The 55,610-nt window shown below is 42.4% G+C and carries 64 protein-coding genes and 2 pseudogenes (1 of these 66 running past the window's edge); 49 read left to right on the forward strand and 17 right to left on the reverse strand.

The features are described from left to right. Nucleotides 1-153: 153 nt before the first annotated feature. From HLH16_RS11225 to hemF, 4 genes are all read right to left on the reverse strand, one after another. On the reverse strand, nucleotides 154-1,977 hold the full coding sequence (locus tag HLH16_RS11225; protein ID WP_171529400.1) for an acyl-CoA dehydrogenase C-terminal domain-containing protein: 1,824 nt from the start codon (nucleotides 1,975-1,977) through the stop codon (nucleotides 154-156). 388 nt (nucleotides 1,978-2,365) lie between these two features. Then, nucleotides 2,366-3,154: a shikimate dehydrogenase gene (gene aroE, locus HLH16_RS11230; protein ID WP_171529401.1), complete on the reverse strand. Its 789-nt coding sequence runs from the start codon at nucleotides 3,152-3,154 to the stop codon at nucleotides 2,366-2,368. A 146-nt stretch (nucleotides 3,155-3,300) separates the two neighbouring features. Next, entirely contained in the window at nucleotides 3,301-3,507 is a 207-nt protein-coding gene (locus tag HLH16_RS11235) for a hypothetical protein (protein WP_171529402.1), read from the reverse strand. Nucleotides 3,508-3,807: 300 nt separating this feature from the next. Continuing rightward, complete coding sequence (gene hemF, locus HLH16_RS11240) at nucleotides 3,808-4,749, reverse strand: oxygen-dependent coproporphyrinogen oxidase (RefSeq protein ID WP_171529403.1); 942 nt, start codon at nucleotides 4,747-4,749, stop codon at nucleotides 3,808-3,810. Nucleotides 4,750-4,992: 243 nt separating this feature from the next. Here hemF and hemN point away from each other — a divergent pair, with 243 nt between their 5' ends. Continuing rightward, entirely contained in the window at nucleotides 4,993-6,366 is a 1,374-nt protein-coding gene (hemN, locus tag HLH16_RS11245) for an oxygen-independent coproporphyrinogen III oxidase (protein ID WP_171529404.1), read from the forward strand. A 96-nt stretch (nucleotides 6,367-6,462) separates the two neighbouring features. On the opposite strand, the gene ribA is transcribed toward hemN, so the two are convergent. After that, nucleotides 6,463-7,065: a GTP cyclohydrolase II gene (gene ribA, locus HLH16_RS11250; protein ID WP_171529405.1), complete on the reverse strand. Its 603-nt coding sequence runs from the start codon at nucleotides 7,063-7,065 to the stop codon at nucleotides 6,463-6,465. A 313-nt stretch (nucleotides 7,066-7,378) separates the two neighbouring features. On the opposite strand from ribA, the gene dxs reads away from it, so the two are divergent. The 8 genes from dxs to HLH16_RS11290 all read left to right on the forward strand — a co-directional run bounded on the left by dxs (nucleotide 7,379) and on the right by HLH16_RS11290 (nucleotide 16,300). Then, complete coding sequence (gene dxs / locus HLH16_RS11255; protein ID WP_171529406.1) at nucleotides 7,379-9,289, forward strand: 1-deoxy-D-xylulose-5-phosphate synthase; 1,911 nt, start codon at nucleotides 7,379-7,381, stop codon at nucleotides 9,287-9,289. A 112-nt stretch (nucleotides 9,290-9,401) separates the two neighbouring features. Further along, entirely contained in the window at nucleotides 9,402-10,232 is an 831-nt protein-coding gene (locus HLH16_RS11260) for an inositol monophosphatase family protein (RefSeq protein ID WP_171529407.1), read from the forward strand. A gap of 543 nt (nucleotides 10,233-10,775) precedes the next feature. Next, entirely contained in the window at nucleotides 10,776-12,677 is a 1,902-nt protein-coding gene (locus HLH16_RS11265) for a DEAD/DEAH box helicase (protein WP_171529408.1), read from the forward strand. Nucleotides 12,678-13,080: 403 nt separating this feature from the next. After that, nucleotides 13,081-13,899, forward strand: coding sequence for an ABC transporter ATP-binding protein (locus tag HLH16_RS11270; protein WP_171529409.1), 819 nt, complete (start codon nucleotides 13,081-13,083; stop codon nucleotides 13,897-13,899). Next, entirely contained in the window at nucleotides 13,896-14,675 is a 780-nt protein-coding gene (mlaE, locus tag HLH16_RS11275; RefSeq protein WP_171529410.1) for a lipid asymmetry maintenance ABC transporter permease subunit MlaE, read from the forward strand. Before HLH16_RS11270 ends, mlaE begins: the two co-directional genes overlap by 4 nt. Then, the gene (gene mlaD / locus HLH16_RS11280) at nucleotides 14,675-15,343 is read left to right on the forward strand and encodes an outer membrane lipid asymmetry maintenance protein MlaD (protein ID WP_171529411.1); all 669 of its coding nucleotides are present in this window, start codon (nucleotides 14,675-14,677) and stop codon (nucleotides 15,341-15,343) included. The genes mlaE and mlaD overlap by 1 nt, the downstream gene beginning before the upstream one ends. 18 nt (nucleotides 15,344-15,361) lie before the next feature. After that, nucleotides 15,362-15,994 carry an MlaC/ttg2D family ABC transporter substrate-binding protein gene (locus tag HLH16_RS11285; protein ID WP_350643956.1) on the forward strand — a complete coding sequence of 211 codons (633 nt, stop codon included), beginning with the start codon at nucleotides 15,362-15,364 and terminating at the stop codon, nucleotides 15,992-15,994. A gap of 15 nt (nucleotides 15,995-16,009) precedes the next feature. Further along, nucleotides 16,010-16,300: an STAS domain-containing protein gene (locus HLH16_RS11290; protein ID WP_131291465.1), complete on the forward strand. Its 291-nt coding sequence runs from the start codon at nucleotides 16,010-16,012 to the stop codon at nucleotides 16,298-16,300. A 112-nt stretch (nucleotides 16,301-16,412) separates the two neighbouring features. On the opposite strand, the gene HLH16_RS11295 is transcribed toward HLH16_RS11290, so the two are convergent. After that, on the reverse strand, nucleotides 16,413-17,426 hold the full coding sequence (locus HLH16_RS11295; RefSeq protein WP_131291463.1) for a CorA family divalent cation transporter: 1,014 nt from the start codon (nucleotides 17,424-17,426) through the stop codon (nucleotides 16,413-16,415). 149 nt (nucleotides 17,427-17,575) lie between these two features. Between HLH16_RS11295 and HLH16_RS11300 the strand changes: the two genes are divergently transcribed. Together HLH16_RS11300 and HLH16_RS11305 are read left to right on the forward strand one after the other, a co-directional pair. Further along, nucleotides 17,576-18,169, forward strand: coding sequence for an LOG family protein (locus tag HLH16_RS11300; RefSeq protein WP_171529412.1), 594 nt, complete (start codon nucleotides 17,576-17,578; stop codon nucleotides 18,167-18,169). Nucleotides 18,170-18,171: 2 nt separating this feature from the next. Then, a complete protein-coding gene (locus HLH16_RS11305) occupies nucleotides 18,172-18,579 on the forward strand; it encodes an NUDIX hydrolase (RefSeq protein WP_171529413.1) in 408 nt (135 codons plus the stop codon). Nucleotides 18,580-18,702: 123 nt separating this feature from the next. Here the strand turns inward: HLH16_RS11305 and HLH16_RS11310 are convergent, their stop codons facing one another. Together HLH16_RS11310 and recG are read right to left on the reverse strand one after the other, a co-directional pair. Next, complete coding sequence (locus HLH16_RS11310) at nucleotides 18,703-19,335, reverse strand: ComF family protein (RefSeq protein ID WP_171529414.1); 633 nt, start codon at nucleotides 19,333-19,335, stop codon at nucleotides 18,703-18,705. A gap of 151 nt (nucleotides 19,336-19,486) precedes the next feature. Then, a complete protein-coding gene (gene recG / locus HLH16_RS11315; RefSeq protein WP_171529415.1) occupies nucleotides 19,487-21,532 on the reverse strand; it encodes an ATP-dependent DNA helicase RecG in 2,046 nt (681 codons plus the stop codon). Nucleotides 21,533-21,567: 35 nt separating this feature from the next. Between recG and HLH16_RS11320 the strand changes: the two genes are divergently transcribed. After that, nucleotides 21,568-22,368 carry an NAD-dependent epimerase/dehydratase family protein gene (locus HLH16_RS11320; protein WP_171529416.1) on the forward strand — a complete coding sequence of 267 codons (801 nt, stop codon included), beginning with the start codon at nucleotides 21,568-21,570 and terminating at the stop codon, nucleotides 22,366-22,368. A gap of 336 nt (nucleotides 22,369-22,704) precedes the next feature. Here HLH16_RS11320 and plsB read toward each other — a convergent pair whose 3' ends face one another. Then, on the reverse strand, nucleotides 22,705-25,281 hold the full coding sequence (plsB, locus tag HLH16_RS11325; RefSeq protein ID WP_171529417.1) for a glycerol-3-phosphate 1-O-acyltransferase PlsB: 2,577 nt from the start codon (nucleotides 25,279-25,281) through the stop codon (nucleotides 22,705-22,707). 293 nt (nucleotides 25,282-25,574) lie between these two features. On the opposite strand from plsB, the gene HLH16_RS11330 reads away from it, so the two are divergent. Together HLH16_RS11330 and HLH16_RS11335 are read left to right on the forward strand one after the other, a co-directional pair. Further along, complete coding sequence (locus tag HLH16_RS11330) at nucleotides 25,575-26,447, forward strand: acyl-CoA thioesterase (protein ID WP_171529418.1); 873 nt, start codon at nucleotides 25,575-25,577, stop codon at nucleotides 26,445-26,447. A gap of 376 nt (nucleotides 26,448-26,823) precedes the next feature. Then, entirely contained in the window at nucleotides 26,824-28,065 is a 1,242-nt protein-coding gene (locus HLH16_RS11335; protein ID WP_171529419.1) for a dicarboxylate/amino acid:cation symporter, read from the forward strand. Here HLH16_RS11335 and HLH16_RS11340 read toward each other — a convergent pair. From HLH16_RS11340 to HLH16_RS11365, 7 genes and pseudogenes are all read right to left on the reverse strand, one after another. Then, nucleotides 28,062-28,481 carry a VOC family protein gene (locus tag HLH16_RS11340; protein ID WP_171529420.1) on the reverse strand — a complete coding sequence of 140 codons (420 nt, stop codon included), beginning with the start codon at nucleotides 28,479-28,481 and terminating at the stop codon, nucleotides 28,062-28,064. The two genes, HLH16_RS11335 and HLH16_RS11340, sit on opposite strands and share 4 nt — an antisense overlap. A gap of 94 nt (nucleotides 28,482-28,575) precedes the next feature. Further along, nucleotides 28,576-28,734: pseudogene (locus HLH16_RS15790) on the reverse strand (metal-dependent hydrolase); the annotation flags it as partial. 136 nt (nucleotides 28,735-28,870) lie between these two features. Continuing rightward, nucleotides 28,871-29,731, reverse strand: coding sequence for a ribosome biogenesis GTP-binding protein YihA/YsxC (gene yihA / locus HLH16_RS11345; protein WP_171529421.1), 861 nt, complete (start codon nucleotides 29,729-29,731; stop codon nucleotides 28,871-28,873). Between the two features lie 101 nt (nucleotides 29,732-29,832). Further along, nucleotides 29,833-30,276, reverse strand: coding sequence for an RrF2 family transcriptional regulator (locus HLH16_RS11350; protein WP_171529422.1), 444 nt, complete (start codon nucleotides 30,274-30,276; stop codon nucleotides 29,833-29,835). A 99-nt stretch (nucleotides 30,277-30,375) separates the two neighbouring features. Then, nucleotides 30,376-31,140, reverse strand: coding sequence for a globin domain-containing protein (locus HLH16_RS11355; RefSeq protein WP_171529423.1), 765 nt, complete (start codon nucleotides 31,138-31,140; stop codon nucleotides 30,376-30,378). 150 nt (nucleotides 31,141-31,290) lie between these two features. Then, nucleotides 31,291-32,874: a helicase HerA-like domain-containing protein gene (locus HLH16_RS11360; RefSeq protein WP_171529424.1), complete on the reverse strand. Its 1,584-nt coding sequence runs from the start codon at nucleotides 32,872-32,874 to the stop codon at nucleotides 31,291-31,293. A 33-nt stretch (nucleotides 32,875-32,907) separates the two neighbouring features. Next, nucleotides 32,908-34,110, reverse strand: a complete 1,203-nt coding sequence (locus HLH16_RS11365) for a PLP-dependent transferase (RefSeq protein ID WP_171529425.1) — start codon at nucleotides 34,108-34,110, stop codon at nucleotides 32,908-32,910. A gap of 158 nt (nucleotides 34,111-34,268) precedes the next feature. On the opposite strand from HLH16_RS11365, the gene HLH16_RS11370 reads away from it, so the two are divergent. The 30 genes and pseudogenes from HLH16_RS11370 (at nucleotide 34,269) to HLH16_RS11515 (ending at nucleotide 50,510) form a co-directional block, all read left to right on the forward strand. After that, nucleotides 34,269-35,006, forward strand: coding sequence for a type 1 glutamine amidotransferase (locus HLH16_RS11370; RefSeq protein ID WP_171529426.1), 738 nt, complete (start codon nucleotides 34,269-34,271; stop codon nucleotides 35,004-35,006). A 258-nt stretch (nucleotides 35,007-35,264) separates the two neighbouring features. Then, a complete protein-coding gene (gene rpsJ, locus HLH16_RS11375; RefSeq protein ID WP_000070912.1) occupies nucleotides 35,265-35,576 on the forward strand; it encodes a 30S ribosomal protein S10 in 312 nt (103 codons plus the stop codon). A gap of 60 nt (nucleotides 35,577-35,636) precedes the next feature. After that, nucleotides 35,637-36,275, forward strand: coding sequence for a 50S ribosomal protein L3 (gene rplC / locus HLH16_RS11380; protein WP_131291435.1), 639 nt, complete (start codon nucleotides 35,637-35,639; stop codon nucleotides 36,273-36,275). Between the two features lie 11 nt (nucleotides 36,276-36,286). Further along, the gene (gene rplD, locus HLH16_RS11385) at nucleotides 36,287-36,889 is read left to right on the forward strand and encodes a 50S ribosomal protein L4 (RefSeq protein WP_131291433.1); all 603 of its coding nucleotides are present in this window, start codon (nucleotides 36,287-36,289) and stop codon (nucleotides 36,887-36,889) included. Next, nucleotides 36,886-37,206, forward strand: a complete 321-nt coding sequence (gene rplW, locus HLH16_RS11390) for a 50S ribosomal protein L23 (protein ID WP_131291431.1) — start codon at nucleotides 36,886-36,888, stop codon at nucleotides 37,204-37,206. The genes rplD and rplW overlap by 4 nt, the downstream gene beginning before the upstream one ends. Before the next feature lie 11 nt (nucleotides 37,207-37,217). Further along, nucleotides 37,218-38,042, forward strand: coding sequence for a 50S ribosomal protein L2 (gene rplB, locus HLH16_RS11395; protein WP_131291429.1), 825 nt, complete (start codon nucleotides 37,218-37,220; stop codon nucleotides 38,040-38,042). 19 nt (nucleotides 38,043-38,061) lie between these two features. Continuing rightward, the gene (rpsS, locus tag HLH16_RS11400; protein WP_004281508.1) at nucleotides 38,062-38,337 is read left to right on the forward strand and encodes a 30S ribosomal protein S19; all 276 of its coding nucleotides are present in this window, start codon (nucleotides 38,062-38,064) and stop codon (nucleotides 38,335-38,337) included. A 9-nt stretch (nucleotides 38,338-38,346) separates the two neighbouring features. Then, nucleotides 38,347-38,676: a 50S ribosomal protein L22 gene (gene rplV, locus HLH16_RS11405; RefSeq protein WP_131291426.1), complete on the forward strand. Its 330-nt coding sequence runs from the start codon at nucleotides 38,347-38,349 to the stop codon at nucleotides 38,674-38,676. Between the two features lies 1 nt (nucleotide 38,677). Further along, a pseudogene (gene rpsC / locus HLH16_RS11410) lies at nucleotides 38,678-39,494 on the forward strand (30S ribosomal protein S3). Then, a complete protein-coding gene (gene rplP / locus HLH16_RS11415; RefSeq protein ID WP_067726649.1) occupies nucleotides 39,434-39,847 on the forward strand; it encodes a 50S ribosomal protein L16 in 414 nt (137 codons plus the stop codon). Before rpsC ends, rplP begins: the two are co-directional and overlap by 61 nt. Further along, entirely contained in the window at nucleotides 39,847-40,044 is a 198-nt protein-coding gene (gene rpmC / locus HLH16_RS11420) for a 50S ribosomal protein L29 (RefSeq protein ID WP_005012982.1), read from the forward strand. The genes rplP and rpmC overlap by 1 nt, the downstream gene beginning before the upstream one ends. Further along, nucleotides 40,041-40,298, forward strand: coding sequence for a 30S ribosomal protein S17 (rpsQ, locus tag HLH16_RS11425; protein ID WP_067726647.1), 258 nt, complete (start codon nucleotides 40,041-40,043; stop codon nucleotides 40,296-40,298). Before rpmC ends, rpsQ begins: the two co-directional genes overlap by 4 nt. Before the next feature lie 92 nt (nucleotides 40,299-40,390). Beyond that, nucleotides 40,391-40,759 carry a 50S ribosomal protein L14 gene (rplN, locus tag HLH16_RS11430; protein ID WP_004650480.1) on the forward strand — a complete coding sequence of 123 codons (369 nt, stop codon included), beginning with the start codon at nucleotides 40,391-40,393 and terminating at the stop codon, nucleotides 40,757-40,759. Nucleotides 40,760-40,768: 9 nt separating this feature from the next. Continuing rightward, nucleotides 40,769-41,086, forward strand: coding sequence for a 50S ribosomal protein L24 (gene rplX / locus HLH16_RS11435; protein ID WP_131291422.1), 318 nt, complete (start codon nucleotides 40,769-40,771; stop codon nucleotides 41,084-41,086). A 16-nt stretch (nucleotides 41,087-41,102) separates the two neighbouring features. Further along, nucleotides 41,103-41,639, forward strand: a complete 537-nt coding sequence (gene rplE, locus HLH16_RS11440; protein ID WP_067726643.1) for a 50S ribosomal protein L5 — start codon at nucleotides 41,103-41,105, stop codon at nucleotides 41,637-41,639. A 9-nt stretch (nucleotides 41,640-41,648) separates the two neighbouring features. Beyond that, on the forward strand, nucleotides 41,649-41,954 hold the full coding sequence (gene rpsN, locus HLH16_RS11445; RefSeq protein WP_067726641.1) for a 30S ribosomal protein S14: 306 nt from the start codon (nucleotides 41,649-41,651) through the stop codon (nucleotides 41,952-41,954). Nucleotides 41,955-41,966: 12 nt separating this feature from the next. Next, nucleotides 41,967-42,362: a 30S ribosomal protein S8 gene (rpsH, locus tag HLH16_RS11450; RefSeq protein WP_067726639.1), complete on the forward strand. Its 396-nt coding sequence runs from the start codon at nucleotides 41,967-41,969 to the stop codon at nucleotides 42,360-42,362. A 13-nt stretch (nucleotides 42,363-42,375) separates the two neighbouring features. Next, the gene (gene rplF, locus HLH16_RS11455) at nucleotides 42,376-42,909 is read left to right on the forward strand and encodes a 50S ribosomal protein L6 (protein ID WP_067726637.1); all 534 of its coding nucleotides are present in this window, start codon (nucleotides 42,376-42,378) and stop codon (nucleotides 42,907-42,909) included. A 14-nt stretch (nucleotides 42,910-42,923) separates the two neighbouring features. Next, nucleotides 42,924-43,274 carry a 50S ribosomal protein L18 gene (rplR, locus tag HLH16_RS11460; RefSeq protein ID WP_004281497.1) on the forward strand — a complete coding sequence of 117 codons (351 nt, stop codon included), beginning with the start codon at nucleotides 42,924-42,926 and terminating at the stop codon, nucleotides 43,272-43,274. 2 nt (nucleotides 43,275-43,276) lie between these two features. Further along, the gene (rpsE, locus tag HLH16_RS11465) at nucleotides 43,277-43,774 is read left to right on the forward strand and encodes a 30S ribosomal protein S5 (RefSeq protein WP_067726635.1); all 498 of its coding nucleotides are present in this window, start codon (nucleotides 43,277-43,279) and stop codon (nucleotides 43,772-43,774) included. A 6-nt stretch (nucleotides 43,775-43,780) separates the two neighbouring features. Continuing rightward, nucleotides 43,781-43,957 (forward strand): 50S ribosomal protein L30, encoded by a 177-nt coding sequence (gene rpmD, locus HLH16_RS11470; protein WP_067726633.1) that lies wholly within the window; start codon nucleotides 43,781-43,783, stop codon nucleotides 43,955-43,957. Between the two features lie 3 nt (nucleotides 43,958-43,960). Then, the gene (rplO, locus tag HLH16_RS11475) at nucleotides 43,961-44,401 is read left to right on the forward strand and encodes a 50S ribosomal protein L15 (protein WP_067726631.1); all 441 of its coding nucleotides are present in this window, start codon (nucleotides 43,961-43,963) and stop codon (nucleotides 44,399-44,401) included. Between the two features lie 45 nt (nucleotides 44,402-44,446). Then, the gene (secY, locus tag HLH16_RS11480; RefSeq protein WP_171458816.1) at nucleotides 44,447-45,766 is read left to right on the forward strand and encodes a preprotein translocase subunit SecY; all 1,320 of its coding nucleotides are present in this window, start codon (nucleotides 44,447-44,449) and stop codon (nucleotides 45,764-45,766) included. 19 nt (nucleotides 45,767-45,785) lie between these two features. Beyond that, nucleotides 45,786-45,902 carry a 50S ribosomal protein L36 gene (gene rpmJ / locus HLH16_RS11485; RefSeq protein ID WP_000867907.1) on the forward strand — a complete coding sequence of 39 codons (117 nt, stop codon included), beginning with the start codon at nucleotides 45,786-45,788 and terminating at the stop codon, nucleotides 45,900-45,902. A 106-nt stretch (nucleotides 45,903-46,008) separates the two neighbouring features. Further along, on the forward strand, nucleotides 46,009-46,365 hold the full coding sequence (gene rpsM / locus HLH16_RS11490) for a 30S ribosomal protein S13 (protein ID WP_067726626.1): 357 nt from the start codon (nucleotides 46,009-46,011) through the stop codon (nucleotides 46,363-46,365). A gap of 19 nt (nucleotides 46,366-46,384) precedes the next feature. Further along, nucleotides 46,385-46,771, forward strand: a complete 387-nt coding sequence (gene rpsK, locus HLH16_RS11495) for a 30S ribosomal protein S11 (protein ID WP_001040166.1) — start codon at nucleotides 46,385-46,387, stop codon at nucleotides 46,769-46,771. 12 nt (nucleotides 46,772-46,783) lie between these two features. Then, complete coding sequence (rpsD, locus tag HLH16_RS11500) at nucleotides 46,784-47,407, forward strand: 30S ribosomal protein S4 (protein WP_067726624.1); 624 nt, start codon at nucleotides 46,784-46,786, stop codon at nucleotides 47,405-47,407. An 18-nt stretch (nucleotides 47,408-47,425) separates the two neighbouring features. Continuing rightward, nucleotides 47,426-48,433, forward strand: a complete 1,008-nt coding sequence (locus HLH16_RS11505) for a DNA-directed RNA polymerase subunit alpha (protein ID WP_004650465.1) — start codon at nucleotides 47,426-47,428, stop codon at nucleotides 48,431-48,433. A gap of 18 nt (nucleotides 48,434-48,451) precedes the next feature. Next, nucleotides 48,452-48,817: a 50S ribosomal protein L17 gene (rplQ, locus tag HLH16_RS11510; RefSeq protein WP_067726622.1), complete on the forward strand. Its 366-nt coding sequence runs from the start codon at nucleotides 48,452-48,454 to the stop codon at nucleotides 48,815-48,817. A 202-nt stretch (nucleotides 48,818-49,019) separates the two neighbouring features. Then, complete coding sequence (locus tag HLH16_RS11515; RefSeq protein ID WP_131291420.1) at nucleotides 49,020-50,510, forward strand: flavin-containing monooxygenase; 1,491 nt, start codon at nucleotides 49,020-49,022, stop codon at nucleotides 50,508-50,510. A gap of 56 nt (nucleotides 50,511-50,566) precedes the next feature. Here HLH16_RS11515 and HLH16_RS11520 read toward each other — a convergent pair whose 3' ends face one another. After that, the gene (locus HLH16_RS11520) at nucleotides 50,567-51,739 is read right to left on the reverse strand and encodes an acyl-CoA dehydrogenase family protein (protein WP_131290838.1); all 1,173 of its coding nucleotides are present in this window, start codon (nucleotides 51,737-51,739) and stop codon (nucleotides 50,567-50,569) included. Nucleotides 51,740-51,926: 187 nt separating this feature from the next. On the opposite strand from HLH16_RS11520, the gene HLH16_RS11525 reads away from it, so the two are divergent. The 5 genes from HLH16_RS11525 to HLH16_RS11545 all read left to right on the forward strand — a co-directional run. Beyond that, nucleotides 51,927-52,184, forward strand: a complete 258-nt coding sequence (locus HLH16_RS11525) for an FAD assembly factor SdhE (RefSeq protein ID WP_131290841.1) — start codon at nucleotides 51,927-51,929, stop codon at nucleotides 52,182-52,184. Next, complete coding sequence (locus tag HLH16_RS11530; protein ID WP_131290844.1) at nucleotides 52,177-52,563, forward strand: hypothetical protein; 387 nt, start codon at nucleotides 52,177-52,179, stop codon at nucleotides 52,561-52,563. The genes HLH16_RS11525 and HLH16_RS11530 overlap by 8 nt, the downstream gene beginning before the upstream one ends. A 517-nt stretch (nucleotides 52,564-53,080) precedes the next feature. Then, entirely contained in the window at nucleotides 53,081-54,133 is a 1,053-nt protein-coding gene (locus HLH16_RS11535) for a hypothetical protein (protein ID WP_171529427.1), read from the forward strand. An 82-nt stretch (nucleotides 54,134-54,215) separates the two neighbouring features. Further along, nucleotides 54,216-54,785, forward strand: a complete 570-nt coding sequence (gene rrtA / locus HLH16_RS11540) for a rhombosortase (protein ID WP_131290848.1) — start codon at nucleotides 54,216-54,218, stop codon at nucleotides 54,783-54,785. Nucleotides 54,786-54,970: 185 nt separating this feature from the next. Continuing rightward, nucleotides 54,971-55,610 carry the start of a TRAP transporter large permease subunit gene (locus HLH16_RS11545; protein WP_171529428.1) on the forward strand. 1,559 nt of this gene lie beyond the right edge of the window, so the window shows 640 of its 2,199 coding nt (coding positions 1-640); its start codon is at nucleotides 54,971-54,973; its stop codon lies beyond the right edge, outside the window.

A 55,610-nucleotide genomic window follows, 5' to 3' on the forward strand; every position in this document is an offset into this window, starting at 1 on the left:
AAATACGGTATTCTGATGTGACAAAACCTGAATCCTGGTCGTTAAAGTGTTTGTTTGCACTCATATTTTAACTGTTCGGACTCAGGTTTTTTTATTTAAATCAAACTATGGGACAGCAGTGGCACCGAAGTGCTCTTTTTTTGATTCTACAACTTAGTAGTCAAAGCTGAAGTGTTCAGGTGCTAAAGAAATCATGGTTTTCGATGGATTCACCATGGCTTCTGCATGACCTTGAGTACGAGGTAATATACGCTCGAAGTAGAAATCGGCAACTTTAATTTTTGCTTTATAGAATTCAGGAACTTCTGCACCGTCACCCGACTCCAGTTTCTCAGAAGCGACAGCCGCTTGTTGCGCCCAATAGTAAGCCATCATCGCATAGCCAGAGAACATCAAGAAATCTACAGAAGCTGAAGAGACGATGTCGCGGTCTTTACGTGCAGCAAGCATGATGCGAACCGTTAAAGCGTTCCATTGTGCACAAATCTTGGTTAAGTCCCATGCAAAACGGCGCATATATTTATTGCGTGCATGGCGGCCACAAAAACGCAAGATTTCAGCAGTATAATCACGAACCACTTTGCCTTTAGAAGAAAGCAGAACTTTACGACCAATCAGGTCGAGTGCCTGAACACCGGTTGTACCTTCATACAAGGTAGCAATACGGGCATCACGGGCAATTTGTTCCATGCCATGTTCTTTAATATAACCATGACCACCGAACACTTGCATACCGTGGTTAGCCGCTTCAAGACCCAATTCAGTCAAGAAACCTTTCAAGATTGGCGTGTAGAAACCAAGTTTGTCATCATATTCTTCAAACTTGGCCTGGTCGCCTTGGGTCAGCGCATCGGTCATTTTGTCAGCAAGCTGTGCAGCATGATAAATCATGGCACGACCACCTTCAGCAATGGCTTTTTGCGTCAGCAGCATACGGCGCACATCCGCATGGTGAATGATTGCATCTGCCACTTGTTCAGGGTCTTTCTTGCCTGATAGCGCACGCATAGACATACGCTCTTTGGCATATGGCAATGCCCCCTGGAAAGACAACTCTGCATGGGCAATCCCTTGCACAGCTGTACCAATACGTGCAGTGTTCATAAAGGTAAACATGGCATGCAAACCTTTGTGCGGTTCACCAATCAGGTAACCTGTCGCAGCATCAAAGTTTAAAACTGCGGTTGCAGAAGCCCGAATCCCCATTTTGTGTTCAATTGAACCACAGGTCACAGGGTTACGTTTACCCACACCACCATCAGCAGTCGGGGTAAATTTAGGCACGATAAATAAAGAGATACCTTTGGTTCCCGCTGGCGCATCTGGAAGGCGAGCAAGTACAATATGGACAATATTTTCAGTCAGGTCATGTTCACCTGCAGAGATGAAAATTTTGGTTCCAGTAATTTTATAGGTGCCATCCGCTTGCGGTTCAGCTTTGGTTTTGACTTGTCCCAAGTCTGTACCACATTGTGGTTCAGTCAAGCACATGGTGCCCGACCAGGTTCCCGCAGTTAAATGCGGCATATAGGTATTTTTTTGTTCTTCAGTTCCGAACTGCATGATGGTATTCATACAGCCCATGCTCAAACCTGGATACATGGTGAATGACCAGTTGGCAGTACCCATCATTTCAGATTTGATCAGGTTAAGTGACATCGGTAAGCCTTGACCACCAAACTCTTCAGGATAAGACAGACCTTGCCAGCCACCTTGTACGAATTGGTCATAGGCTTCTTTATAGCCTTTTGGTGTTTTAACTTCGCCGTTTTCAAAATGACAGCCTTCTTCATCACCCGACTGGTTTAAAGGAGAGAGTACGTTTTCACAAAAATCTGCTGCCCCTTCAAGAATCATGTCTACAGTGTCAGGATCGGCAGCTTCGCCATTTGATAAAGTTTTGTAATGTTCTGGGTAATCAAAAACTTCATTCATTAAAAAGCGAATGTCGTGTAAAGGAGCTTTATAAGTTGGCATAATGTTAATCCTAATTTAGAAATAGTTTTGGATTATCCGAATCGATAGTTTGATTATTCACATTGTTCATCAAAATACATTGATGGTGTAGCCTTGTAAAAATGTCAGAAAGGCGAATTATAAATGGATGAATTTAGCTCTTAATGTAACTGATTATATTGTTCGCTTCACATTTTAAATGTGCTTCATGCAAAAAAATATTGTAAATAATAATTAAATTAAAGTGTTAGTGTCTGTTTTGAGTTTTGGTTAGGTGAATATTTTAATCATTTTCATGCACTTTAATGACTGAAGCATGATGTCATAAAAGCCAGTTTTATTTTTTTTTATGGGCAATAGTGGAAAGAAGCAAGGGTTTGCTTCTTTCCAATCGCTTTATTTCAAATTGTTAGAGAAAATCTTTCAGCCCTGGCTTTACACCATTCCAGATGGAGAAGGATTCAATCGCTTGACCCACCAGCATGCCATAACCTTCTGAAGTCGGAATGCCGCGAGCTTTGGCCTGATCTAAAAAGCTCGATGGTTTGCCATAGGCCATTTCATACGCATGTTTAAACTGTAAAGATTCAGGTAAAACCAGAGCATCGCCACTTAGGCTGGCAGAGGTCGCATTAATCACAAGATCAAACTCACCCGCCAAATCATCTAAAGAGATTGCAGCAAGTGTTGCTTGTGGAACCGCATCTTTTAAATCGGTAACCAGTTGTTCAGCACGGGCAAGGGTACGATTGGCAATCACGATTTTTTTCACGCCAGCCTGAACCAAAGGATAGACCACACCACGTGTTGCCCCACCTGCACCAATAATTAAAAGATTAGTGTTTTCTAAGTTCCAATCCAGGGCTTTAATCGCATCGACTAAGCCTTGACCATCGGTGTTATCACCATGCAGCTTGCCATCTTGCATCCACAAGGTATTTACAGCTTTGGCAATTTTGGCACGTTCCGTCAGGACTTGGCATTGTGCAAACGCTTGTTCCTTAAAAGGCACGGTTACGTTCATGCCGATGCCACCCTCGGCAAAGAACGCCTTGATATTGGCTTCAAAACCATCAAGAGGAGCAAGACGTTTGCTGTAATTCAGGTCAATCCCTGTTTTTTTGGCAAAAGCATGATGAAGTTCTGGCGAACGTGACTGTTCAATGGGATGGCCAACCACCGCGAATTGTTTGCTCATTTCACAAGGTCCATGTGCGGAAATGACATTCAATATACGTGATTTTTAAACAAGGCTAAAGGCAGAAGCAGGGAAAAATGAAAAGTTAAGCAGGTATAAAAAGCAATCGAGTTAGGTTCAGAGAATTAAAGCGGATTGAAATAATATTAAGGATTACAGATTTCATGAACCATATCTTCTAGCCACATTGCTGCGGTAAAAAACAAGGCAAACCCTGCAAAGACAGTAAATGTAATCGATAAACTATCAGAAAGGCTATTGTCTGATGAGAATGTGATGGCGATGGAACATAGGATTAGGGTGAAAATGGACCAAAATAGAATCACCTTATGATTTAAAACTTTATCTAACATGGTAGGCTTCCTAAAGCACGATTTTTTTAATTGATATGTGCTTTTTAAATATGTGTGAATAGTCGATTGATTTTCTCATTCTAAACGATTTTATAAAATCTACAGAGTCTAGTGCTGTAAGGAAATATGTCGGTAGAATTATTATAAGTAAAATATGATGAATTTTTGATGACATGAAAATATTGATTTAAAAATTTTCATTGTTCTAAGTGTCTAATTTTTTGTAAAAAAATAATGAATATAAAAAATCCCTTCATCCAAAATGGAAAAAGGGATTAAAGATTTTAAACATATTTTTAATTATTGAAGTTCAGTCAACCAATCCTGCGGTTTTAAATAATAGTCCGTTAAGCGTTTTTCAGGAGAATTTTCTTCCCATTCCGGACGATACGACCAAGCAGCAAGCGGCGGCATACTGACTAAAATGGATTCAATCCGACCACCGGTTTGTAGACCAAATAGAGTGCCACGGTCATAAACCAAATTATATTCCACATAACGCCCACGACGGTAAAGCTGGAAGTCGCGTTGTGCTTTGGTATAAGGTTGATTCTGATGGCGCTGGAAAATCGGCAAGATCGCTTCCAAATAACCATTACCGACTGCTTGAATGTATTTAAAGCAGGTTTCAAAATCCCACTGATTTAAATCATCAAAGAACAATCCACCCACGCCACGTTGTTCATCGCGATGTTTTAAATAGAAGTAGTCATCACACCACTTTTTGTGTTCCGCATAAACCGTGTCACCAAATGGCGCACAAAGATCATGGGCTTTCTGGTGCCAGGTCAATACGTCTTGATCATCTGGATAGAAGGGGGTTAAGTCAAAACCGCCACCAAACCACCACACTGGATCCTGTCCTTCAGGTTCTGCAACAAACAAACGCACGTTGGCATGTGAGGTTGGAACATTGGGGTTCTTTGGATGAATGACCAACGACATGCCCATGGCCTGTGCTTTCGCACCGGCAATTTGTGGATGACGTTCAGTTGCAGACGCCGGTAATTTTGAAATTTTGATGTGAGAAAACATCACCCCACCTTTTTCAATCACGGTGCCATTTTGCAACACACGTGAACGACCGCCACCACCTTCCGGGCGTTCCCAATCATCAATCTCAAAATGAGCAGTACCACCGCTCTCTAATTCTCGTTGTTCTAAACCTACACAAATACGTGCCTGTAAATCGAGGAGAAATTCGCGAACGCGTTGAATATCAGCGGAATTAGGATGCTGCATCAGAACCCTCATGGGGAAAGATAGAGAATGCATACATCAAAACATAAAATCATAAAAAAATTAAGGGATTTTTACCAATTGATCCGATTGGAAGAAGCCGTAATGCTTTTTTAAAATGGAAAATGAATTCAAGATATTCCGACTAAAAGGCTGGGTTGAATTCATTGATCAAGCTCAGCACAATAAGGAAAAGCAGACTGTTTATCTTTGGTCAGCGTGGTTAATTCAAATGGGGCAATCTTGATGTCAAAGCCGGCAAGTTCGTTAATTCAAAAATATAATGTTCCGGGGCCGCGCTATACCAGTTATCCGACGGTGCCCTATTGGCAAGAGGAGTTGTTTTCTTTGCAGCTTTGGAAAGAAACATTAAAACGATCTTTTGATGAGTCCAATCAAAGCGAGGGAATTAGTCTTTATATCCATCTACCATTTTGTGAAAGTTTATGCACCTTCTGCGGCTGTCATAAACGGGTCACCAAACGCCATGAGGTGGAACAGCCTTATATACAGGCAGTGTTGAAAGAGTGGGACTTGTATTGCGAACTTCTTGAAGATAAGCCAGTCATTAAAGAGATTCATTTGGGCGGGGGAACGCCGACCTTCTTTTCAGTAGAACACTTACAACAATTGATTCAAGGCATTTTGTCTAAAGCCGAAATTGCACCCCAGCACGAATTTAGCTTTGAAGGACATCCCAACAATACGACCAAAGCGCATTTACAAGTCCTGTATGATTTGGGCTTTCGTCGGGTCAGTTATGGGGTGCAGGACTATAACGAAAATGTGCAAAAAGCCATTCACCGCATTCAGCCTTTTGAGCATGTAGAACGGGTTACCCAATGGGCGAGAGAGATTGGCTATGAGTCGATTTCGCATGATCTGGTGTTTGGTTTGCCGTTCCAAAATCTGGAAGATGTATTGAACACCATCGACCAGACCAACCGTTTAATGCCGGATCGTTTGGCCTTTTATAGCTATGCACATGTGCCTTGGATTAAAGGCAATGGTCAGCGTGGTTTTAAAGATGGCGATGTACCCAAAGATGAGTTGAAGCGCCAATGTTATGAGGAGGGTAAAAAGAAATTACTCGCACATGGCTATCATGAAATTGGCATGGATCATTTTGCCTTGGAAAAAGATGGTATGTATCAGTCTTTTCAGCAAGGGACTTTACATCGCAATTTTATGGGCTATACCGCGTCAAAAACGCAGGTGATGATTGGCTTGGGCATTTCATCGATTAGCGACAGCTGGTACAGCTTTGCCCAAAATGAAAAGAAACTGGAAGACTATTACGCACGTTTGGAAAATAATGAAATTCCGGTGTATAGAGGGCATTTGCTCAACACAGAAGATTTAATGATTCGTAAACATATCCTGAACTTGATGTGTACGTTTACAACGTCATGGTTGGATGCCGAGATGCAATTTCCTGAAATTGATGAAGTGTTGATGCAACTTGAAGAAATGCAGCAGGATGAATTGATTAAAATCGAAAACCGTTCAGTCACGATTTTAGAAAAAGGGAAGCCCTTTGTACGCAATATCTGTATGGCGTTTGATTTGCACTTAAAGCGTAAAAAGCCTGAAAACCGGATTTTCTCGATGACGATTTAATGTTATTTAATCCCTCCAACCTCCCTTTAAAAAAGTGAGGCTTTTTCCCCTCTTTTTCAAAGAGGGGTGATGGGAGATTTATAAAATAAGTAGGATTTAAAAATCGCCTTTCTTATACATATGCGCCATGCGTTCATGTTTGGTTTTTAGATATTCTGCATTGAATGGATTTAAGCCCACGGTGAGGGGAACACGATCTACCACATCAATCCCCAGTTCTTCTAATGCGGCAATTTTTGAAGGGTTGTTGGTCACCAATTTAACTTGTTTAACCTTTAAATGATCCAGCATGATGGTGCACATGTCATATCGTCGCGCATCTGCAGGTAAATTCAACATCAGATTGGCATCCACGGTATCATGCCCCTGATCTTGCAGGGCATAGGCGCGAATTTTATTGGTTAGTCCAATACCACGACCTTCCTGGCGCAAGTATAGAATCACGCCTTGACCGACTTCATTAATGAGTTTCATGGTGGCCTGGAGTTGTGGTCCACAATCACATTTCAGTGAAGCAAAGGCATCACCGGTTAAACATTCAGAGTGAATCCGAACCAGTACCGGATCGGTCGGTGGAATATCGAGTCCTTTAGAAAGTGCGACATGTTCTTCACCGGTTTGAGGATCTTGAAATACAGTGATTTTAAATTCACCAAAAGCGGTTGGTAATCTTGAAGTTGCGACAAATTCTATAGGCACTGCTTAACCCGTCAAATAGTTCATTAATTGGCTAAAGTATAGCGTAATGCTTGGACATTGGTAGAATTGCTATGATGAAATTATGCAGAAGATTTTCTTTTTTGTATAAAGCGAACGATAATGGTTGATAAATAGTAAGATTATTCAGGATAATCTCGCTCATGAACAAACACCCAGTATAGAGATCTGCCTCTAAACTGCATCGCTAGAAATGTGGCTGATTTAAAGGTGATACAATTCGACACTTGCTTGTGCTCGAATAACCCATTTACCTAGCTTAGGATTTGCCAGGCTTTAGAAGGCTTTGCCATTTATGTTGTATACAGAAATACCGACTCATCGCCCTGTAACACCGTTGCTGGATGCAATTGATCATCCTCAACAATTACGATTGCTCGAGCGCAGCCAATTAGAAAAAGTGGCGGATGAGTTACGTCAGTACATTTTGTATGCAGCAGGACAAAGTGGTGGGCATTTTGGTGCCAATCTGGGGGTGATCGAACTGACGGTAGCTTTGCACTATTGTTTTAATACCCCGCATGACCGTCTGATTTGGGATGTCGGTCATCAGGCTTATCCGCATAAAGCCTTGACTGGTCGCCGTGAGCAATTGACCACCATTCGTGCCAAAGATGGATTGGCAGCTTTCCCATCCCGTGAAGAATCAGTTTTTGATACTTTTGGTGTAGGTCATTCATCAACAGCAATTTCAGCTGGACTGGGTATGGCACTGGCACGTCGTTATCAAAAAGACCCATGTGAAGTGGTTTCGATTATTGGTGATGGTGCAATGACCGCGGGGATGGCTTTTGAAGCCATGAATGATGCGGTGGCACACAATGCCAATTTAATTGTGGTGCTGAATGACAATGACATGTCTATTTCATGCAGTACCGGCGGTTTTGCCAAACACCTTGCTGCCATTTGGGAACGTGGTCATTCGGTGAATGTGTCCGATGAGGGTGATGCTTATATTCAGCCGCATCCTGCATGGACCTATAATTCTCGTTTACATAGTGCAGCGACAGATGCCGCAGACAACTTATTTAAAGCCATTGGTTTTGACTACTTTGGTCCTTTCGATGGTCATGATGTCAATCAACTGGTACAAGTTTTTGAGGCATTGAAAAAACGTAAAGGTCCGCGTTTAATTCATGTCTATACCAAAAAAGGCAAGGGCTTTGCACCTGCTGAAGCAGATCAAATTAAATATCATGCGATCAGCAAAATAAATTCAACGCCTGTAGCAAATACAGCCCCTAAATATTCGGACGTGTTTGGGCAGTGGCTGTGTGACGAAGCTGCACAGGATGATCGCTTACTCGCGATTACACCGGCAATGTGTGAAGGCTCAGGTATGGTGCAGTTCGCCAAACAGTTCCCGGAACGTTTTTTTGATGTCGCAATTGCCGAACAGCATGCCGTGACATTAGCCGCTGGGATGGCCTGTGAAGGTTTAAAACCGGTGGTTGCCATTTATTCGACCTTCTTGCAACGTGGTTATGATCAATTGGTTCACGATGTCGCTTTACAGAATTTAGATGTTACTTTTGGCATCGATCGTGCCGGTTTGGTCGGTGAAGATGGCCCAACTCATGCCGGTGCTTATGACTATGCCTTTATGCGCACTGTACCGAATATGGTGATTATGGCGCCTAAAGATGAAAATGAATGTCGTCAGATGTTACATACAGCTTATCAATACAATGGTCCTGCGGCTGTGCGTTATCCGCGTGGCAATGGTGTGGGTGTTGAAATCCAACAACAATTGACTGCTTTAGAGATTGGTAAAGCAGAAATTGTGGCCAGTTTTAATGAACAACAAGATGAACAAATTAGTGTGCTAGCTTTTGGTAGTCGTGTAACGGTTGCGATTGAAGCAGCACAAGCATTGGCACAAATACATGATGTGGGTGTTCGTGTAGTTAACATGCGCTTTGTGAAACCGTTAGATGAACAGATGATTGCAGCCCTTGCGAACACCACCAGTTTATTTGTGACGGTTGAAGAACATGCAGTGATGGCCGGTGCGGGGAGTGCGGTAAATGAATATCTGGCTCAAGCACAAATTGTTAAACCGACTTTAAATTTAGGCTTAGCTGATATTTTCATGCACCAAGCATCACATGCACAAATGTTGCAACAGGCTGGACTTGATGCCAAAGGCATTGAAAAATCAATTGAATTGGCTTGGCTAAAGCTTGTGCAAACCGTTTCATCGTGATGAATTAAATTTTAGAAACATTTTTCCCCTAAAAGCCCTCATATTTGCTAAAATGTGAGGGCTTTTATGCATTATTCTTTATCAGTATCTTCAAATTTGTAGTGGGTGTTCAATGGAACCTATGGTGGTTATGGCTGCGCGTGCGGCTCAATTAGTTGGTCAAGAGCTTTTAAAAGCGCATCAAAATCGTCATAAACTCGATCTACAAGTCGAAGAAAAAGGGATTGATGGTCCGGTAACGCGTGTAGATCGTTATTTGGAACAGTTGACTATCGATACTCTACGTAAAAGCTATAAAAACCACAGCTTCCTTGGTGAAGAGTTTGGTCTGCAAGAAGGTAAAGGTCACGACGCTGATTGGTGTTGGGTGATCGATCCTTTGGACGGTACTTTAAACTTCATTAACGGTTTTCCACATTTCTGTATCTCAATTGCAGTTCAACATAAAGGCGTAACTCAACACGGTGTTATTTATGACCCTGTGAAAGACGAGCTTTTCTCTGCAAGTCGTGGCCGCGGTGCCATGATGAATCAACGCCGTATTCGCGTAAATATTAAAGACAACCTAGACAAGACCTTCTTGGCTGTAGGTCATGCTTATCGTAATAAACGTAACGGTGAAGTGGTTTCTTATGCGAAAAACCATTTTGATTCATTGTTAAACGTGACTGAAGCGGGTGCACAATTCCGTCGTTCAGGTTCTGCTGCGTTAGACTTGGCATATGTTGCTGCAGGTCGTCTTGATGGTTACTTCGAACTTGGTTTGAAACCTTGGGATATCGCTGCAGGCGAGTTAATCGTAAAAGAAGCAGGTGGTACTGTAGTGGATGCACGTGGTGGTGCCGATTCTATGGACAATGGTCAAGTAATTGCTTGCTCTATGAAAATGCTAAAACCTTTAATGCAAGCTGTCGTTCCAGCTTGGGGTGAAGCCGCAAAGTAATACCGATTTAATCGAGTGATATGACAAAGAAAAGCTCTCCATGTGAGGGCTTTTTTATTGCCAGGCAAAGTTGATATTTATCTTTAACACTGGTTATGATCCCTTTTAAGGAATTACATTAGATGAGTGGGGGTAATTAAAAATTTACGATTAAAAAATAAACAAAATTGAGTTGTAAAATAGACTGTTACTGAAAAAAACAGTATCAATTCATAATTCGATCGAAAAAAATGATTACTTTTTAAAATGATTCTGTTATTATGCCGCCACGCACTTAAATTTCCGTTCTTTACCTGAACATTATCTTCTAATCATTGTATGCGCGTCCTGTCCATAGAGAGGACATATCCTTCGCGCCCCAATCGCTTAAGCGATTCCTTCAGGTTTGCGGCCGTAATCATATACGTGCGTTATATCCACATCGTCGTTATTCGGATCGCTGCTGAATCCTTATTTTTCAGCTCTATTTGCTGTGCCGCTTTTTGCCGATGTCCATATTGTAATTTATTAAATGGAGCACCCACTTCAGGGTGAACACTCTCTATGAGCAAAACTTTTGCTGATTTTTCCCTCGATGAGTCTTTAACACAAGCGATCGAAGGTTTAGGTTTTACTACGCCAACTCCTGTACAAGAACAAGCGATTCCAGCTGCACTTGAGGGTAAAGACCTTCTTGTATCAAGCCAAACAGGTTCTGGTAAAACTGCTGCATTCTTGTTACCTACTTTAAATGGTTTAGCAAATCAAGATACGCTTGTATCATTTAAAGATCGCATGAAAGCGGTGACTCAACCGAATATTCTTGTAATTTCTCCTACTCGTGAATTAGCACAACAAGTATGTCAAGATGCGATTGCATTTGTTCGTCATATGAAAGGTGTTCGTGTTGCTGCGATCATGGGTGGTATGCCTTTCGGTAAACAAATTCAACAATTAAAAGGTGCACAAGTTGTCGTTGCGACTCCAGGTCGTTTACTTGATCTTGTAAACCGTCGTCAAATTAAACTTGACATGGTTGACGCGTTAATCGTCGACGAAGCTGACCGTATGCTTGACTTGGGTTTCTCTGAAGACCTAGAAGCAATTGGTGATTTAGCGGCTAACCGTAAACAAACTTTGATGTTCTCTGCAACGTTTGCACCGCGTATCATCACGCTTGCTGAACGCATGATGAATAATCCTATGCGTATTGCGATCGAAACTGGTCACTCTACAAATACTGACATCACTCAAACATTGCATTGGACTGATGGCTTTGAACACAAGAAAAAATTGCTTACTCACTGGTTATCTGATGAATCAGTAGATCAAGCAGTTGTGTTTGCAAGCACTCAAGAAGATACAGACATGTTGGCTGAAGAACTTGCTGAAGCAGGTCTATCAGTTGTAGCACTTCACGGTGCTATGCCACAGACTGTTCGTAACCGTCGTTTACGCAGCATTCGTGAAGGTCGTGCAAAAATCCTGGTTGCTACAGACGTAGCGGCGCGTGGTCTTGACGTACCAACAATTTCACACGTAATCAACTTTGGTTTACCGATGAAAAACGAAGACTATGTACACCGTATCGGTCGTACAGGTCGTGCCGGTCGTACAGGTAATGCAATTACTTTGGCGACTTACCGTGAACGCGGTAAAATCCGTGCGCTTGAAGACTTCCTGGATGCACGTTTAAACGTGTCTGAAATTGAAGGTCTTGAGCCATCTCCACCTCCTGCACGCGGTAGTCGTGATGGCGGCGGTCGTGGTCGTGATGGCGGTCGTGGCGGTTTTGGCGGCGGTCGTGGTCGTGATGGCGGTCGTGGTGGTTTTGGTGGTGGTCGTAGCCGTTTTGAAGGCGAAAGCAACTTCAAACGTCGTGAAGGCGGTGATGATCGTCCACAACGTAGCTTCAATGACAAACCACGTGGCGAACGTCCTTCTTATGGCGATGATCGTCCTAAGCGTGATTTCGGTGATCGTCCAGCGCCACGTCGTGAAGGCGGTTATGGTGATCGTCCACAACGTTCTTTTGACGACCGTCCAAAGCGTGATTTCGGTGATCGTCCAGCTCCACGTCGTGAAGGTGGTTTCGGTGATCGTCCACAACGTTCTTTCGATGATCGTCCAAAACGTGATTTCGGTGATCGTCCAGCTCCACGTCGTGAAGGCGGTTTTGGTGATCGTCCACAACGTTCGAATGATGACAACCGTGGCAACCGTGTAGATTACAAACCAGCTCGTGAAGGTGATCGTTCAGCTCCACGTCGTGATTTCGGTGATCGTCCAGCTCCACGTCGTGAAGGCGGTTTTGGTGATCGTCCACAACGTTCTTTCAGCGATGATCGTCCTAAGCGCACTTTCGGTGGTGAAGATCGTCCACGTCGTAGCTTTGATGACAAACCACGTGGCGAACGTCCAGCTTTTGGTGGCGAAGATCGTCCACGTCGTAAATTTAACGACTAATTTAATCGTTAGATTTAGATAGAAAAAACCGGTGGAAACACCGGTTTTTTTATGGATTAATCTTTGATCTTAGAAGATAAAAATGTATACTCAATCATGTTTTGTTTTAAAATCGTTAAATATGAACAATGAATCCGCTCATTATATTTGGAATTTTAATCAAGAGGTGATTATGCCTTATATTGGTTTGGCCTTATTGTTATGCAACATTGGGTACTATATCTATAACTCTGTTCTGTAACACAGTGTCCTGTTTTTATATCTGTTTTTTATAAAAAAAAGAATTACAATTAAATTCATTAGAACATTCACTGGATTGGTTAGCTTTTATCTAAAAGTAACATTTTAAACTTTAATCCTTTTATAGTATGCATGCTGAAAAAATGTAGGAAAACGCTCAGCTATGAATAATCAAATACCTCAACAAGCTGAATCTTGGATTGAAGTCAATGATTTGAGCTTTAAACGAGGGAAACGTGTCATTTTTGATCATGTCAGTTTAAAGATTCGGCGTGGTCAGATTACCGCCATTATGGGGCCTTCAGGTACAGGTAAGACAACCATGCTGCGTCTGATTGCTGGGCAGCTCGTTCCAGACCATGGGCAAGTCTTATTGGATGGAAAAGATATTGCACATATGTCGCGCCAAGAATTATTTGCGACTCGGGCACGTATGGGAATGCTGTTCCAAAGTGGTGCTCTGTTTACCGATATGAGCGTCTATGAAAACGTGGCTTTTCCGTTACGTGCGCATACCCAACTCCCTGAACATCTCATTGCAGAACTGGTGGCACTTAAACTGGAAGCGGTGGGCTTACGCGGTACTGAAAAGTTTATGCCTGGAGAACTGTCTGGAGGGATGAACCGTCGTGTCGCGTTGGCACGGGCCATTGCGCTTGATCCAGAACTGATCATGTATGATGAACCCTTTGCTGGACAAGATCCGATTGTGAAAGGTGTACTCACGCGTTTAATTCGGACCTTGCGTGAAGCACTGGATTTAACCACGATTATTGTCTCGCATGATGTGGGTGAAACCTTATCGATTGCCGATTACATCTATATTATCGCTGAAGGTGTTATTCAGGGTGAGGGAACGCCTGCTGAATTAAAACAACATGAATCGGCATTTGTTCGTCAGTTCCTAACTGGTGCTGCCGAAGGTCCTGTCGATTATCAGTTTAGTCATAAGGCTTATTTAAGTGATGAGGTGCGTTCATGAATGCTATTGCCTCATTAGGTAGACGCGTCATTGAACGTGTACATGGTATCGGTGTAGCAACGGTGATGTTGCTGCAAATCCTGTTTTCCATGCCGACCTGGCTCGGGGTCAAACTGTTTATTTACCAAATGCACCGTATTGGCGTGATGTCTTTATTGATTATTGCCGTATCAGGTTTGTTCATTGGTTTGGTGCTGGGCTTACAAGGCTATTCCATTTTGGTCAATATTGGCTCAGAAGCCATGCTCGGCACGATGGTGTCTTTAACGCTATTAAGAGAGCTGGCTCCTGTAGTTGCTGCATTGTTGTTTGCAGGGCGTGCCGGTTCGGCTTTAACGGCCGAAATTGGCTTGATGAAAGCGACAGAGCAATTGGCCAGTATGGAAATGATCGGTGTCGATCCGTTGAAACGTATCGTTTCCCCTCGCTTATGGGCAGGTATTGTGAGTCTGCCGATGTTATCGATCATTTTTGGTGCCATTGGCATCATGGGCGGTAAAATGGTAGGCGTCGATTTTTTAGGGGTGGATGAAGGTTCTTTCTGGAGTGGGATGCAAAATAGCGTGCAATTCTATAAAGATATTTTTAACGGCACTATTATTAAAAGTCTAGTTTTTGCAGTACTTTGTACCTGGATTGCGGTGTATCAGGGTTATGCCTGTGTGCCGACTTCTGAAGGGATTGCAACATCGACTACGCGAACAGTCGTGTATTCCTCATTGTGTGTTTTAGGTTCTGATTTTGTGTTGACTGCGGTCATGTTTGGAGGTGTTTAATGAAATCACGTACAAGTGAGCTGACCGTAGGTATTTTTGTCATTCTTACCGGTATTGCATTATTTTTCTTGGCCATGAAAGTGAGTGGCCTGGTGGGAACCAACCTGCGCGATAGCTATGACATGACCGCAAGTTTTGATAATGTGAATGGTTTAAAACCGCGTGCAAAAGTCACCATGAGTGGGGTCACGATTGGTCGGGTGACTGATATTACCCTTGATCCGGTATCGCGTTTAGCGACTGTACATTTCGAATTGGATGGTAAGCTGACTTCATTTAATAAAGAACAGCTTAAAATGGTGGAAGCCAATGCTTTAGAAGAACTGCGCTATAGCACAGAATATACTGAAGCGACACCTGCGAAACAAAAAGAAATGGAAAAACAACTTTTGGATAACATGCGCTCCATCACCAGTATTGATGAAGATGCTTATATTATGGTGGCGACCAATGGTTTATTGGGTGAAAAATACTTAAAAGTGGTACCGGGCGGTGGTTTGAACTACGTAAAACGTGGTGAAAGTATTGCCAATACTCAGGGTACTATGGATCTTGAAGATTTAATTAGTAAGTTTATTACTGGTGGTGCGGGTAAATCATCGGCAAAAGCGGCAGATGCAAAGCCATCGGGTGAATCAACTGATGCAGAAGCATCATTTGTTGAATAATTTGGAGAGGAAGTTTTAGTGAATACTTTAGTTAAACAGACACTTGCAGCTAGTGTTTTATCAACAATGATGGCGACTACTGCATTTGCAGCACCGGCAGAAGCACCGCCTGCTTTTGTTAAAAAAGTTGCGGATAGTCTGATTTCACGATTAAAAGCGGATAATGCGAAATTGCAAAACAATCCGGCTGCAGTGAAAGCTATTGTACGTCAAAATCTTGACCCATATATTGATTCACAGTCATTTACCCGTATTGTGATGGGTACCTATGCGACCAATCAATACAGTACGGCTGCCCAGCGTGCTCAATTTGAACGTAACTTCCGTGAAACTTTAATTGAAAATTACGGTAGTGCGTTTGCCAAGTTCTCAAATCAATCTTATAGCCTTCGTCCATACAAAGACACCAACAGTAAAAACCCTGTTGTGACGATGGACTTTAATAACAAAGGTGAAAAAATTCCTGTATCTTTCCAATTGGTGGATAAAGGCAATCAATGGAAAATCCGCAACATTAATGTTTCGGGCATTGATTTAGGTTTGCAGTTCCGTAATCAGTTTGCTTCAACTGTAAAACTGAATGGTGGTAACTTGGATAAAGCGATTGCAAACTTCAAGCCAGATGCAGATGTAGCTGTTAATAAAAAATAACTAAGTAGGTGTTCGGTGATTGAAATCATTAATCAGGAATTACAGGTTTCTGGAAAAATAGATTATGTAAATGCTGAAAGCTATTACCAGCAGGGTTTGAAACTGATTCAATCTCAAAATCAGTTTCCTGTCGTGGTGAATTTGGCGCAGTTAGAGCAAGGGAGTACTTTGGCTTTGGCGGTATTGGTTCGCTGGTTACGTCAAACTCCGAAAGCACAAGGCATCCAGTTTAAAGCTGTGCCTGAAAAAATGATGAAAATTATTCAAGCCTGTCATTTGCAAAATGATCTGCAATTGATTGACTGAACACACAATAAAAAAGCACCGAAAGGTGCTTTTTTATTGTCTGCAAATAGACATTTCTCAAATCGGGAGCGTTTCTTGTGCTTCGCTTTAAAAGCAGTGCTTTAAAGCTCGCTCAAATCCATTTTTTCCAGCGGAAATAAATCAATGGTCCAATAAAGAAAGCGACCAAAATAATACCGACCATGATGAAGCTGCTTGTTCCTCTCGCAAAAGGCAGTACGTCGGTATTCATGCCATAAACACTGGCCACCAGCATCGGGGGAGCGAGCATACTGGGCAAGATCGAGAATCGACGAATCGTGTCATTCTGTTCGGTGTTAATGAATCCAGAGGTGGTATCGAGTAAGAATCGAACCTTCTGGAACAAGAAGGCATCATGTTCAACAAGGGAACGTACATCTTCACTCAGTTCTCGAATATCTGCATCGTAAATATGACTGCCCAAAGCACGTGGGCGGGATAAGAAAGTCAGCACACGACGTAAGTCAATTAAACACAATTGCGCTTTTCCAAGCATGTCTTCTAATTGTGCCAAACGCGTAATCATGTCATCCAAATCGAGCATTTGTTCACGATGACGGTTGTTCAACACTTCGGTGGAATATTTTTCCAGGTCTTTGTGGATATCTTCCAGGATATCCGCAAGTTCATCCAGTTTGGCTTCAAGCAGACCGAGTAATACCCAGGTTGGGTCTTTATAATCAATTTCGTAATCATTACGGCGCGCACGGGCACGAAAGGCACGGAATGCAACCAGCTTTTCACCACGTAAAGTAAACAAATGTTGTTTGTGCAGAATAAAAGCAACGGTTTGTACAGTGGCTAAAATACTCGAATCGTCATCTGTTTCGCCATCGACTTGAAAGTTTTTATTTTTCGTTAAAAAGTAGGTGCTGATGTGTAAAATACCGTCATCATCACGGTAAAATCGTGCTGATGAGGAAATGTCTTCTAATGATTTTAGCGTGGGTAGATTCTGTTCATAAGCATCTAAGACCCATTGTTGTTCTTCTTGTGAGGGGGCAATTAAATCAATCCACACTAAATCTGGGTGAAGATCGAAGCCCCCATTAATAGTGGCATCTTCCAAACTACCGCGCTCTGTGGCGTAAAAGGCTTCAAGCATGCTGTCTTTTCCCTGCGCAGTATAGGTTAATCGATGGGTGTATTTTAGACAAGGAATTGAATAAAAACACTGATTGAATCGCTTATTTGTTAAAAAATCTCCTGAAAATTTACTTTATTAGTATGACATCTTCAAAACATGGTGAAAAAATGACGAAATCAATCGCAATTTTTTGTGGTTCAGCTGTGGGGACTGATTCCATTTTCTTGGACACTGCACAGAAAATGGGTCAAACAATTGCGCGGCAAGGCAAAACACTGGTGTATGGTGGTGGTCGTTCAGGTTTGATGGGCATTGTTGCGGATAGTGCCTTACAGGCAGGCGGTAAAGTCATAGGTGTGATTCCAAATGCATTGGTCGACCGCGAGCTTGCGCATCCACATTTAACGGAATTGCATGTGGTTGCGAATATGCATGAACGCAAGTCCAAGATGTCGGAACTTTCTGATGCTTTTATTGCTTTACCGGGTGGTGCAGGAACTTTGGAAGAAATTTTTGAGCAGTGGACTTGGGCACAATTGGGTATCCATTTAAAGCCATGTGCATTTTTAAATGTGGCAGGTTTTTATGATGATTTGCTGAAATTTATCCATCTGACCACAGTGAAAGGTTTTACTCATCCACGTTTTTCTGACAGCATGATTGCCTCAGATTCTATCGAAGATATTTTACAGCAATTTGATGCTTTCCAGGCGCCTCAACCGAAATGGGGCATGGTTGATCAGCAAGAGTTGGTGGTATAAAAATGAAAGTGATTACCGTTGCTGCTGCAATTATTTTAAATGATCAACAGCAACTTTTAGTGGTGCGTAAACGTCATACCTCATGTTTTATGCAAGTGGGTGGGAAACTGGAACCGAATGAACCCCCTGAACAAACCATGCTGCGTGAAATTCAGGAAGAAATTGGTTGTCAGGCATCAATTGAGCAATTTGTTGGTCGCTTTGAAACAGCCACAGCCAATGAGCCAGATCATTTATTGGTGAGCTATGTTTATGTAGTAAGTTTGGATCATGCGCCGAAAATTGATGCAGAAATTGCAGAAATGAAGTGGGTCGATTTGGATGATCAGCAAACTAAACTTGCATCCTTAACCACTGAAATTGTGATGCCGTGGGTGAAGCAATTTTTAATTGAAAGCTCTGTCATCTAATTTGCTAAAGAATGAAAATGACTCATTCTCTTGCGCCATATATGGCTCAGGGAGGTGAGGAATGTATTTCGCAAGGAGATGAGGGAAATCAGTATCCTTTATTTCCTAAAAGCAGAGCAGCCTTTAAATCTCTGCACTCGCGACACATGCAGCATAAATTTTCTGGCAATCGAGTTCCTCAAGCTTTTGTTTTAAAGCATAGATGGAACTGCCTGTCGTCAGTACATCATCTAAAATAAGTACACGGCGATAACGAAGTTTGGATGTGGTATTGATCTGAAATTGTTGTTCAATATTTTCAATACGTTCTAAGCGGTTTAAGCCTTTTTGTGAATGCTGTTGTAAGCGGGTGACGGGTTGCCATACGGGAATATTCAGTGCTTTGGCCATGATTTTAGCCAGTACCAAAGACTGGTTGTAACCACGTTCCACCAGCCGTTCATTTGATATCGGCATCGGCACAATCGCTTGGATTTTGGGTGGGCGAAGTTCCAGTAAGGTGCTTGCAAGCAAATTTTGAAAATGCAGCTGTTGCTCGTATTTAAATTTTTGAATAATACGATCAATCGGGTAGTCATAATGACAAGCCACTTGAATATCTATTTCCTGTCGCTGAACCGTACTTTTAGACCATGGCAATTGTTGCCAGCAATCTTCACAGAGTGAATGGTGTTGCTGTCGGTCGATTCCACAAAGTACGCAAGGCGAAATGCTCTGGATTGCTTTGTGGAGCAATGGATTAATGAATTGGAGCATGTTTTTATTCTTCTTTTATTTGGCGTTAATTTTGCACAGTTTGTATTTGGTTTCAACAACGGCAGTATCCATACCGCCCACGCAATCATAACTACCTGACGAAGCATGTTATTTTATATTCGTTATCAAATATATTTTTTGAAATGATTTTCTACACATAAGCGTATCGTGGTGCTTCAGGCAACCAGCGTTTTAATAAGGCATTGGCATTTTTTGGATAATCTTTGAGAATCTGCTGCGCCACATAATGTGCCTGATTCAGTAGATGATCGTCTCGTTCTAACTTGGCAACCCGAAAACCCATATCGCCAGTTTGTTTGGTGCCAAGCAGTTCGCCCGGACCGCGAATTTCCAGGTCTTTTTCTGCAATCACAAAACCATCATTACTTTCACGCAAAATGCGTAAGCGTTCCTGCCCATTTTGCGACAGCGGGCTTTTATAGAGTAGGGCACAGAAACTGGCGGTTGCGCCACGTCCAACCCGTCCACGCAACTGATGTAATTGTGAAAGTCCTAAGCGTTCAGCATTTTCAATCACCATAATCGAGGCATTCGGAACATCAACCCCAACTTCAATTACAGTGGTAGCAATCAGCAGTTGCAGCTGATTATCTTTAAATTGTTGCATCACTGACTGTTTTTCATCGGCTTTCATTTTGCCGTGTACCAAGCCAATATTCAGATGGGGAAAGCGTTCTTTAATTTCCTGATAAGTCGCTTCTGCCGCTTGGGCATCCAGAGTTTCAGACTGTTCTACTAGCGTACAAACCCAATAAGCTTGTTTACCTTCAGCACAATTGGTGGCAATTCGGGTCAACACTTCTTCACGACGGTCTAAAGGAATGGTCACGGTTTGAATTGGGGTACGACCCGGAGGAAGTTCATCAATCACCGAAGTATCCAAATCCCCATAAGCCGACATCGCCAGTGTGCGGGGAATCGGAGTCGCGGTCATCACCAGTTGATGTGGTGTCATGCCATTTAAGCCTTTATTGCGTAAAGCCAAACGCTGATCCACCCCAAAGCGATGTTGTTCATCAATAATCACCAAACCGAGTTTGGCAAATTCAACATTTTCCTGAAACAGGGCATGGGTACCGACCACTAAATTGGCAGTGCCTTGTTTAATGCCTTGTTCTGCTGCTGCGCGTGCTTTACCTTTTTGTTTGCCTGAAAGCCAGGACACGGTTAAACCCAAGGGTTCAAACCATTTTTTAAAATTTAAATAATGCTGTTCAGCCAAAATTTCAGTCGGTGCCATCAGTGCCACTTGCCAGCCTTCTTCTAAGGCATGACAGGCTGCAACGCCTGCAACCAAAGTTTTACCTGCACCGACATCCCCCTGAACCAAACGCAGCATCGGCTTGTTTTGTTTTAAATCCTGCACAATTTCTTTGGACACCCGTTTTTGCGCATTGGTCAGATTAAAGGGCAGACCAGCTAATAGCTGTTTGGCAAAATTTTTACTCGGTGAAAAAGAAGGGGCTTCAATTTGCTGAATATAAGCACGACGTGAAAGCAAACTAATCTGATGTGCGACTAGTTCTTCAAAGATTAAGCGCTGCTGAGCCGGATGAGAGCCTTGTGCCAGTTGCAACATGTTGGCATTCAATGGTGGCTCATGAATATATTCCAGTGCCTGTTTCAGCGCATAACCATTGGTAAATTTTTCCGGCAATAATTCAGGTAGGTCATCACTGTGCTGTTTCAGTGCCTGTTTGACATAGTCACGGATTTTGGCTTGGGTTAAACCCTCAGTAGCCGGATAAATCGCAGTCAGTTCAGTTTTAGGTAAGGGGGTATGTTCGGTGATCAATTGAATTTCAGGATGATACATTTCCAAACCACGCGCACCGACACGTACTTCACCAAAGATGCGCAGTTGATTGCCCAGTTTGGCCCGATCAGTCAGGGCTTTATAGACATGGTAAAAACGCAAGGTGACTTTACCAAAATCATCCTCTAAGAGTACCGCCATCGATTTGCGCTTACCTAGTGGAAAATCCACACCTTTGACCACGCCTTCTAGCAAATAGCTGCGCCCCACGTTCAATTGGTTCATGGGGATGATCGTGCTACGATCTTCATAATCACGTGGCAGATGAAACAGTAGATCATCTGTGGTGAAAATATTCAGTTTTTCCAGTAAAGCAGCAGAGGCGTTTCCAACCCCTTGCAATTGATGGACTGCAGCCATTTACCCTCAACTTAGGTTATATAATCAGGTGTTTAATGCATATATTATTTATTGGTTATGGTAAAACATCTCGGCGCGTTGCTAAACAATTATTTGAGCAAGGCCACCAAATTACCACAATTAGCCGAAGTCCGAAAACGGATGAATTTGCGACTCATCTGATTCAGGATGTCCATCAACTGGATTTAGCCCCTGTTCCTGCGATTGATTGGGTATATGTATTGCTGTCACCTTCGCAAAGTACAGTGGAAGCCTATCAACAGACCTATATCGATTCTGTTGCTCCCATTGTAGCAGCGTTAAAACAGCATCCGATTCAAAATGTTGTGGTGGTTTCCTCTACGCGAGTCTATGGTGAAAATAAGGGTGAACGAATTGATGATGATTCAATCATGCAGCCTAGTGATGAACAGGGCCGATTACTATTAAAGATGGAGCAGCTCTACCAACAAGCATTCGCTGAGCACTGTGTAGTGATTCGTCCTACGGGGATTTATGGTACGTCTGTGGCAAGGATGATCAAGCTTGCTGAAGCGACTCAAAGCTATCCTCAGATTCACTGGTCAAACCGGATTCATATCGATGATCTGATCCGATTCCTTGCACAATTGATTCACGTGGAACATCCAGAAAAATCGTATATTGTTAGCAATAATCAGCCGATCCCTTTGCATGAAATCATTCAATGGTTTCAACGGCAGCTGCATTTACCTGAACTGGTTTTGGAAAGTCGAAAGGAGACAGGGAAGAGGATATTTGCAAAGCGGATGGTTGAAACAGGATTTGAATTGGAGCATGAAGATTGTTTTGGGGATTATGAAAAATTATTGAAATAGTTACAAAAGACATAAGACAATGAGTCTTATGTCTTAATGAAATTAACGTCCTCCAGGACGACGATCAGCTGCACGATCACCACAAGAAGATCCATCTTTTGCAGATTGCCAACTGTTGTCACAGCTTCCTGCAAATGTAGTCATTGGTAAAGATAATGTAAGAGCTATTAGTAAATATTTCATTATTAATCTTGATGTTAGAAAAAATAAATTATAGGAATAAAGTAGAGGTAATACCATTAACATTAAATCTTATTGATTTTATTAAATTATTTTTATTTTATGATAATCAGCCTGCTTAAAAGCAGGCTGATTTTTGGAGTAACTCAGAAAATATCATTTCTTCTTACGTTTCAAACGACGTTTCGCTTGTTGAGCAGCAACTGCATCCAAAGCTTCTTTCAACTCTTCATCGCTAAAAGTGGTAATGTGCTGAAGCATTTGTAAAGTCACATCATCCAAAACGAGGTTGGCGTACTGCGCAACGTTCTGGAAGTTCTCATCAAACACAATAGCGTTGTCTTCATTGTTACGAATATAGCCTTGTTGAGTCAGCACTTTAATAAAGCTTTGAAATAAGGCTTTATCAAAGAATTCAGGTGAATTGAACTCATACAGAACAGACAAACGTTGACCAACCAAATGACTGAGTTCTTCCACCTGACGGGTCGAAATATTACCTGAACCGCGCTGAGTGATCAGGGCCAAAGTCATGTAATAACGCTCAAGACTTTGCATCACAGGAGCGGCTAGAACAACAAGTTGGTTATGATCTTCCGAGTTTGGTGCAGGAGATTCCAGGTTGCCTTCCGCATCTTCAGAAATCAATTTTGCTTTGATTAATGCTTCGACGTAAGCACAGATTTGATCTTTCAGCTCCTCATCTTGCCATTTTAAGAACAATTCAGCTTTCAAGAATGGATAAAGCGTGCGAATCACATTGATCAAATCGCCGCGACGAATCGAACCGTTATGTTCAACCAAAGCAGCAATTAAAGACGGCAATACAAAGGCATGTAGAATGTTATTGCGGAAGTAAGTCAGCAATACCGCTTGATTGTCTTCAATCGCAATAATATCGCCCAACACGTGTTTGATACGTTTAATCAGCTTCAGTTTTAAACCGTAGGCAATAATTTCTTTGCCTGAAAGCGGTGTGACTTGTGTGCGTGCATCATAAGGTAAGGCAGCGACCAGATTACGGTATGCATCGAGCTGTTTGATGCAGATCTCTTCATCTAAAGTATGTTTTGGTGTTGCTAGTAGAATCAGAGAAAGCAGTGAAACAGGGTTAATTACTACCGCACGGTTAATATTTTCTAAAATCGCATGAGCAGAACTGTTGACTGCATCCGACACTTCCGACGGAATAGGATCATCATTCTTTTCAATCTTGATTTTATCTGCATCGTGTTTTTTTAGCATGTCATCTAAAAACACAGGTTCGCCGAAGTTCACATGCACTTTACCGAAAATACGCTCGATTTTACGCAAGGTTTTTAAAATGCCCACAATCGATTCAGACTCTTTCGGCTTGCCTTGCATTTCACCGACATAGGTTGAACCTTCCATCAGACGTTCATAACCAATATACGTCGGCAAAAATACGATTGGTTTTGATCGACCGCGTAAATGACTATGTACCGTCATTGCGAGCATGCCGGTTTTCGGTGGCAACAAACGCCCTGTACGTGAACGACCACCTTCAATAAAGTATTCAAGAGGCGTGTTACGCGACAAAATGTTGTACAGGTATTCTTTGAATACCGTGGTATACAAACCATTACCACGGAAAGTACGGCGAATAAAGAATGCACCGCCACCACGGAGTAATTGCCCCACGAACGGCATATTTAGGTTATCACCCGCAGCAATGTACGGCACCATCATGCCACGCTTGTAAATCACATAGGACAGCAATAAGTAGTCGATGTGACTGCGATGACATGGGGTATAGATAATTTCGTAGTCTTTGGCAAGTTCACGCACGGTGCTGAAGTTATGCACTTCTACGCCGTCATACAGCTGCGTCCATAAACGGGTCAGCGCCATATCGGCAAAATGCACTGCAGAATGTGAATAATCAGAAACGATTTCGTTTAAATAACCAATCGCACGACGTTCAGATTCAATCATGCTGACTTTGCTGCGGATGCTTTCACGGCGAATGGCTTCTTGCACATCCGTAGATTTAATTAACGAATGCATCACATTACGACGGTCTGACAGGTCAGGGCCAAGCACAACTTCGCGCTGACCATCCAAGTAGTTATTCAGGGTATTTAGAATGTAAGTTGCTGGTGATAAGTTGGGATGGGTCTTTTTGGCAAAATCGACAAGGGTACGTAAGGATTGCCCTTGATGGAATTCCAAATAAGACTGACGACCATGCAAACCAATATTCACCAATTGTTTAACTGTACCCGGGGTTGCCCAAGTATCGGTAAACAGCAGCTTGAACCAGGAATCTTCTTTATCTGGCGAGCGTCCCCACAGCACAGTTACAGGAATCAGTTCGATATCCACTTCAGGATGATTTTCTAAAATATCAATTAAACGGAGTAAACGTGGCGGAAAAGCATGTGGCGGCGGATTGAGTAAATTATTTTCATTGTGATGCTGCAAGAACAACACCGATGCTTTTTCTTTCTGATTTCCGACCACTAACGGGTTTAGAGCGGGTGAAAGTTTGAGGCGTCGTGTTTCACCATCGACAATCAGTGCATTGCTACGCGAGTAATTTTGTAAAACATAGCAGACCATTTTTTGCTTAATCGGTTGATCTGTTTCTGCATTTGCTTCTGTAGTTGTCGGTTCAGTAGGAACCTCACCAAGAACATGTGGGGTTACCACGAGGTCAAGCAGCTTACTGGAAAGCTGACGATACATTTGACCAAAGCCACTCTTGGACATATACACTCCTACTTAAATGACCGAAACCACAGATTTTCTGAGGGGGGAAATTGTTTTGCATCATTGTAATTTAAAACAGTATGTCATTTTCTGACAAAATTCATATTGAGTGTTAAATTTTATCGTTAAAAATCGTATTTTTAGCAGATATGAGCTAAAAATAATGTGACACAGCAGTCAGCCTAACTCTAGGGTTTTAATCTGGATTTGTGGCAAAATAGCTGCAATAGCTTATCTGATTGATTTAATTTTTCGCCTACATTTCAGGTATCCCACATCAAAATAGGTCGCTTATGAATGCGTTAACCCAAGAATTGGTTGAATTACTTAGCCTTGAAAAAATTGAAGAAAATGTCTACCGGGGTATCAGCCGAAACTTGGTCGGAAAACGTGTCTTTGGTGGTCAGGTGTTGGGGCAGGCATTACGCGCGGCATCCTATACCACAGATCGTCCTGCACATTCATTGCATGCTTATTTCTTGTATGGCGGTGATGTCAATGCACCTATTCTGTATCAAGTGGATCGTTTGCGTGACGGGAAAAGCTTTGTCAGCCGCCAGGTTCGTGCCATTCAGCATGGGCGTACCATTTTTACTGCAATGATTTCTTTTGCTTATCCGGAAGAAGGTTTAAATTACCAAATTAGTGAACCTGAATATCCTGCTCCAGAACAGGTAAAATCAGAAGCTGAGCTGAAAAAAACGATCGTGGAGTTTGTGCCGGAAAATGTGCGTGCCAGCTTTATGCGCGATCGCCACATTGATATCCGTCCGATTGATCCAAGCAATCCATTTCAACCACAGCCTGAAGCGCCATCCTATGCGCACTATTTACGGACGCACGATCAAATTGCCCCAGAAATTGATGAGATTTCGTTACATCAGGCCATTGCCGCATTTTATTCAGACTTTACCTTAATGACCACGGCGCTTCGTCCGCATGGTTTAAGCTATTTATCGCCAAGTTTGCAATGTGCCAGTATTGACCATGCCATGTATTTCCATAAGCCATTCCGTGTGGATGAATGGATGCTATACGACATGGAGGCTACGGTGAGTGCAAGTTCACGTGGCTTGAACTTCGGTCGCATGTGGCAAAACGGGGAATTGGTGTGTAGTACCACCCAAGAAGGTTTAATTCGTATCCGTGAAATTGAAACCCAGTAAGCGATCAGTTGAAATGAAAAAGCCGGACATAGCGTCCGGCTTTTTAATGATTGTGGGTTAATGGCAGCGTGGAATGTCTTCCGATACATCTTTATGGCAGCCATGACTTGAATGGGCAAAAGTCTGCCCAATACTTAAAATTAGTGTAGTGATGAGGATTATTTTTTTCATAGGTAGACTCTTTTAATTATGGGTAGACTGGTTGTAATTCCAAAGCAGATTTTATGCCATTTATTCAGTAAGTCGTTCATGATTCAGACAAAGTGTAAATCATGCTTTTACCTATTTATGCTGAACTTGTGACAAAAAATTCCTCGATTCTAAAAATAGGGCATGGCATAGTGCCTGCAAGACTTAACAATAAAAGCATGCAGAGATGAGCTTAAATACCCAAATTTTGATTGCTGCGATTTTAGGCGTGGCTTTCGGTTTTATCCTGAATCTTTATCCCAATACCCCATTTTTTGATGCCAGTTTGTATGGTTTGGGAATTGCCAGCAGTATTTTTATTGGCTTGTTAAAGATGCTGTTAATTCCCCTGATTTTTAGTTCAATTGTCGTTGGGGTGTCCAACTTGCAATCAGGTGGGCAATTAGGCAAAGTCTGGAAAATTACTTTAGCCTGCTGCGTGACCACCACGACCTTGGCGTTAATTCTCGGAATCAGTTCTGCACATTTGTTTGATGTGGGCAAGGGCGTAGACATCGCCATGTTTCAGGATGCGATGAGTACCCATCAAACCCCGGATACCTTAACGCCAACTTCATTTTTGACCAATTTTATTCAAAATACCTTAATCAATCCTTTTAAAGCTTTTTCTGAAGGCAACGTCCTTGCTGTGGTTTTGTTTGCCTTATTTTTTGGGGTAGCTTTGGTACATGGTGGTGAGCGTTTTAAAACCGTACGTCAAGTCAGCCAGCAGTTTTTTGACATGATGATGTTCATGATCATCTGGGTGATGCGACTTGCTCCGATTGGTATTTTTGCCTTATTGGCAAAACTGATTTCAACGGAAGATATTTCTGTACTGAATCGTCTGGTGGAGTTTGCGGCTGTCGTGACAGGAACCACCATTTTCCACGGTGCTGTGGTTTTGCCACTATTACTGTGGATTTTCGGCAAGATGAATCCGCTGACCTTTTTTAAAGGGGCACGTAGCGCACTGATTACGGCTTTTGCCACCAGTTCCAGTTCTGCCACCATGCCACTTTCCATGAAATGTGCCCAAGAAAACTTGGGGGTACGTCCGGCAACAGCAGGTTTTGTGATTCCACTGGGAACGCAATTAAATATGGATGGAACGGCACTGTATGAGGCTGCCGCGGCTCTATTTATTGCCAACCTGATGGGGCTGGATTTAACTATTGGTCAGCAGCTGATTGTTTGCGTAACAGCAATGATCGCATCGCTCGGTGCACCGGGCATTCCAAGTGCCGGCATGGTGACCATGATTATGGTGTTGCAATCAGTCGGTCTGCCTGCCGAAGCCATTGCCATTTTATTGCCGATAGACCGTTTACTGGATACGGTGCGTACTGTAGTCAATGTGCAAGGTGATATGATGATTAGTGTGGTGGTGGACCGTCATACCCGTGATGAGAATAAAATTCCAACCTAATCATTTTCCCAGCATGGATTCCATACCACCTCCCATAAATGTCCATTGGGATCTTGAAAATAGCCAGCATATCCGCCGTAAAACGTGGCTTGTGCAGGTTTGATAATTTGAGCACCTGCACGTGCTGCTTGCGCCATAATTTGATCCACTTCTAGTGGACTATAGACGTTATGTCCTAATGTCATTTGGGTCGGGCACATTGGGGTCAGTTCCAGACCCGTATCATGCTGAATACTTTGCTGCGGCCATAAGGCGAGTTTTAAATCTGATTGCAGTTCTATAAAAGCGACTGCACCATATTCATAGTCTTGACCTAAAATACCTTGGTTATGTAAGCCTAAACCTTCACAATAAAACTTCAGTGACTGCTCTAAATCCTTGACGGCAAGCGTGATGACAGAAATATAGGGTTTCATCTTTTATCCTTATCTTTTTTTCTTATCTGGATTTATTGTAGTGCAAATAAAAGCAGGGCATAAAGCCCTACTGTTTGGAATTTGTGAGATTAATTCAAACGACTTTCAGGACTGCTCGTTTTGCGGCAGGGGAATTGTTCAAATACGCGATGGCATCTTCAGTTCTGGCTTCATGCACAGGATTTTACCAAGGCATTAAATAACCGAGTTGTTATGAAGCCAGCCCGAGCGGATTGGGCATTAAACGATTGTCTTTATCCTGTTCTTGTTTTGTCTGTAATCAAGAGCACATTAATTTAGAAGCAGTATAAAAAAATGTCCTCAATTGTAGTGAACAATAGAGGACATTCAAATATCAATAGATGATGAATTTTGTCAGACAGTCGATATTAATCAGCTTGTCTACTTTCATCGGTCACATCGTCGGCAATTTCAATCTCTGGCTCATCATCTTCATGCATAGATTCTACTGGCTCATCCAGATCATCGACATCCGCTTCTGGAATGCTATCCAAATCGAATTCAGTTGATTGTTCCAGGGTAAAGTTCAAACGACCTGCCATCACGCTGGCAAGTTCTTCCAAACCTTGTTTGTTCATCGATGAGAACAACTGAATTGAGAAATTAAGTTTCATTTTTCTCAATTGCTGTTGCACTTCTTGTAGCGCTTTTGATGCAGGGCCACGGTTCAATTTGTCTGATTTGGTCAATAACACGTGTACAAACAATTTACGTGAATAAGCCCATTCCAGCATCATCACGTCAAAGTGTTGCAGGGGATGGCGAATGTCCATCAACAACACCAAACCTTGTAGGCTTTGGCGATGAATCAAATAGTTTTCAAGTTCTTTTTGCCAAACCAGTTTCATTGCTTCAGGGACGGCTGCATAACCATAACCCGGTAAATCGACTAGGCGCTGATCCGGATTACCCAAGCTAAAGAAGTTGATCATTTGGGTACGACCCGGCTTTTTCGATGCACGAGCCAATTGTTTTTGATTGGTTAATGCATTGATGGCACTGGATTTACCCGCATTTGAACGGCCGGCAAAAGCAATCTCATAGCCTGTATCTTCTACACAAAGATTGAGCTTTGGCGCACTCATCAAGAATTCAGCTTTGCGTAACCAGTTGAGTGAACGCACAGAATATTCAGTAATGGCAGAATCAACTTTTTTCTCATAGCTGATCTTTTGCTTAGGCGCATTCGCGATCTTACTGTTTTTGGATTTTCCTCTGCTGTGGTGCATAACTCAACTTCAATAAATGATCTACAAAGAAACATTATAAAGGAAGTCGTCTAGGCAAGCGACCTTTGCATTTTGAAAGCGGTAAAACTTCGGCTGATGATTTAGAGATTAATCAGTGAAATGGGGGATGAGGTGGCGACTTTGCTAGAGCTACTTTGATCGAGCACATCGCCTAAACGATAGTGATCTAAAGATTGGTAGAACTGTTCAAGTGCTTGATCTAAAATGCCTTTAAGGCCACAGTTGCTGCGGAGTACGCAGGCTGGAGTATCGCATTCCACAATCTGGTTATTGCCTTGTAGAATACGGACAATGTAACCCAGATTTAAATTTAAAGTTTCTGCATTTAAGCGAATCCCACCGCCTTTTCCGCGTGTGGTAATGATCCAATCCTGTTTTCCCATGAAATGGACAATTTTAACCAAATGGTTTTGAGAGACATGCAAATCCTGTGCAATTTCTGCAATGGTATAAGGGGTGTCTCTGGGTCTGGAGATGTACATCAATAGACGCAAGGCATAATCAGTAAATTTATTGAGTTGCATGGAGTCTTTAAAGGCAGAGGAAAGGTATATATATAGCGTAGCTTGAAAGTCCCCCGAAAGGAACTTTCAATAACAAGAAATTAATGATTTATTAAGCATTTAGCCTTTAACTGGTGCAGAAACCTGAACCACATCACCTGCTTTGTAGTTTTCAAGCAAGATGTTGGCAACAGAATATTCTGTATGATTTACTTCAGGTTTTACATCAAAAACAAATTGATCTGCAGATTGGGCGTCAGCAAACGTAAATTGTTGTGGCTGTTGAATGTCATGTCCAGGCACTTGAACTTTAACTGAAATATAGCTTCCTGTTTCAGCACCAACAACAGGCTGAGCATCTTGTGCTTTTAAAGTAAAACGTTTACCAGCATCAGTTGCTTCAACTGCAGCAACTTCAAAGGCACGCCATCCAGCCCAACCGCCATTTTGTGCAGCCAGGTTTTCATATTTCTGTTTTTCTACCCCAGCTAAGATGCCTGCCAATTGCATATAAGCTTCTTTCCAAGCAGCAATCAGGTCAGATTCAAACGGTACATTTAACACTTCGCTAATTGAATGCAATAGGTTGTCACCCACAATGGCATATTGATCGGGTTGGATATCAAGGCTGACATGCTTAGTGGTAATGTGTTCGATTGCTTTCGCCAATACACTTGGATTTTCAATATGTTCTGCATAAGCCAATACAGCAGCAGCTAAGGCACGCGGCTGACGACCGCTAGTTTGGTGATCTAGGTTAAAGACATTTTTTAATTCTGGATTGTTATTCAGCATGCGGTTGTAAAAATAGCTGGTCAGTGCAACACCATTTTCACGAAGGACAGGGACAGTTGATTTAACAAGTTCAATATGTTGTGGAGTCATGGCTAGAACATCTGTATTGTGGCTATAAGATGTATTTAAAATACATCTTATAAAATTGGTTGTAAATACATCTTTTATAAAAACCCTAAAATAATTATGGGATATCTGAATATCCCATAATTTTAAAAATCTTGATAGGAATAAAAAGAGTTATTTTCTGCCGAAAAGAGAGCCGAGTAAGCCACGGACAATTTTCTGTCCAGTACTGCCACCTAGGCTGCGTGCCGCACTTTTCGCAAATGTCCCGACAATATCTTGGGTCATTTTCTCACGTTGTTTCGATGCACGTTCAGCTTCTTTCTGCTGCTCATGTGCAATACGTTCTTGTTCACGGGCTTGCTGCTTGGCAAATGCTTCCTGTTCTTTGGCTTGTTGTTTTGCTAGAGCCTCTTGTTCCTTGGCTTGCTGTTTCGCTGTTTCCTCGGCAACGGCTTGTTGCTGACGCTGGGCTACTTTTTGCTGCAACATTTCATAGGCACTTTCGCGGTCAATAGATTGCTCATAGACCCCTGCAACAATGCTTTGATTCATCAGTATTTTACGTTCATCTAAGCTAATCGGGCTAAATGAAGAGTAGGGCGGCATCACCCAGCCGCGTTCTACAATTTGTGGAATGCCTTTTTCATCCAGGCAGCTAATTAAAGCTTCACCTACACCCAGTTCGGTAATGGCTTGATCGACTTTAAATTCAGTGTTGGAACGGAAAGTATCTGCTGCGGTTTTTACCGCTTTTTGATCTTTTGGGGTGAAGGCACGTAAGGCATGTTGGACACGGTTACCGAGTTGTCCGAGTACGCTTTCAGGTAAATCCAATGGGTTTTGCGTAGCAAAATAAATCCCCACCCCTTTGGAACGAATCAAACGCACCACCTGTTCAATTTTTTCTTGTAGCGCTGCGCTGGCGTTATCAAACAATAAGTGCGCTTCATCAAAGAAGAACACCAGTTTGGGCTTATCCATATCGCCCACTTCAGGCAATTGTTCAAAGAGTTCCGATAACATCCAGAGTAAGAAGGTGGCGTACAGTTTAGGGGTGTTCATCAACTTATCGGCGGCCAGTAAGTTGATATTGCCCCGTCCTTGGCTGTCGGTCTGAATAAAATCCAGGATATTTAAACTGGGCTCACCAAAAAACTGATCACCACCTTGGTCTGCAAGTGCCAATAAATTACGTTGAATAGCTCCTAGACTCGCGGGGGGTAGGTTGCCATATTCCGCCTGAAATTCCGAGGCATGTTCCGACACATAGCTAATAATTGATTTTAAATCCTTAAAATCAATCAATAGTAATCCTTGATCATCTGCGATGCGAAACACTGCTGAAAGTACGCCTTCCTGAGTGTCATTCAGATTGAGCATTTGCGCTAATAATAGCGGTCCTATTTCTGATACCGTGGTACGAATCGGATGACCTTGTTCTCCAAATAAATCCCAAAACACCACTGGTGATGCGGCAAAAGGGATGGATTCAATATTTAAGATTTTTAGACGTTCATCAAATTTGGGATTGCTTGAGCCAGCTTTGGCTAGGCTTGAAACATCGCCTTTGGCATCGGCTAAAAATACAGGTACACCAATTCGGGAAAAATTTTCAGCCAGTACTTTTAAGGTGACTGTTTTACCTGTTCCAGTTGCACCTCCGATCAGTCCATGACGGTTGGCGAACTGTGAATGTAAAACAATCTCTTGTTGTGTATTTGAGGTTTTCTTGGCAATAACGATAGGTGTACCCATATGTGTTCCTATTTTATGTTTTTGTGTCTGAAGTTATTCGAGTTGTGGTGTATTCAATTGTTTTAACGCGTTTTCTATATCTTGTATTAAATCGCTTGGATGTTCTAGCCCTATACAAAAGCGAACCAATAAACCTTGTTGTAAATGTGTAGTTTCCAAAACACGCATATCTTTTAAGTTGTATAGCATGACTAGGCTAACCGGGCCACCCCAGCTAAAACCCAGCTTAAACAGTTGTAAGGCATCACAGAATTGACGAATATCTTCCAATCTATATTCAGGTTTAAAAATAACACTGACCAAGCCGGCGCTTTGACCTGTAGTACAAATCTCTTTCCAATAGTCATGTCCAGCAGATGATTGATCGGCAGGATGTAGTACCTGAACAAATTCTTTTTGTTGTTTTAGCCAATCGAGCAGTTTTAAAGTGCTTTGTGACTGATGTTGATAACGCAGTTGCATTGAAGCAAGGCTACGTTGAACTTGTGCAGCATCATCACCTGAAATGGAGATACCTTGAATGGCATGCATACGGAACAGTTTATGATGTAGATTCTGATCACGTGTCACCACCGAACCCATCAAGATATCGCCGCCACCACTTGGATATTTCGTCAGCGCATGCACGGTGAGATCGACACTTAAATGCTGGTTAGAAAAATCAAAGGCATTAAAGGCAAGTCCTGCACCCCAGGTATTATCCAGTGCAGTCAAGACCTTGGCTTGTTTGGCTTTATTGACGAGACCCACTAAGTTGGGGAATTCTAAAGTGACTGAGCCTGCAGCTTCTAACCAAATCAGTTTGGCTTTAGTTGTAGGTTGAAAACTATCCACATCTATTGCATTGTAAACCTTAACGGTAATGCCATAACGCGTTTCCAGATTGCGCAAATGTTCCATGTTTGGACCATAAATGTTGTCTGCAACCCAAACTTCATCTCCGTGTGCCAAAAAGCATGAATTAACCAGGTTGATCGCAGACAAACCACTTGGTGCTAGCAGGCAATATTCACCTCCTTCAATTTGAGCAATGTTGTCGCCTAAGGTGAAAGTTGTCGGTGTACCGTGGGTGCCATAACTATAGTCATAATCATCGGTCCAATGGCGATTAAACAGTGCATTGGTGTTTTCAAAAATAATGGTTGATGCACGAAACAGGGGAGGTTGAACCGTAGAAATGTATTGCGGGGCTTTTCGTGGTGCATGAATCAGTTCTGTTTGTGGATTTTTTTTCAAGGTTCTGCTCTAAGTCGTATCAAAATTAGCTTTAGCTTAAGAGAAACTCGCAGATTAGGCTATATAAATGCCTAAATGTATAGAAACGTTAATCTGCACATAAAGTTGGCTTCATTTTTGCTAAACCTATATCAGAACACAACAATAGGTGGAGGCGCATGAAGTCGCATTTAAAAGTACATTATTTTCAGCATATTGCTGGTGAAGGGTTCGGCAGTTGTTATCCATTTTTAAAACAGCACCATGCTAAAATTAGTGCAACGGAGTTTTTTGCATTACCTGTAGATCGTCCTTTGGATATTGAAGCTTTGCCTCACGTGGAAGATGTCGATTTGCTCATTATTATGGGGGGGGCGATGAGTGTGAACGATGAAGCAAATTTCCCCTGGTTAAAGGTAGAAAAACGCTGGTTACGACGTTATTTGTCGATGGGTAAACCTGCAATCGGTTTGTGTTTGGGGGGGCAACTCATCGCTAATGCATTGGGTGCAGCCGTCCGCCGTAATGAAAAACAAGAACGCGGCTGGACAGGGGTGCGCAAAGTTAATCATGTACCTGAAGAGTGTTTTGAACTACCTGATCAATTTAATGTGATGCAATGGCACAGCGAAACCTTTGAAATTCCGAAAGGAGCGATTCATTTGGCGGAAAATGATGTTTGTCGAAACCAAATGTATCAAATCGGAAAAAATGTCTTGGGATTCCAATTTCATCCAGAAATTACCCCGGAGGCATTAAAGCTATTTTTGGAAAATGATGAAGAGCTGGTAAATTTTTCAGGAGAATATGTGCAATCTGAACAACAATTGAAAAAGTCGCCAAAAAGCAATTTTATTCAAGGAAATCAAATATTAAACCAAGCAATTGAGTACGTTTTGCAAAAAACCGCAAGTTGATTTATTTTTAAACAATGTTACAAATTTAAGATGTGAGAAATATACTAAAAAGTTGAAAAGGGATTTGCTTAAGTGTTAAACAATAGCTATAATGAGCGGCCTTTTAGTAAAAGGGTTAACTACGAATAAAGTAGTTAATATCGTGACAGTCGTGGCATCGATCATGACCTTAGTGATTTTCACTGCCTTTGACACTTACCAATAGGGTGAGATGCGTCAGAGGTGATTCTTTATATTTTTGGCTTGGAGTTTACTGGTATGTCTAACCAGAGAATCCGTATCCGTTTGAAGTCTTTTGATCATCGTCTGATTGATCAATCTGCTCAAGAGATCGTAGAAACAGCAAAACGTACTGGCGCACAAGTTTGTGGTCCAATTCCGATGCCTACACGCATCGAACGTTTTAACGTTCTAACTTCACCGCACGTTAATAAAGACGCGCGTGACCAGTATGAAATCCGCACTTACAAGCGTTTGATCGATATCGTTCAACCAACAGACAAAACTGTTGATGCATTGATGAAATTAGATCTTGCAGCTGGTGTTGATGTTCAGATCGCATTGGGTTAAGGCTTTCGGGTTAATTAACACTCTAAGTTAATTAAGCCGCTTTTTTAGAGGTTTATGCACATGGCTATTGGTTTAGTCGGTCGCAAGTGCGGTATGACACGTATCTTTACAGATGCTGGTGTTTCTGTACCTGTTACAGTGATTGAGGTTGATCCTAACCGCATCACTCAAATCAAAACGCTTGAAACTGATGGTTATCAAGCGATTCAAATCACTACTGGTGAGCGTCGCGAATCTCGCGTAACTAATCCTCAGAAAGGTCACTTCGCTAAAGCGGGTGTTGCTGCTGGTCGTTTAGTTAAAGAATTCCGCGCTACAGAAGCTGATCTTGAAGGTCGTGAAGTTGGTGGTACGCTTACCGTTGAATTGTTCACAGTGGGTCAAATTGTTGACGTAACTGGTCAGTCTAAAGGTAAAGGTTTCCAAGGTGGTGTTAAACGTTGGAACTTCCGTACGCAAGACGCTACTCACGGTAACTCACTATCTCACCGTGTTTTAGGTTCTACTGGTCAAAACCAGACTCCTGGTCGCGTATTCAAAGGCAAAAAAATGGCTGGCCATTTAGGTGCTGAACGCGTAACTACGCAGGGTCTTGAGATTGTATCTATTGACACAGAACGTTCAGTTCTTGTTGTTAAAGGTGCGGTTCCTGGTGCTACTGGTGGCGACGTAATCGTTCGCCCTACGATCAAGGCCTGAGGGGAAATATTGTGAATTTAAATACTGTTTCCGGCTCTGCTGTTGAATTATCTGAAGTTGCTTTCGGACGTGAGTTTAACGAAGCTCTTGTACACCAAGTTGTTACAGCTTATTTAGCTGGTGGTCGTCAAGGTTCTAAAGCTCAAAAATCACGTGGCGATGTATCTGGCGGTGGTAAAAAACCTTTCCGTCAAAAAGGTACTGGCCGTGCGCGTGCTGGTTCTATTCGTAGCCCAATCTGGGTTGGTGGTGGTAAAACTTTTGCCGCTCGTCCACAAGATTGGTCTCAAAAAGTTAACCGTAAAATGTACCGCGGTGCTATGCAATGCATCTTAGCTGAACTTGTTCGTCAAGATCGCTTGGTATTGGTTGAAGAGTTTGCTGTTGCTGCTCCTAAAACTAAAGAATTGCTTGCTAAACTTAACGACTTAAATGCTGTTCGCGCATTAATCGTTACGGATGCTGTAGATGAGAATCTATATCTTGCTGCACGTAACCTTCCACATGTAGATGTGGTTGATGCTGCTGCAATTGATCCTGTTAGCTTGATCGCGTTCGACAAAGTTGTTATGTCTGTAGCTGCTGCTAAGAAAATTGAGGTAGAACTCGGATGAACAACGAACGTATCTATCAAGTCCTACAAGGACCTGTATTCTCAGAAAAAGCACAAGTTCTAGGTGAAGCTGCTGGTGTTCAAGTTTTTAAAGTTGCTATCAACGCAAACAAACTTGAAATCAAAAAAGCAGTGGAACAACTCTTTGGTGTTCAAGTTGTTAAAGTTAACACAACGATCACTAAAGGTAAGACTAAACGCTTTGGTAAAACATTAGGACGTCGTTCTGATGTTAAAAAAGCATACGTCACCCTGAAAGCTGGCCAAGATGTTGAAATGGCTGACTTGGGCGATACCGCTGAAAGCGCAGCGGAATAAGGACGAGAATTATGCCTATTCAAAAATGTAAGCCAACGTCACCAGGACGTCGCTTTGTAGAGAAAGTCGTTCACGACCATCTTCACAAAGGCGCGCCTTATGCTCCGTTGGTTGAAGCTAAAAAACGTACTGGTGGTCGTAACAATAACGGTCATATTACGACTCGTCACGTTGGTGGCGGTCATAAACAGCACTACCGTTTAGTTGACTTCAAACGTAACAAAGACGGTATCCCTGCTACTGTAGAGCGTATCGAATACGATCCTAACCGTACTGCACACATTGCTTTAGTTTTGTATGCTGATGGTGAACGTCGTTATATCATCGCTCCTAAAGGTTTGCGTGCTGGTGATAAAGTACAATCTGGTAACGATGCTCCAATTCGTCCAGGTAACTGCTTACCACTTCGTAACATGCCTATCGGTTCTACTCTTCACAACATCGAACTTAAAATCGGTAAAGGCGCGCAATTAGCTCGTTCAGCTGGTACTTCTGTTCAGTTGTTGGGTCGTGACGGTTCTTACGCAATTGTTCGTCTACGTTCTGGCGAAATGCGTAAAATTCACGTTGAATGCCGTGCTGTACTTGGTGAAGTTTCTAACCAAGAAAGCAACCTACGTTCACTCGGTAAAGCGGGTGCTTCACGCTGGCGTGGCGTTCGTCCTACCGTACGTGGTATGGCTATGAACCCAGTTGACCATCCACATGGTGGTGGTGAAGGGCGTAATAAAGGTATTCAACCTGTAAGCCCATGGGGTCAAAAAGCTAAAGGGTACAAAACACGTACCAACAAGCGTACGACTAAGATGATTATTCGCGACCGTCGCGTTAAGTAACAAGTAAAGGAATCTGACAATGCCTCGTTCTCTGAAAAAAGGCCCATTCGTCGATGCGCACTTGTTCGCTAAGGTTGAAGCGGCTATCGCGGCTAATAACCGTAAGCCGATCAAAACTTGGTCGCGTCGTTCGATGATACTCCCAGATTTTGTTGGTTTAACAATTTCTGTTCATAATGGTCGTAACCATGTTCCGGTAATTGTATCTGAACATATGGTTGGTCATAAACTCGGTGAATTCGCGCCAACTCGTACCTATCGTGGTCACGGTGTTGACAAGAAATCTAAACGTTAAGGTGCTATGATGGAAGTTACTGCTAAATTACGCGGTGCCGCTATCTCGGCACAAAAAGCACGTTTGGTTGCAGATTTGATTCGTGGCAAGTCTATTGCTCACGCTTTAAACATCTTAAACTTCAGCAACAAAAAAGCTGCAGTTTTAGTAAAAAAAGCGTTGGAATCTGCAATTGCAAATGCTGAACATAATAACAGTTTAGATGTAGACGACCTTAAAGTTGCTACGATTTACGTTGATGAAGGCACTAGCCTTAAACGTATTTTGCCACGTGCTAAAGGCCGTGCAGATCGTATCACTAAGCGTACTTGTCACATCACCGTTAAGGTAGGGGTTTGATATGGGTCAGAAGGTTCATCCAATCGGTATCCGCCTAGGTGTTGTGAAACGTCATAACGCTAACTGGTATGCGAGTCCGAAACAATACGCTGAATATTTGCTTAAAGATCTTCAAGTTCGTGAGTTTTTGAACAAAAAACTTAAAAACGCGATGGTTAGCAAAATTCTTATCGAACGTCCTACAGGCGCTGCTAAAATTACAATTAGCACTGCTCGTCCAGGTATCGTTATCGGTAAAAAAGGCGAAGATATTGAGAAATTACAACGCGAATTAACATCTATTATGGGTGTTCCTGCGCAAGTAAGCATCAACGAAATCGATCGCCCAGATTTAGACGCTCGTTTAGTTGCTGAAGCAATCGCTTCTCAATTAGAAAAACGTGTAATGTTCCGTCGTGCTATGAAGCGTGCGGTTCAAAACTCTATGCGTGCTGGTGCTAAAGGTATCAAAGTTGAAGTTTCTGGTCGTTTAGGTGGTGCAGAGATTGCCCGTACTGAATGGTATCGTGAAGGTCGTGTACCTTTGCATACACTTCGTGCTGACATCGACTACTCATCTGTACGTGCTGAAACTACTTACGGTACGATTGGTGTTAAAGTTTGGGTATTCCGTGGCGAGATCTTAGGTGGCATGAAACAAGTCATGAACCCTGCTCCTGCTGAAGAACGTCCAGCTAAACGCGGTCGCGGTCGTGGTGAAGGTCAAGAGCGTCGTGGTCGTCGCAATGATCGTTCTGCTGAAAAAGGAGAATAATCCATGTTGCAACCTAAACGTACTAAGTTCCGTAAGGTACAAAAAGGCCGTAACACTGGTCTAGCGCATCGTGGTAGCACTGTATCTTTCGGTACTATCGCACTTAAATCTCTCGAGCGTGGTCAAATGACTGCTCGTCAAATTGAAGCTGCGCGTCGTACAATTAGCCGTCGTGTAAAACGTGGTGGTAAGATCTTTATCCGTGTTTTCCCAGACAAACCAATTACTGAAAAACCATTAGAAGTTCGTATGGGTAAAGGTAAAGGTTCTGTGGAATACTGGGTTTGCCAAATCAAACCAGGTAAGATCTTGTACGAAATGGATGGTGTTAGCGAAGAATTGGCACGTGAAGCGTTTACGCTTGCAGCTGCTAAGCTTCCGTTTAAAACCACTATCGTTACTAAGACGGTGATGTAATGAAAACTAATGATCTACGTGAAAAATCGGTAGAAGAGTTGACAGCTTTGCTTGATGAGCAACAGCTTAACCAATTCCGTCTTCGTATGGCTAAGGCAACTGGTCAATTGGGTAAATCGCATGAAGTTGCGCTTACTCGTAAGACTATTGCTCGTATTAAGACACTCCTTACCGAAAAACAGGGGAACGGACAATGAGTGAACAAACAGTTCGCACGTTAACCGGCAAGGTCGTAAGCGACAAAATGGACAAGTCTATTGTTGTGCTTATTGAACGCCGCGTTCAACACCCGTTGTATGGCAAATCAATCCGCCGTTCAACTAAATTACACGCTCATGATGAGAACAATGTTGCTAAAACTGGCGACTTGGTAACCATTAAAGAAAGCCGCCCAATTTCTAAAACTAAAGCTTGGGCTTTAGTGGAAGTTATTGAAGCTGCTGCTGAGTAATTAGACGTTCTTGTTGCATCATCGGTTAATTTCGAGTACTCTTTGAGCCTTTCGAAATTGTAACCGGTGATGCTCGGTTTTGGAGTAGGGCAATGATTCAAACCGAAAGTATGCTCGACGTAGCAGACAACAGTGGTGCTCGCCGCGTACAATGTATTAAAGTACTTGGTGGTTCACACCGTCGTTATGCTTCTGTTGGCGATATTATTAAAGTTACTGTAAAAGAAGCTATTCCTCGCGGTCGTGTTAAAAAAGGCGACGTGATGAATGCTGTAGTTGTACGTACGAAATTCGGTGTACGTCGTCCGGATGGTTCTATCATCCGTTTTGATGACAATGCTGCTGTGATTTTGAACAACAACAAAGCGCCGATTGCAACTCGTATTTTCGGACCAGTGACTCGTGAACTTCGTACTGAACAGTTCATGAAAATCATTTCATTGGCTCCTGAAGTTCTATAAGAGGCACTCATGGCTAAGATTAAAAAAGGCGATCAAATTATTGTGATCGCAGGTAAAGAAAAAGGCAAACAGGGAACTGTTCTGTCTGTTTCAAATGACCGTGTTAAGGTTGAAGGCCTTAACTTGGTTAAGAAGCATCAAAAGCCGAACCGAGCTACTGGCGCTGAAGGCAGCATCGTAACTCAGGAAGCTACGCTTCATATCTCAAACGTGGCAGTTTTTAATGCTACAACCCAAAAGGCTGACCGTGTTGGTTACCAAGTGATTGATGGCGTGAAAACTCGCGTATTCAAATCAAATGGTGAATCAGTGGCGGTAGCGAAGTAATAGGTTGATATAGGCCATGGCCAGACTTAAAACACGTTACAACGAAGAACTTAAAGCTCAATTGTTAGAAACATTGGGCGTTAAGAATGTGATGGAAATTCCTCGCATTACAAAAATCACCATCAACATGGGTGTTGGTGCTGCATCAGCTGACAAGAAATTGTTAGACGGCGCTCTTTCTGATATGCAAGCAATTGCTGGTCAAAAACCAGTACTTACTTTAGCTCGCAAATCTATCGCTGGTTTTAAAATCCGTGATGGTTGGCCGATTGGTTGTAAAGTAACTTTACGCGGCGAACGTATGTACGAATTCTTAGACCGTTTGATCTCTATTGCGATCCCTCGTATCCGTGACTTCCGTGGTTTTTCTGCGAAATCATTTGACGGTCGTGGGAACTACTCAATGGGTTTGAAGGAACAGATCATGTTCCCTGAAATCGATTTTGATAAGATTGATCGTATTCGTGGTATGGATATTACCGTTACTACGACTGCTCGCACCGATGACGAAGGCCGTGCGCTATTGCGTGCATTCGGCTTCCCGTTTAAATAAGAGGTCGATATGGCTAAGAAAGGTATGATTAATCGCGAATTGAAACGCGAAAAAACTGTTGCTAAATTTGCTGCAAAACGTGCTGAATTAAAAGCTACGATTGCAAATGTAAATGCAACGGAAGAAGAACGTTTCGAAGCGATGATGAAATTTCAGGCATTACCACGTAATGCGTCTCCAGTACGTCTTCGTAACCGTTGTGGTTTAACTGGTCGTCCTCATGGTTACTTCCGTAAGTTCGGCTTAAGCCGTAACAAATTACGTGAAACTGTCATGCAAGGTGATGTACCGGGCATGGTTAAGGCAAGCTGGTAAGGAGCGACTATAATGAGTATGCAAGATACCGTTGCCGACATGCTAACCCGTGTTCGTAACGCACAAATGGCTAAGAAACAAACTGTTTCTATGCCTAACTCTAAGTTGAAGGTTGCTATTGCTAACGTTCTTCAACAAGAGGGTTACATTTCTAACGTAGAAGTTGCTGATGCTGAAGGCAAAGCAACTTTAACAATTACGTTAAAATATTTTGAAGGCAAACCAGTTATCGAAACTGTGAAACGCGTAAGCCGTCCAGGTCTACGTCAGTATCGCGGTAAAGATGCACTTCCTAGCGTTAAGCAAGGTTTAGGTATTGCAATTGTTTCTACAAGCAAAGGCATCATGACTGATCGCGCAGCACGTTCTGCTGGTATCGGTGGTGAAGTTATTGCTTTTGTTTCTTAATAGGTGAATCCTCATGTCTCGTGTGGCTAAAGCCCCAGTAACTGTGCCTAACGGTGTTACAGTTACTCAGAACGGCCGGCAGGTCGAAGTGAAAGGCAGTAAAGGTACATTGTCTTTCAACCTGCATGCGCTGGTCGAGCTAAAACAGGAAGAAGGTCAGCTTCATATTGCTCCAGTTAAAGAATCTAAAGATTCTTGGATGCAAGCTGGTACTGCTCGCGCTGTTCTTAACAACCTTGTTAAAGGTGTTAGTGAAGGCTTCGAACGTAAGTTACAACTAATCGGTGTTGGTTATAAAGCTGCGGTTAAAGGTGATGTTGTTCATCTTAACCTAGGTTATTCACACCCTATCGATTATAAACTTCCTGAAGGTGTAACTGCTGAAACTCCAACTGCTACTGAAATCATTTTGAAATCAGCAAGCAAACATATGTTGGGTCAAGTAGCTGCAGATATCCGTTCATATCGTGAACCAGAGCCTTATAAAGGTAAAGGTGTTCGTTATTCGGATGAAGTTGTTCTTCGTAAAGAAGCTAAGAAGAAATAAGGCGCGAGGTTCTTATGAACGAAAAGAAACAATCCCGTTTGCGTCGTGCGAAAAGCACACGCTTGCACATCCGTGCATTGGGTGCGACTCGCTTGTGTGTAAACCGCACTCCGCGTCACATCTATGCTCAAGTTATTTCAGCAGATGGTGGCAAAGTTTTAGCGCAAGCTTCAACTTTAGATGCTACTTTACGTGCTGGCACAACTGGTAATGTTGAAGCAGCTCAAAAAGTAGGTGCTTTAATCGCAGAACGTGCTAAAGCAGCTGGTGTAACTAAAGTTGCATTTGACCGTTCTGGTTTTAAATATCATGGTCGTATCAAAGCCTTGGCTGATGCTGCTCGTGAAAACGGCTTGGAGTTCTAATCATGGCTAAAGTTGAACAAAACGAAGGTCTTGTTGAAAAGCTGGTTGCCGTTGATCGTGTAGCCAAAGTTGTTAAGGGTGGTCGTATCTTCTCTTTCACAGCATTAACTGTTGTGGGTGATGGTAATGGTCGCGTAGGTTTTGGTCGTGGTAAAGCACGTGAAGTTCCAGCTGCTATTTCTAAAGCACTTGAAGCTGCACGTCGTAACATGATTACTGTTGATCTTGTTAACGGTACTGTACAACACCCTATTAATGCTCGTCACGGTGCAAGCCGCGTTTACATGCAACCTGCTTCTGAAGGTACTGGTGTAATTGCTGGTGGTGCTATGCGTGCAGTTCTGGAAGCTGTTGGCGTACATAACGTATTGACAAAATGCTATGGTTCTACAAATGCTGCTAACGTAGTTAACGCAACTTTCAAAGGTTTGCGTGACATGACTTCTCCTGAGAAAGTCGCTGCGAAACGTGGTCTTTCAGTAGCACAAATTCAAGGGTAATCAATCATGAAAACGATTAAAGTTACCCAGACTAAATCTTCATCGCATCGCTTGAAAAATCACAAGCTTAGCCTTCAAGGTTTAGGTCTGCGTCGTATTGGTCATACTGTAGAAGTTGTTGATACTCCTTCTAACCGCGGTATGATCAACCAAGTCTACTATATGGTTAGTGTAGAGGAATAAGCCATGACTCTGCGTTTAAATACTATTGCACCTGCAGAAGGTGCTAAACGTGACAACCTTCGTCTAGGCCGTGGTATCGGTTCTGGCGTTGGTAAGACCGGTGGCCGTGGTGTCAAAGGTCAAAACTCACGTAAGAGCGGTGGTACACGTCCAGGATTTGAAGGTGGTCAAACTGCATTATATCGTCGTTTGCCTAAATTCGGTTTTACTAGCCAACTCGCTCTAAAAACTGCTGAAGTACGTTTATCAGAGCTTGCTAAAGTTGAAGGTGATATTGTTTCACTTGAAACTTTAAAAGCAGCGAATGTTGTTCGTAGAGATATGACTCGTGCTCGTATCGTACTTTCTGGTGATATTACTCGTGCATTCACTATTCAAGGTGTTGCATTGACTAAAGGCGCTAAAGCTGCTGTTGAAGCTGCTGGCGGCAAAGTCGAGGAGTAATCGCTAGTGTCTATGTCTCCTAGTTCTTCGGGTCATGTTAACATGATGAAAGGGCAGCCGTTTCATGTGAAATATCGTGAAATTATTCGCCGAATGATGTTCCTTATTGGTGCATTAATGGTCTTTCGACTAGGAGCACATATTCCAGTACCAGGCATTAATAATGCCGCACTTGAAAATCTTTTTAATGCAAACCAGGGTACTATCCTTGGTTTGTTTAACATGTTTTCAGGTGGTGCATTAGAGCGCATGTCAATTCTTGCTCTTGGGATCATGCCTTACATTTCTGCCTCAATTATTGTGCAGTTAATGTCTACGGTTGTTCCTTCGCTGGAAGCTTTAAAGAAAGAAGGCGAGCAAGGTAAGCGTAAGATCAATCAATATACGCGACAAGGTACATTGTTACTTGCACTTGTGCAGTCTGTAGGGATGTGTGCAGGACTTATTAGTCAAGGGATTACTTTGACTGGAGGTCTGGCTTTTTACATTCCAGCTGTGACTTCGCTGGTTGCCGGTACCATGTTCTTGATGTGGTTGGGTGAGCAAATTACTGAACGCGGAGTCGGGAATGGGATCTCCATGATCATCTTTGCGGGTATTGTTGCTGGATTGCCGAATTTAATTATGCAATCTTTATCATCGGTAGATAATGGTCAAACCAGTCTTATCGGCTTGGCAATCTTTGGCTTGTTATCTATAGGTGTGTTAGCAGCGATTGTGTTTATTGAAAAAGCACAACGTCGCATACCAGTCAATTACGCCCAAAAACAACAAGGTCGTCGTGTATTTACTGCACAACAGACACATTTGCCATTAAAAATTAATATGGCGGGTGTGATCCCAGCAATTTTTGCAAGTTCATTGCTTTTGTTCCCTGCGAGCTTAGGGCAATGGGTGGGTAGTGCTGATCCTAGTGCAGGAATTATCAAACGTGGCCTGCAAGATTTGGCACTCGTGTTGTCGCCTGGACAGCCGTTGTATTTGGTGCTCTTTGGTGCGTTAATTATCTTTTTCTGTTACTTCTATACTGCGCTAGTATTTAGCCCTAAAGAAGTGTCGGAAAACTTGAAACGCAGCGGAGCTTATGTGCCTGGTATTCGTCCAGGTGAGCAAACTGCTCGTTACTTAGATCATATTCTCAATCGTTTGACCTTTATTGGCGCGATTTATATCACAGTGATTTGTTTAATGCCAATGGTATTACAGAGCTCATTTGGTATTCCATTCTCTTTGGGTGGTACCTCTTTGCTGATCGTTGTGGTAGTCGTGATGGACTTTATGGCTCAGCTACAAGCACATCTCACCTCGCATCAATACGATAATCAAACGTTAATGAGAAAAACGACTGCTCATCCTAAGGGATAAGCGCACTTGAGGTTTCATCATGAAAGTACAAGCTTCTGTAAAAAAAATTTGTGGTAGCTGTAAAGTTATCCGTCGTAATGGGGTTATCCGCGTGATTTGTAGCGCTGAACCTCGTCATAAACAGCGTCAAGGTTAATCTAATCAAGACCTGTTGATTTCAGTAGGTGAATTGGGTTAATATCCGCCCCTCAAGGTTTTTGTCGGGCGGTTGATTATCTCTACTGCCTTTTTGGAGAAAGTGAATGGCTCGTATTGCCGGTGTAAACATTCCGGATAACAAGCATGCTGTTATCTCCCTCACGTATATCTTTGGTATCGGTCGCCACACTGCTAAGAGCATCTTAGCTGCTGTAGGTATTCCAACTACTACTAAGATCCGTGAATTGGATGATGCTCAGCTTGATGCGATTCGTGCAGAAATTACCAAGGTTCCGACCGAAGGTGATTTACGTCGCGAAATTTCCATGAACATTAAACGTTTAATGGATTTAGGCTGCTACCGTGGTCTTCGTCATCGTCGCAGCTTGCCTGTCCGTGGACAACGCACCAAAACTAACGCACGTACCCGTAAAGGTCCGCGCAAACCTATTAAGAAATAAGATTTCTGGAAGCTAAAAGATGGCTAAAGATACTCGCACACGCAAGAAGGTCACCCGTACCGTCTCTGAAGGTGTTGCACACATTCACGCTTCTTTTAATAACACCATTGTGACTATTACCGATCGTCAAGGTAATGCACTGGCTTGGGCCACTTCAGGTGGACAAGGCTTCCGTGGATCACGTAAATCAACTCCGTTCGCTGCTCAGGTAGCTGCTGAAGTTGCTGGTAAAGCTGCTTTAGACTACGGTTTGAAAAACTTGGACGTCCTTGTAAAAGGTCCTGGTCCTGGTCGTGAATCTGCGGTTCGTGCTTTAGGTGCAGTGGGTTATAAAATTAACAGCATTACCGATGTGACGCCAATCCCGCACAACGGTTGTCGTCCACCTAAAAAACGTCGCGTGTAAGGAGAAACATTCATGGCTCGTTATATTGGTCCAAAATGCAAACTCTCTCGCCGCGAAGGGACAGACCTGCAACTTAAATCAGGCGTTAAACCGTTTGACGTTAAGACAAAAAAACATGCGAAAGCTCCTGGCCAACATGGTCAAAGCCGCGCAAAACAATCTGAGTACTCACTACAATTACGTGAAAAACAAAAAGTACGTCGTACGTATGGTGTTTTAGAACGTCAATTTAGTAATTACTATAAAGAAGCTGCTCGTGTTAAAGGCGCAACAGGTGAAAACTTGTTGAAATTGCTAGAAAGCCGTCTTGATAACGTTGTTTATCGCATGGGTTTTGGTTCTACACGTGCAGAAGCTCGTCAGCTTGTATCTCACCGTTCAATCACTTTAAATGGTCGTCGCGTTAACATCGCTTCAATCCAAGTTAAAGCGGGTGACGTGGTTGCAGTTCACGAAGGTGCTAAACAACAATTGCGTATTAAAGGCGCAATCGAGTTAGCTACTCAACGTGGTATTCCTTCTTGGATGGAAGTTGACCATTCTAAATTGGAAGGTACGTTTAAAGCTGCACCGGATCGTTCTGATTTACCTGCTGAAATCAACGAAAGCTTGATTGTAGAATTGTATTCTAAATAATCCCTTGAGGTAGCAATAATGACGCGTACTGCAAATGAGTTTCTAACTCCGCAAGCGATCAAGGTCGAAGCGGCTAGCGGGACCTCGGCAAAAGTGATTCTAGAACCATTAGAGCGTGGCTTTGGTCATACTCTTGGTAATGCTTTACGTCGTATCCTTCTTTCTTCTTTACCTGGCGCTGCTGTGGTTGAAGTTGAAATAGAAGGGGTTGAGCACGAGTACAGTACCTTGGAAGGCTTGCAGCAGGACATCGTCGAGCTCTTGCTGAACCTAAAAGGATTGTCGATTAAGCTGTTCGATCAAAACGAAGCATACTTGACATTAGAAAAACAAGGTCCTGGCGATGTAACTGCCGCTGATCTTCGTTTGCCTCATAATGTTGAAGTGGTAAACCCTGAGCATTTGATCGGCACATTAAGTGCTTCAGGCTCATTAAAAATGCGCCTGAAAGTTTCTCAAGGTCGCGGTTATGAGACTTCTGACTCACGTTTCCCAGAAGGCGAAACTCGCCCAGTGGGTCGTTTACAGTTAGATGCTTCTTATAGCCCAATCAAGCGCGTGTCTTACACAGTTGAAAATGCTCGTGTAGAACAACGTACTGACCTTGATAAATTGATCATTGACCTTGAAACCAACGGTACAGTTGATCCAGAAGAAGCAATCCGCAAAGCGGCAACAATCTTGCAACAACAAATTGCAATTTTTGTTGATCTTCAGAAAGATCAAGCTCCTGTTGCTCAAGAGCCTCGCGAAGAAGTGGATCCAATCTTGCTTCGTCCAGTAGATGATCTAGAGCTTACTGTTCGTTCTGCTAACTGTTTGAAAGCAGAAAATATTTACTACATCGGTGATTTGGTTCAACGTACTGAAGTTGAGTTGTTGAAAACTCCTAACTTAGGTAAAAAATCGTTAACTGAAATCAAAGATGTTCTGGCATCGAAAGGCTTGCAATTGGGCATGCGTTTAGAGAACTGGCCACCGGCTAGCCTCCGCATGGACGATCGCTTTGCTTATCGTAGCCGTTAATTAAGTAGGACTATCACCATGCGTCATCGTAATAGTGGTGTGAAATTAGGCCGTACAAGCAGTCATCGTAAAGCGATGTTCCAAAACATGGCTAATTCTTTGTTCGAACACGAGTTAATTAAAACTACTGTTCCTAAAGCAAAAGAATTACGTCGTGTTGCTGAGCCTTTAATCACTTTAGCTAAAGTCGATTCTGTAGCAAACCGTCGTTTAGCGTTTGCTCGTACTCGTTCAGCTGCAACTGTAGGTAAATTATTTACAGTTCTTGGCCCTCGTTACAAAGAACGTAACGGCGGCTATCTACGTGTTCTTAAAGCGGGCTTCCGTGCAGGTGATGCTGCACCGATGGCTTACGTTGAGCTAGTAGATCGCGAAGTTAAATAATTTCGCAAAAAGAACTTCAGTTGTTCGAAAAAGGCCGGTGTTTCACCGGTCTTTTTTATGTCTGATTGTTTTGTATTGTCAGACAATTTTAGATTTTGTCCTGAACTGATATATTTTTTATCAGATTTATTTAAACTTGACATTGTGTATTGTCAAATTTATGGTTTAATAAAATAAAGTTCAACAAGGTTATAAAAAGAACATGGAAAAGCACATTGATATTTTGATTGTGGGCGCAGGTATTTCAGGTATTGGTCTTGCTGCACATCTTTCAAAGAACTGTCCGCAACGTCAATTTGATATTATTGAACGTCGTGAAAGTTTTGGTGGAACTTGGGATTTATTTAAATACCCCGGGATTCGTTCAGACTCAGACATGTCGACCTTTGGCTTTAATTTTAAACCTTGGCAGAAAGCCAATGTCCTTGCAGATGGGGCATCCATTAAAGGCTATTTATCTGAAGTTGTTGATGAATACCAATTAAAAAGCAAAATTCATTTTAAGCATCGTGTGCTATCCGCTAATTATGATTCTTCAATCCGTAAGTGGGTGGTACAAATTGAAGATGAAAATCAAAAACGACACACCTGGATTGCTAATTTTGTATTGGGTTGCACCGGCTATTACAACTATGACCAAGGCTTCCAGCCAGATTTCCCAAATCAAGCAACATTTAAAGGTCAGTTTATTCACCCACAACATTGGCCAGAAAATTTCGACTATACTGGTAAGAAAGTGGTGATTATTGGCAGTGGCGCAACCGCCATCACCCTAGTACCTGCAATGGCAAAAGGTGGCGCAGCGCATGTCACCATGCTACAACGCTCACCGACCTATATTGCTTCGGTTCCTTCAATTGATTTTGTGTATGACAAAATGCGTAAGGTTTTGCCGGAAGATCTTGCTTATAAACTGACGCGTGCACGTAATATTGGCATGCAACGTGGTATTTATGCACTTGCGCAAAAGCAGCCAAAATTACTGCGTAAGTTGTTACTCAAATCAATTGAGATGCAGCTTAAGGGTAAAGTGGATATGAAACACTTTACGCCAAGCTATAACCCCTGGGATCAACGTCTTTGTGTGGTACCTGATGGTGATTTATTCAAGATTTTACGCTCAGGCAAGGCGAGTGTGGAAACGGATCAAATTGAGAAGTTTACTGAAACTGGTATTCAGCTGAAATCCGGTCAACATTTGGATGCCGATATTATTGTCTCTGCGACAGGTTTGCAGATTCAAATTCTAGGCGGTATCAAAGCCAGCATTGACGGGAAACCTATAGATACCTCTAAACATATGTTGTATCAGGGGATTATGGTCAGTGATGTACCGAATATGGCGATGATTATTGGTTATATCAACGCATCCTGGACGCTTAAAGTGGATATTGCAGCTGATTATATTTGTCGTCTGATTAATTATATGGACAAGAATGGCTATGACCAAGTGATTGCCCAAGGTGATCAGACTGAATTGATGGAAGATACCGTAATGGGGAGTTTATCTTCAGGTTATATCGCACGTGCAGCGGATGTCATGCCGAAACAGGGTAAACACACGCCTTGGAACGTGACCAATAATTATCTGGCTGATCGTAAAATATTAAAACATGCCAAATTTGATGATAACGTACTTAAATTTCAAAAGCACACAAGCGTAGATTCGCATAAGCCTAAGTTAGTGTCTTAAGTCAAATAGCAAAAAAAGGAGTCTAAGACTCCTTTTTTTATTGCTTGGATTAGGGGTTAAAGTGAACGTGAAATTAGCTCTTTCATAATTTCATTGGTGCCTGCATAGATCCGATTGGCACGGTTATCGATATAGGCACGTGCAATTGGGTATTCCATCATGTAGCCATAACCACCATGCAGTTGCAGGCATTCATCGACCACTTTAGAGAACATCTCTGAAATTTTGTACTTCGCGGCAGCTGCTGCATCAATTCCAAGTTTTTCTTCAAGCTGTAATTGCATGCAGCGGTCTAGATAAGCACGACAAAAATCTATTTCGGTACGCAATTCAGCCAGTTTGAAACGGGTATTTTGAAAAGCGCTGATCGGTTTGCCAAAGGCTTGGCGCTGTTTGGTATATTGTACAGTATGGGCGAATGCAGCTTCTGCACCGGCTTGGCAGATAATGGCAACCAGCATGCGTTCCCAAGCCAGCTCTTTCATCAGCATCATAAAACCCATGCCTTGCATACCAAGCAAATTTTCTTTAGGTACCCGCACGTTATCGAAGAACAATTCACAGGTATCTTGTCCTTTCATTCCAATCTTGTTGAGAGGTTTTCCTTTGCTAAAACCTGCCCGATCTGCTTCAACAATGAGTAAGGATAAATTGGCTGAGCCTTTATCGCCACTACCAGTTTTGCAGACCACAATGACCATATCGCATAAGTAGCCATTGGTGATAAAGATTTTTGAACCATTAATCACGTAATCGTCACCATCCAAAACTGCCGTGGTACGTACAGCTTGCAGGTCAGATCCTGTTCCAGGTTCGGTCATGGCAATGGCTGTAACGACTTCCCCGGTAGCCATTTTCGGTAACCATGTTAATTTCTGGTTTTCATTACCGAAATTATTGAGGTAGTTGGCAACAATATCCGAGTGAAGAGAAAAGCCTGTGGATGAATCCATGGCGTAGGCCTGTTCCTCAATCAGAATCATGCTGTAAAGGCGATCTACCCCTGAACCGCCATATTGTTCAGGCATGGTGGCGCAGAGCAGTCCCATTGCACCGGCTTTATTCCATAAATCACGGTCGACATGCTGTTGCTGTTCATATCTTTCAATATTGGGAACCACTTCTTTTTCATAAAACTTGCGCACGGTTTCACGAAAGGCTTCATGCTCTGCTGTAAATAAATTGCGCGCTAACATATTGGCTATGGGGCGGATCGCAGCTGATTGCATTTTTATTGTGTCCATTTTCAGAGTCATTATGGTATAGAAAGTAAAAGATCCATCAGCAAGCGACAATGTGCTGAATGCTCAAATATTTCGAGGAAATGATGAATTTGGTCAATTGCAGGAAATGGCTCGAAACATGCAGTACTGATAGGGTAAACTAGCAAAAATTTGTACACTATTGGGGAAGACTATGAGTGAAGAAATGAGCTTGGAAGAACGCAAAGTAATTTACCGTGCCCGTCGTGGTTTAAAAGAAATTGATGTGTACTTTGATCCCTATGTAAAGAATCATTATTTACAGGCCGATGCCGCTGAGAAAGAAACTTTTGCGGAATTGGTGGCGCAAGAAGATCCAGATTTGCTGGATTGGTTTATGGAAGTGTCTGAACCGCCACGTCCTGAAATGAAAGATCTGATTGTTAAGCTGAAACACTACGTACATGGTTAATCGATCTTTTCAACTGAAACGCAGCCGCTTGGCCTTTGTGTTTCAGTTGATCATTTTTACACTGGTGATTGTACTTTTACAGCAACTCTTAGCGCCATGGCTATGGCTGTTGTGTGTTCTGCTGGGTGTGATGGCTTATGCCTATGGTTTAAAAGTACCGCAACCCATTTACTTTGAACATTTAGAAGCGCGAGAGTGGTCACTTTCAAGTGTCAAATCTGAACAGATTAAACGCGTTTCGATTAGTCATATTATTGATCATCAGCTTTATATTGTGGTTTATTTCCAGCATTTTCAGGAAAAACCGTTACTGATTTGGATTGATCAACTGCCACTACAGCAGTGGAAGGCATTGAAGAAATTGGCGAAATTGATCTAATTGTTAGACAGTTGTATATTTTAATTTCTTATTAAAATTTTAATAATCAATAATATAGATATTTAGAACTCATCTTTGTAAGACAGCTTTAATATAAAGTTGCGAAATATTCCAATTGTCAGACAATTTTTCCTGTTAATTATTTACGCTAAATGTACATTAAATTTACCAACAGCAAATGAGGATATCATGATGGTGATTCCAACTTGGATGTTTCTGGTGGTAGCGATTGTTTTGGCAATTGTTATTGGACGACTAGGAACTGTGCTGAAGGATCGATTTGCACAACATGAAAGCCCTTAGGCTTCGACCCCTTGATAAGTAGCATGTGCCGAACCGTCGCAATGCTACTTTTTTTTGCCCAAAAATTATAACTTCATTCAATCCAGTCAATTTTCCAAACTTTATTTCATGGCAAAGTAGCTGATCCGATTAGAGTAAATACTCTTTTATTCAGATTTCGCATCTGATATGTTTAGTTGCTATGGACATAAACACAATTATAGAGGACAGGAAAATGTCGAGAGTCCAAAAAATATGCCAAGGTATGGCAGTTGTTGCAATTGCAAGTTCTTTATTATCAGGTTGTTCTCAAGTGGTTAAAACAGGGGCAAATGTCGCACTGGGTTTTAGTGAGAAACACATTGTACCGCCTATTTTAGCGATGGATGATGCTGATATGGCGTGTAATTCGGGGAATGCGTTAACTCCAGCCATTATGTCAACCAAGGATATGGGGGCAGATCCAACCCGTATTGCTGTTCTGTTATATGCTTCATCTGGAATTTGTGCTGAAAATCAGGCGCTTGAATCGGAATTGCGTTATTTACGTGCCTCGAAAGCGGGTCAAGTTTCAGAAGCGCAAGATGCCCGTATAGAACAAAAACGCTGGGCGGCGATTGCAGCACAGCGTCAATATGCAGGTTACCAGCTGCTTGAAAATCGTTGGGCAGCAAAATATAACAAGAAACTGGGCGAAGGCTGCCCGAAAATGAAGAGTGATCTGGATCAAACCGTTTATTTGATGGGGATGATTAGTGGTTTGCAAGCCATGACCAATGACATTAATTCTGGCGGTGCAATCAATGTGCCAAAAGATATTGCGGCAGTGGTCGAACGTGGCATGACATGTTTGGACAATGCCAAATTCTGGGGTGCACCCAATGCAGCCCGTGCTGTGATTTGGACACTATTGCCGGGTGCAGGTGATGGTAAACCTGATCCTTATCAAACCTTAAAAGAATCCGTGCAATTGGGTGAGCAAAAAGGGGTGCGTCTGTCACATGCCTTATATGCCGTTGCTGCGCAAGCCAGTGGTGATGATGCCAAAATTCGTGAGGCACTCAAAACCTTTGCCGCGTCACGTACAGAAGAAAAACCTGTGAATCCGCAGTTTAAGCTGGTCGATAGCATGTCGAAAAATATGGTACAGAGTATTTCAGACCGTTATTGGACAGAACATACCGGTATTCGTACCAGCGATGAGGGGATGCAGCGCTTTTGGGATGATGAAGACAACACTGCAGAATTAGATGATTTATTTAGCGAAGAGGTCACCGCTCAATCCTAAGTTGAGTTAAAAGAGGATTTTAATTGGCCTGAATGGATGATTTTAATCTTTGATAAGTCATTTTTAAACAGAGGGCATGTCAATGAAAGACCAATTTCTCACGCGGAAAATTGTTTTTATTGCAATAGTGGTGTCATTTTCGGCATGCCTTCAAGTTTTTGCAGATTCATTTATTTATTGGCAAGCAGGCTTTTTTAAAGAATTTTGGCGGATATGGACCGGGCATTGGGTACATGTGGGATGGATCCATTATGCGCTGAACATGTTGGCTTTTGCCTGTTTACCTTTCATTTTTCCCCGGGTAAAAGTTTGGCATTTTGTTGCTTTGCTGCTGTTACTTCCATTATTTATTAGTCTGTGTTTCTACTATTTCTTTCCTGATATTGAAGCCTATGCAGGGTTGTCTGGGGTCTTGCATGGCGCTTATGTCACGGTTGCCTGCGTACATTTGCTGTATAAAAAAGAGCGAAATTTCGCAGCGTTTGTCCTGTTTCTTATTCTGGCCAAATTGATTTGGGAAAATACCATCGGCAGTGTAGGAACGGCTGAACTGATTGGCAGTCCGGTATTGGTTGAGTCACATTTATTGGGGGTAATTGGCGGAGTCATTATCGCAATGTTTTATATTTTATGGGATTATTTCTTTGAATAGTGATGAGATTGACATTTAAAACATAAAAGAAAATGCATATTGTCATTTTTATTCATACATAATTGATGCAAATTTATTCATAACAATAAAGAGATTGAATAGAGAAAGGGTATTTTCTATTCAAAAAAGGAAAGTTGGTATTGCTGAACCCGTTGCAATGACCAAGATAAAAAATAGGAATGCACATGCAAAATGATGAAAATAACAGATCAGGATTAGGTCTGTTACGTTATATATGGACGGAGTGGATTTCGACTTTTGTCATTCTATTACTACTTTTGCTAACGCTCATCATCGGTACCGGTGAGATGATTCATGGTCAGTTGTTACGTGTGGGAGAGCGTTTGTATGGCAATGAAGAAATTGGCATGCAATATTCCTTTTTACGTGCAGAGCCAACAACGCCCACATGTGACCGTCATCCAGATGTAGATGCGCAAGTACAGAAGCAAATGAAATCCAATGCCAATGATGAATTTGCCGATATTTTTGGTACCACATCGGAAGCAGACGTACGTGCTTCAGTATTGGCGGGGCGACAACAGTGTGAAGAAAAGTATCAGTTCTATGACAAAGCCATGCAATATATGGATGAGCATTCAACAATCAGAGCCTATCGTACGCTTGAAACATCGTTCTTTGGTGTTTTTAAGTTTGGGACTGAAAATCGAGTCATCATTTTATTATTGATGGTTGTCGTTGCTGCGATTACTGCATCAGTGAAATTTCATCATATTGGTTTGCGTGCTCCAACCACCAAACTGGATTATCGAGTCTATGCACTGTTTATGATGCTCGGTAATGGTTTGCTGGCGTCATCTGTGC

The organism is Acinetobacter sp. ANC 5378, from assembly GCF_013004315.1.
GTDB lineage: Bacteria > Pseudomonadota > Gammaproteobacteria > Pseudomonadales > Moraxellaceae > Acinetobacter.

Excerpts from the sequence above, each read along its gene's own strand:
- rpsQ (WP_067726647.1), top strand. The coding sequence starts at position 40,041 with ATGAGTGAACAAACAGTTCGCACGTTAACCGGCAAGGTCGTAAGCGAC.
- HLH16_RS11505 (WP_004650465.1), top strand. The coding sequence starts at position 47,426 with ATGACGCGTACTGCAAATGAGTTTCTAACTCCGCAAGCGATCAAGGTC.
- HLH16_RS11340 (WP_171529420.1), bottom strand. The coding sequence starts at position 28,481 with ATGAAACCCTATATTTCTGTCATCACGCTTGCCGTCAAGGATTTAGAG.
- HLH16_RS11515 (WP_131291420.1), top strand. The coding sequence starts at position 49,020 with ATGGAAAAGCACATTGATATTTTGATTGTGGGCGCAGGTATTTCAGGT.
- HLH16_RS11335 (WP_171529419.1), top strand. The coding sequence starts at position 26,824 with ATGAGCTTAAATACCCAAATTTTGATTGCTGCGATTTTAGGCGTGGCT.
- rpsH (WP_067726639.1), top strand. The coding sequence starts at position 41,967 with ATGAGTATGCAAGATACCGTTGCCGACATGCTAACCCGTGTTCGTAAC.
- rpsE (WP_067726635.1), top strand. The coding sequence starts at position 43,277 with ATGGCTAAAGTTGAACAAAACGAAGGTCTTGTTGAAAAGCTGGTTGCC.
- HLH16_RS11330 (WP_171529418.1), top strand. The coding sequence starts at position 25,575 with ATGAATGCGTTAACCCAAGAATTGGTTGAATTACTTAGCCTTGAAAAA.
- rplN (WP_004650480.1), top strand. The coding sequence starts at position 40,391 with ATGATTCAAACCGAAAGTATGCTCGACGTAGCAGACAACAGTGGTGCT.
- rpsK (WP_001040166.1), top strand. The coding sequence starts at position 46,385 with ATGGCTAAAGATACTCGCACACGCAAGAAGGTCACCCGTACCGTCTCT.
- HLH16_RS11525 (WP_131290841.1), top strand. The coding sequence starts at position 51,927 with ATGAGTGAAGAAATGAGCTTGGAAGAACGCAAAGTAATTTACCGTGCC.
- secY (WP_171458816.1), top strand. The coding sequence starts at position 44,447 with ATGAAAGGGCAGCCGTTTCATGTGAAATATCGTGAAATTATTCGCCGA.
- HLH16_RS11520 (WP_131290838.1), bottom strand. The coding sequence starts at position 51,739 with ATGCAATCAGCTGCGATCCGCCCCATAGCCAATATGTTAGCGCGCAAT.
- HLH16_RS11350 (WP_171529422.1), bottom strand. The coding sequence starts at position 30,276 with ATGCAACTCAATAAATTTACTGATTATGCCTTGCGTCTATTGATGTAC.
- rplR (WP_004281497.1), top strand. The coding sequence starts at position 42,924 with ATGAACGAAAAGAAACAATCCCGTTTGCGTCGTGCGAAAAGCACACGC.
- rpsS (WP_004281508.1), top strand. The coding sequence starts at position 38,062 with ATGCCTCGTTCTCTGAAAAAAGGCCCATTCGTCGATGCGCACTTGTTC.
- recG (WP_171529415.1), bottom strand. The coding sequence starts at position 21,532 with ATGGCTGCAGTCCATCAATTGCAAGGGGTTGGAAACGCCTCTGCTGCT.
- rpsD (WP_067726624.1), top strand. The coding sequence starts at position 46,784 with ATGGCTCGTTATATTGGTCCAAAATGCAAACTCTCTCGCCGCGAAGGG.
- HLH16_RS11355 (WP_171529423.1), bottom strand. The coding sequence starts at position 31,140 with ATGACTCCACAACATATTGAACTTGTTAAATCAACTGTCCCTGTCCTT.
- rpmJ (WP_000867907.1), top strand. The coding sequence starts at position 45,786 with ATGAAAGTACAAGCTTCTGTAAAAAAAATTTGTGGTAGCTGTAAAGTT.
- HLH16_RS11305 (WP_171529413.1), top strand. The coding sequence starts at position 18,172 with ATGAAAGTGATTACCGTTGCTGCTGCAATTATTTTAAATGATCAACAG.
- HLH16_RS11265 (WP_171529408.1), top strand. The coding sequence starts at position 10,776 with ATGAGCAAAACTTTTGCTGATTTTTCCCTCGATGAGTCTTTAACACAA.
- hemF (WP_171529403.1), bottom strand. The coding sequence starts at position 4,749 with ATGCAGCATCCTAATTCCGCTGATATTCAACGCGTTCGCGAATTTCTC.
- HLH16_RS11260 (WP_171529407.1), top strand. The coding sequence starts at position 9,402 with ATGGAACCTATGGTGGTTATGGCTGCGCGTGCGGCTCAATTAGTTGGT.
- HLH16_RS11295 (WP_131291463.1), bottom strand. The coding sequence starts at position 17,426 with ATGCTTGAAGCCTTTTACGCCACAGAGCGCGGTAGTTTGGAAGATGCC.
- rplP (WP_067726649.1), top strand. The coding sequence starts at position 39,434 with ATGTTGCAACCTAAACGTACTAAGTTCCGTAAGGTACAAAAAGGCCGT.
- rplV (WP_131291426.1), top strand. The coding sequence starts at position 38,347 with ATGGAAGTTACTGCTAAATTACGCGGTGCCGCTATCTCGGCACAAAAA.
- HLH16_RS11270 (WP_171529409.1), top strand. The coding sequence starts at position 13,081 with ATGAATAATCAAATACCTCAACAAGCTGAATCTTGGATTGAAGTCAAT.
- HLH16_RS11360 (WP_171529424.1), bottom strand. The coding sequence starts at position 32,874 with ATGGGTACACCTATCGTTATTGCCAAGAAAACCTCAAATACACAACAA.
- HLH16_RS11370 (WP_171529426.1), top strand. The coding sequence starts at position 34,269 with ATGAAGTCGCATTTAAAAGTACATTATTTTCAGCATATTGCTGGTGAA.
- rplW (WP_131291431.1), top strand. The coding sequence starts at position 36,886 with ATGAACAACGAACGTATCTATCAAGTCCTACAAGGACCTGTATTCTCA.
- HLH16_RS11300 (WP_171529412.1), top strand. The coding sequence starts at position 17,576 with ATGACGAAATCAATCGCAATTTTTTGTGGTTCAGCTGTGGGGACTGAT.
- rplQ (WP_067726622.1), top strand. The coding sequence starts at position 48,452 with ATGCGTCATCGTAATAGTGGTGTGAAATTAGGCCGTACAAGCAGTCAT.
- HLH16_RS11235 (WP_171529402.1), bottom strand. The coding sequence starts at position 3,507 with ATGTTAGATAAAGTTTTAAATCATAAGGTGATTCTATTTTGGTCCATT.
- rplC (WP_131291435.1), top strand. The coding sequence starts at position 35,637 with ATGGCTATTGGTTTAGTCGGTCGCAAGTGCGGTATGACACGTATCTTT.
- rplO (WP_067726631.1), top strand. The coding sequence starts at position 43,961 with ATGACTCTGCGTTTAAATACTATTGCACCTGCAGAAGGTGCTAAACGT.
- mlaE (WP_171529410.1), top strand. The coding sequence starts at position 13,896 with ATGAATGCTATTGCCTCATTAGGTAGACGCGTCATTGAACGTGTACAT.
- rpmD (WP_067726633.1), top strand. The coding sequence starts at position 43,781 with ATGAAAACGATTAAAGTTACCCAGACTAAATCTTCATCGCATCGCTTG.
- rplF (WP_067726637.1), top strand. The coding sequence starts at position 42,376 with ATGTCTCGTGTGGCTAAAGCCCCAGTAACTGTGCCTAACGGTGTTACA.
- rpsN (WP_067726641.1), top strand. The coding sequence starts at position 41,649 with ATGGCTAAGAAAGGTATGATTAATCGCGAATTGAAACGCGAAAAAACT.
- rpsJ (WP_000070912.1), top strand. The coding sequence starts at position 35,265 with ATGTCTAACCAGAGAATCCGTATCCGTTTGAAGTCTTTTGATCATCGT.
- plsB (WP_171529417.1), bottom strand. The coding sequence starts at position 25,281 with ATGTCCAAGAGTGGCTTTGGTCAAATGTATCGTCAGCTTTCCAGTAAG.
- HLH16_RS11225 (WP_171529400.1), bottom strand. The coding sequence starts at position 1,977 with ATGCCAACTTATAAAGCTCCTTTACACGACATTCGCTTTTTAATGAAT.
- rrtA (WP_131290848.1), top strand. The coding sequence starts at position 54,216 with ATGAAAGACCAATTTCTCACGCGGAAAATTGTTTTTATTGCAATAGTG.
- hemN (WP_171529404.1), top strand. The coding sequence starts at position 4,993 with ATGTCAAAGCCGGCAAGTTCGTTAATTCAAAAATATAATGTTCCGGGG.
- HLH16_RS11530 (WP_131290844.1), top strand. The coding sequence starts at position 52,177 with ATGGTTAATCGATCTTTTCAACTGAAACGCAGCCGCTTGGCCTTTGTG.
- HLH16_RS11310 (WP_171529414.1), bottom strand. The coding sequence starts at position 19,335 with ATGCTCCAATTCATTAATCCATTGCTCCACAAAGCAATCCAGAGCATT.
- rplE (WP_067726643.1), top strand. The coding sequence starts at position 41,103 with ATGGCCAGACTTAAAACACGTTACAACGAAGAACTTAAAGCTCAATTG.
- mlaD (WP_171529411.1), top strand. The coding sequence starts at position 14,675 with ATGAAATCACGTACAAGTGAGCTGACCGTAGGTATTTTTGTCATTCTT.
- aroE (WP_171529401.1), bottom strand. The coding sequence starts at position 3,154 with ATGAGCAAACAATTCGCGGTGGTTGGCCATCCCATTGAACAGTCACGT.
- rpmC (WP_005012982.1), top strand. The coding sequence starts at position 39,847 with ATGAAAACTAATGATCTACGTGAAAAATCGGTAGAAGAGTTGACAGCT.
- HLH16_RS11320 (WP_171529416.1), top strand. The coding sequence starts at position 21,568 with ATGCATATATTATTTATTGGTTATGGTAAAACATCTCGGCGCGTTGCT.
- rplB (WP_131291429.1), top strand. The coding sequence starts at position 37,218 with ATGCCTATTCAAAAATGTAAGCCAACGTCACCAGGACGTCGCTTTGTA.
- dxs (WP_171529406.1), top strand. The coding sequence starts at position 7,379 with ATGTTGTATACAGAAATACCGACTCATCGCCCTGTAACACCGTTGCTG.
- HLH16_RS11535 (WP_171529427.1), top strand. The coding sequence starts at position 53,081 with ATGTCGAGAGTCCAAAAAATATGCCAAGGTATGGCAGTTGTTGCAATT.
- yihA (WP_171529421.1), bottom strand. The coding sequence starts at position 29,731 with ATGCACCACAGCAGAGGAAAATCCAAAAACAGTAAGATCGCGAATGCG.
- rplX (WP_131291422.1), top strand. The coding sequence starts at position 40,769 with ATGGCTAAGATTAAAAAAGGCGATCAAATTATTGTGATCGCAGGTAAA.
- rpsM (WP_067726626.1), top strand. The coding sequence starts at position 46,009 with ATGGCTCGTATTGCCGGTGTAAACATTCCGGATAACAAGCATGCTGTT.